Source organism: Aerococcaceae bacterium zg-252 (assembly GCA_016237705.1).
GTDB lineage: Bacteria > Bacillota > Bacilli > Lactobacillales > Aerococcaceae > Globicatella > Globicatella yangjingiae.
On record CP066204.1, the window covers coordinates 1 to 57,671 of the forward strand.

Consider the following 57,671-nt stretch of genomic DNA (forward strand, 5'->3'; position numbering starts at 1 on the left):
CCACAACTTACTAACAAGGTTATGCACATATTATAACTTATTCACAGGTTATAAATTTATCCACAATTTTATGTGTATAAGTAAGAGAAACCTTATTTTATCAAGTTTTTCATTTACTGCGTTATACACAGTACTTGTTCATAACGTGACGTCTTACATAATTTATCCACAAACCATTCTTCCCTGTTCATAACTTAATTGTTTATTTGTGGATAGAAAAGTTATCCACAGCTTCTCATTTTATGCTATACTAGAACATATCAATTTAAAACAGACTGTGTGGTGAGCGAATGATTAACAAAGATGAATTTTGGGCTGGTGTAACCCAATATTTTAAAGAAATACTTTCTGAAACATCATTTAATAATTGGGTAGCACCGGTTAAACCGACTCGAATTACCGATAATACCATTACTCTATCCGTTCCAAATAATCTTTTAAAACAACAATGGGAAAAGAATTTATCCGGCTATATCATTCAATTTAGTATCGAACACTACGGCTTTGAACTAACACCTATTTTTATTGTGGTCGGTGCCGTATCACCCGATAATTTTTTAGTCAATACATTGCAGAATGATATTGAAATACATAATGTAACACCAGCCAATTCGAATTTAAACCCTTCCTACACCTTTGATACATTTGTTGTCGGAGAAGAAAATAAAATGGCCAATGGTGCTGCCTTAGCCGTTTGTGATAATCCAGGAAAAACCTACAATCCTTTCTTAATCTATGGCGGTGTAGGGTTAGGTAAAACACATTTAATGCAAGCTATTGGAAATGAAATTAAACGAAATAACCCAGCTGCCCGTATTAAATATGTAACGACTGAAACATTTATGAATGAATATGTATCCAGTATTACCTATAATACAACGGAAAAATTTAAGCGAATGTACCGAGATGATATTGATGTATTACTCATTGATGATATTCAATTTTTCTCAAATAAAAATCGGATTCAAGAAGAATTTTTCCACACATTTAACGCATTATTTAATGCAGGAAAACAAATTGTATTGACGTGTGACAGACTACCTAATAATATTGATAATCTAGAAGATCGTTTGATTTCACGTTTTAAATGGGGACTTTCAACAGATATTACCCCCCCAGACTTAGAAACGCGAATTGCTATTTTAAGAAGAAAAGCATTAAATGATAATTTAGATATACCGTCTGAGGCATTAACCTATATAGCGAATAATGTTGATTCTAACATTCGTGAATTAGAAGGAGCTTTAACGAGAGTCTTAGCTTACGCAGCCATGAATGGTGAAGAAATATCCGTCAATTTAGCTGCTAAAGCACTTTTTGCCTTATTTGGTAGTAAAGCAGAAAAGAAATTAACGATTGAAGATATTATTACTCATGTCGCAAAATACTTTAAAATTACTGTAGAAGACATCAAAGGCTCTAAACGAGTAAAAAATATCGTCTATCCTCGTCAAATTGCCATGTATTTATCTCGTGAATTGACAGATATTTCCTATCCAAAAATTGGAGAAGATTTTGGAAATAAAAATCATACGACGGTGATGCATGCTTATGAAAAGATTGATGAGACAATAAAAACCGATGCTAAAATCAAACAAGATGTCGAAGAGCTAAAACAGCAATTGACGCATACTTAGGTTGACTTGTGGATAACTTTGATAGTCGTCCACATTTCATTCACATGCTGCTACACAGTGAAAAATGGATAAAATCAGTTGCTAAACCTACTTTTCCACACAATTCACAGCCCTTATTATTATTATTACTTAGTTATATTAATATATATTTATTTATTTAAAGGAGTTATTTATGAAATTTACTATTAAACGCTCTGTCTTTATGACTCAACTATCGCATGTAACACGAGCAGTCCCAAGTAAAACAACGATTGATATTTTAAAAGGTATCAAATTAGAAGTTCAACAAGATAAATTAATTTTAATTGGTAGTAATTCGGATATTTCAATTGAGAGTATTTTATTAGCATCAGATGAATTTAATGAATTAAATATTGAACAAACTGGTAGTGTTATTTTACCAGCACGTTTAATTAATGATATTGTTCGTAAATTACCGATGAATACACTTGAAATTGAAGTAAATTCACAATTTTTGATTACGGTTAAATCTGGGAAAGCAATCTTTACGATTGTTGGTGGTGATGCAAGTTCTTATCCACAATTACCAATGATTGAGTCGAATGTAAGTGCTACTTTTTCAACGACTATTTTTAATCAATTAATTGCTCAAACTATTTTTTCAGCATCAAATCAAGAAACTCGACCTGTTTTAACAGGTATTCATTTAACAAACCATGGTGATTATTTATCTGCTGTAGCAACCGATAGTCATCGTTTAAGTAAAAGAGAAATTCCTTTTTTAGAAGGGCAACAAGCATTACCATTTGAATCAATTGATGTTCCGAAAAAAACAATGTTAGAGTTAATGCGTATTGCTGAAGATGAACAAAACTTAACTATGGTAGTTGCCGAACAACAAGTTATTTTCTCATTAGACGGCATTACAATCTATTCACGTTTACTAGAAGGAATTTTCCCAGATGCCGAACGTTTAATTCCGTCAAAATTTGTATCGGAAATTACATTGAATGCAAATCAATTTTTAAATTCAATTGACCGTACTTCCTTACTTTCAACTGGAACAAATAAAACAGTTCAAATGATTGTTGAAAATGGTGAAGTGAACTTATTTGTAAAAGGAAATGAAATGGGTATGGTAGCTGAAGAGATTGAAATAGAACGAATTGAAGGAGAAGAAATAAAAGTATCATTCAATGCTGAATACATGAAGGACGCTTTAAAAGCATTCGAAAATGCAGATGTGAAAATTCAATTTCAATCAGCTGTTAGACCATTTGTGATTCAATTAGCTACACCAAGTGAATTGGCACATAATAATTTATTACAATTATTAACACCAATTCGAACTCATGGATAATCGTTTTATTAAAATAATCCCGTCAAGATAATTACCTATCTTGACGGGATTATTTATCAATTAATGAGTTAATTGTTCGTTACGCATCGTAATGAGAGCTAAATATTCTTCTAAGGTTAATTGATGTTCATGCATAAAAGTAGCATGTGGATTTCCAACATATCGAAAATGCCATGGCTCAAAATTAATACCTGTAATATCAGTTTTATTGTTTAGATATCTTAAAATAAAGCCAAATCGATGTGCATTTTCTGCTAACCAAATAGCAGACGGATCATATTGATAGTCAACTGATAGTTCTCCACCCCAATTAATTCCTAAAAGATCAACGGCTAAACCACTTGAGTGTTCACTACCATTGCTTGGAGCATAGAATAAATCAGTTAGATAAGTTGCTTCCGCTTCGCTTAGTCCCTCACTTATATAGGAATAATAACGACTTTCGCGATTATAAGCTTGTTCCGAAAATGAGCGATATCCCGAAACAATTTGATAATAAAATCCGTCTTGTTCAGCTGCTGAAAATAATTGTTGTAAGGGTTCTTGCAAGGCTTCATGATAAGGAAGTCCATTACTAGCATAAACAAAAGGTATATAAGGCTCACTTTCAAGTAAATTTTCTCGATTAATTAATATTAAAAATGGATCATCTAATTGAGCTTGTGGAGGTAATAATTTCACTAGTTGTTGAATAGACGTATCTTTTTTATCTAATTTTGGTAATATCCAGTCCTTTGCATTAATGGATGGAAAATTGACACTTAGTATAATGACAATCAAAATAATTTTGTTAATTAATTTTTTCAAGCAGATAACTCCCTTTTATTTTTTATGATGTTAGAATATCATGATTGACCTAATAAAGCATTAATTTCTTCAAAAAGTTGTTCTTCAGTAATCATGCCACGAATTGTTTTGACTGCACGTCCTGTTTCATCAAAAAAGACAGTTGACGGAAAAATTGTTGCTCCGAAAAGGAATTGATTATTTTTATCAATATCATAATAAATTGGTAAATCCAATCCCATTTCAGCTAAAAAGGAATCTGCTACTTCTTTTGTTTCAGTATCACGACTACCAATTGCATTTAACATAATAAATTCAACATCATGTTGATAAGTTTGATAGGCATTAGCGAAAAATGGCATTTCTTCACGACAAGGTGGACACCAACTAGCCCATAAATTGAGCACCATTGGTCTGCCTTTTTTATCATTTAAATGCTGTATATTCCCTTGTTCATCTAAAAAAGTTGTATCGGGGCCAATTATTTTAGCAACAGTCGTTTCAATGGTTTCGGTTGTTTTTTCTCCTATCTCTGTAAGTGTTGTTTCACTAGAAACAATACTCTCAGGTAGTTTTATCTCTGTTTTTGATGCTCGTTGATAAAAGATTGAAGTAATTGTAAATAATAAGATAAATCCTAGTAGATAAGTTAGTAATTTTTTCATTGATGTTTCTCTCCTATTCTGTGAAATGACAGTGATTATTTATACTAATAAGGTTAATAAATAATCATACCAACCGACTAGTATTAAAATACCAATGATTATTAATAAAATAGAGCTGATAATGTGAATGATTGGCATTTGTTTTTTTAACCACTTTAGTGATTGACTCATTTCTTTCATGAAAAAGGTAAGAAGTATAAAGGGTACACTTAAACCTAGTGTATAAGCCAATATTAAAAGAGTTGAATTAAATAGATGTTGACTAAGTAATGCTTGTGATAATACAGCTGATAGAAAAACACCCACACAAGGTGTCCAAGTTAGTGCAAAAATCACACCAAATATAAAGTGATTGTTGGTAGGTTTCCAATTTATTATTCGATTCGACATGAATTTTGACATGATTGTTTGTCCAAATAAAAAATCAAATCCCATTAAAATTAAATAGACACCGATGAATACATTGATGATTGAACGATGCATCAGAAAATATTTTCCGATTGTAGTAACAAAGAGATTTAATGCTATAAAAATTAAAGTGAATCCAGCAATAAATTGAATAAGTTGATAAAGTATTTGCTTTTTGGAAACGAATGCCTGTTGCTGCCCTGTTATAAAGGTGATGTAAAGGGGAATCATCGGTAATAAACAGGGTGAAAGAAATGTTAGTATCCCCTCCGTAAATAGTAATAGATAATACATTTGCTGTGCCACCTCCATATTTATATCATATCAGCCCTGTTTTCCTAATATCAATCAATCTGCTTGAGTATTAAACTCGATGAAAACGAAAATTTTGCTACTTTTTAGCGATTATAGTATTAAATAAGGGGAATATATTATTTATTAATAAAATATCGAAAAACACGTTTTATTTTATTATTATTTGTAGTTTAGAATAAAAAAGGGTATAATTAAGCTATATTATTAATGAATCTAGGTGGCTAAATATGGAGCAAAAAACAATTGAAATTCATGACCAATTTATTACGTTAGGACAATTACTAAAACACGAGTCGATTATCTCATCGGGTGGTATGGCGAAGTGGTATTTGAGCGAACATACTGTTAAATTGAATAATGAATTGGAACAACGTAGAGGAAAAAAATTATACAATGGAGATGTAATTGAATTAGTTGCTGAACAATTAACCATTACAGTTGTACAAAAAGATTAGTCGAATGAAAATTAAACAATTAAATCTACAAAATTATCGTAATTATCAACATTTAGATTTAACTTTTAATGACGGATTAACGATATTTACAGGAGAAAATGCCCAAGGGAAAACAAACCTCGTTGAGGCAATTTTTTTATTATCTTTAGCAAAAAGCCACCGAACTAATCGAGATTATGAACTGATTAAAAGTGATGCCGAGGGAGCGAAAATTAGTGCTTTAGTAGAAACCAATAATTTTGAACTTCCCCTTGAATTATTTTTGAATAAAAAAGGAAAAGTTGCCAAAGTTAATCATATTGAGCAGGCAAAACTCAGTCATTTTGTAGGACAATTAAATGTCATTTTATTTGCCCCAGAAGATATGCAATTAATCAAAGGGTCACCTGCACTTAGAAGACGTTTTTTAGATATTGAAATAGGTCAATCCCAACCAATTTATTTGGTGGAGTTGCTACAGTATAACCGTATCTTAAAGCAGCGTAATCAGTATTTAAAACAATTTGGCAGACAATCCTCTTTTGATTCTATCTACTTCGAGGTTCTAACCGAGCAATTAATTGAAAAAGCAGTGAATGTAATTAATTATCGCTTGAATTATATTTCGCATTTAGAAAAAATAGCACAACCGATTCATTTTAATTTATCAAATCAACGTGATTCGTTGAAATTAGAGTATGTTTCTAGTTCTTCTAAGTTGAATTATGAACAGAAACAGCATTTACATACTCAATTAACTAAACTTTTTCATGAGGCAATCTCTCGTGAAAAAGAAATGGGTGTAACAGCGTATGGGCCACATCGAGATGATTTAATTTTTTATGTGAATGAACAACCGGCACAATTTTTTGGCTCTCAAGGCCAACAGCGTACTATTGTGTTAAGTATTAAATTAGCAGAGATTGAATTTATCAATCAGATAAAGGGAGAATATCCCATTTTATTATTAGATGATGTACTATCAGAGTTAGATGATAATCGCCAACATCTTTTAATGCAGTACATTGAAGGAAAAGTACAAACATTTTTAACGACAGCGTCAATTAAAGGCTTAAAGTTGCAACGATTAAATTATCCGAGTATTTTTTATATTGAAAATGGAACGGTTCAAGTTCTAAAGGATACCCATTGATTCAGTAAGCTGTATATCGTTGGATGAATAAAGATTAGATTATATTTTACGGGGAGATTGTATATGACGAAAGAACAACAATATAATGCAGATCAGATTCAAGTCTTAGAGGGACTTGAAGCAGTTAGAAAACGTCCAGGAATGTATATCGGTTCAACGAGTGGTGAGGGATTACATCATTTAGTATGGGAAATTGTGGACAATTCAATTGATGAAGCATTAGCTGGGTATTGTACGCATATTGAAGTGACCATTGAAAAAAATAATAGTATTACCGTTGTAGATGACGGACGAGGCATTCCGGTAGATATTCAATCTAAAACAGGTCGTCCAGCAATGGAAACAGTCTTTACTGTATTACATGCTGGAGGGAAATTTGGTGGTGGAGGCTATAAAGTTTCCGGAGGTTTGCATGGGGTAGGGGCGTCGGTTGTCAATGCCTTATCGACTCATGTAGTGGTAGAAGTATCGCGTGACGGTAAAGTACATCAACAAGCATTTGAACGTGGTAAAGTACTTCACGATGTTAAAATTGTTGGTGAAGCTGAATCGACTGGAACAAAAGTGAATTTTTTACCAGATCCGACAATTTTTAGAGAAACTACCGATTTTAATTATTCAAAATTGATGAAACGTATTCGTGAGCTCGCCTTTTTAAATAAAGGTTTGCGTATTTCGATAAAAGATGTGCGAGAAGAACGTGAAGCAGAGGATAGTTTTTATTTTGAAGGTGGAATTAAAAGTTACGTTGAATACTTGAATGAAGATAAGCAAACAATTGTAGAAGAACCGATTTATTTAGAAGGCGAAGTTGAGGGAATTCAAGTAGAATTAGCGTTGCAATATACGGACACCTATCATACAAATATTTTATCTTTTGCGAATAATATTCACACGCATGAAGGTGGAACTCATGAGTCAGGATTTAAGTCAGGATTGACGCGTATTATTAATGATTATGCTCGTAAAGCCGGTTTAATTAAAGAAAATGAAGAAAATTTAAGCGGTGAAGATGTGCGTGAAGGATTAACCTTAGTATTATCTGTTAAGCACCCTGACCCACAATTTGAAGGGCAAACGAAAACAAAATTAGGAAATTCTGAAGTAAGAACGATTACCGAACGTGTCTTTGCAACAGGATTTGAAACATTTTTAATGGAAAATCCAAAGATTGCTCGTGTGATTGTCGACAAAGGAATTTTAGCGGCCAAGGCTCGATTAGCTGCTAAACGTGCTCGTGAAATGACCCGTAAGAAGAACGTATTAGAGATAGCGAATTTACCTGGGAAATTGGCTGATTGTTCAAGTAAAGACCCAGAACAATGCGAATTATTTATTGTTGAAGGGGATTCTGCTGGGGGGTCAGCTAAACAAGGACGCTCTCGTATGTTCCAAGCAATTTTACCGATTCGTGGGAAAATCTTGAATGTTGAAAAAGCGTCTATGGATAAAATATTGAGCAATGAAGAAATACGTTCACTATTTACAGCTATGGGAACAGGATTTGGTAGTGAGTTTGATGTATCAAAAGCACGTTATCATAAATTAATTATCATGACTGATGCCGATGTCGATGGTGCACATATTCGTACTTTATTATTGACGCTCGTTTTCCGATATATGCGTCCCTTATTAGATGCAGGTTATGTCTATATCGCTCAGCCGCCTTTATATCAAGTAAAACAAGGTAAGAAAGAAATTTATTTAGATACCGATGAACAGTTACGTCAATGGCAAGCAGATAATCCAGATGCACGTTATTCTATTCAGCGTTATAAAGGTTTAGGAGAAATGAATTACGAGCAATTATGGGAAACAACGATGAATCCTGAAAATCGTCGTATGTTGCGTGTATCGGTAGAAGATGCAATCGAAGCAGATAAAGTAATGGATATGTTAATGGGTGATGAAGTGGCACCTAGACGTGAATTTATTGAAAAAAATGCAGTATATGTTCAGAATTTGGATATTTAATGGGCATGAAAGGATAAAAGTATGAGTGAACAATTTGATCAACGGCGAGAATTTGAAGCTGTAAACTTACCTGACGAGATGCGTACATCTTTTTTGGATTATGCAATGAGTGTGATTGTTTCACGTGCTTTACCAGATGTACGTGATGGATTAAAGCCGGTTCATCGTCGAATTTTATATGGTATGAATGAATTAGGCGTAACACCTGATAAACCATATAAAAAATCAGCACGTATTGTTGGAGATGTTATGGGAAAATATCACCCACATGGTGATAGTGCGATTTATGAAGCAATGGTTCGTATGGCACAACCTTTTAGTTATCGTCAAATGTTAGTGGACGGACATGGAAATTTTGGTTCAGTCGACGGCGATGGTGCTGCTGCGATGCGTTATACGGAAGCACGAATGAGTAAAATCACCTTAGAGATGTTAAAAGATATTAATAAGGACACGATTGATTTTCAAGATAATTATTCGCAAGAAGAAAAAGAACCAGTGGTTTTACCAGCTCGTTTCCCTAATTTATTAGTTAATGGAACGAGTGGAATTGCTGTCGGTATGGCGACGAATATTCCACCACATAATTTAGGTGAAGTGATTGATGCATTAAGTATTTTAATGAAAAATCCCGATGCTACTGTCAGTGAATTAATGGAAGTTTTACCTGGGCCGGATTTTCCAACAGGGGCTATTGTTATGGGAAAATCGGGTATTCGAAAAGCCTATGAAACAGGTAAAGGAAAAATTATTGTTAGAAGTCGAGTTGAAATTGAGCAATTATCTGGAGACCGTGAACGGATTATTGTTACGGAAATTCCGTATGGTGTGAACAAAGCTAAAATGGTTGAAAGAATTGCTGAATTAGCACGTGAGAAACGTATTGAAGGTATCACATATGTCGCAGATGAATCAGGTCGTGAAGGTATGCGTGTAGTGATTGATGTGCGTCGTGATACGAGTGCTAGTGTTGTATTAAATAATTTATATAAATACACATCATTGCAAGTTTCTTTTGGATTTAATATGTTAGCCATTGATAAAGGTGTTCCTAAAATTTTAGGATTAAAAGATATTTTATCTAAATATTTAGATCATCAAGTGGAAGTTATTCGTCGCAGGACAGCTTTTGAAAAGAAAAAGGCAGAAGATAGAGCTCATATTTTAGAAGGATTACGTAAGGCATTAGATGTCATTGATGAAGTGATTTCGATACTTCGAAGCTCACGTGAGCCAGAAACGGCTAAAAATACTTTAATTGAACGTTTTGACTTATCACCTATTCAAGCACAGGCGATTTTAGATATGCGTCTTGTTCGCTTAACAGGACTTGAAAGAGAAAAAATTGATAAAGAATATAATGATTTAATGGAATTAATTCGTCATTTAACGGAAATATTAGGTAGTGAAGTGCGTATTTTGGAAATTATCGAAGATGAATTGCAAGATATTAAAACAAGATTTAATGACGAACGCCGTACTGAATTACGTGTGGGTGAATTAACCAATATTGAAGATGAAGATTTAATCGAAGAAGAGAATGTCCTTATCGCTTTAACGGATAATGGTTATATTAAACGAATGACTGAAGATGAATTCCAAGTACAAAATCGTGGAGGTCGTGGTGTCAAAGGTATGGGCTTAGGTGAAGATGATACCATTAAGTCGATGATTTCATGTTCTACTCATGATACTTTATTATTCTTTACTAATTTAGGTAAAGTGTATAGCACGAAAGGCTATGACATCCCAGAATATGGACGTTCAGCAAAAGGTTTGCCAATTGTTAATTTAATCAATATCGAAAAAGATGAATTTGTAAAAGAGTTAATCTGTATTCGTGCAGAAGATACTAAAGATAATTATTTATTCTTTGTGACTAAGCAAGGGGTCGTTAAACGTTCTCATGCGAGTGATTATGCAAGTATTCGTAATAATGGATTACGTGCGATTAATATGCGAGAAGATGATGAATTAATACAAGTACTCGTAACCGACGGTACTAAAAATATTATTATCGGAACGCATGATGCGTATGCTATGGTATTTAACGAAGAAGATATTCGTGTAATGGGACGAACTGCGACTGGTGTACGTGGTATAAAATTACGTTCAAGTGATTATGTAGTAGGTGCTGCATTATTAGATGATAATAGTGAAGTCTTAGTGGTCACTGAAAATGGATATGGTAAACGAACATCTGCTGAAGAATATCCCGTTAAAAAACGTGGTGGTATGGGTGTGAAAACATCTAAAATCAGTCAGAAGAGTGGAAAATTAGCAGGTATTGTAACGATTAATGATCCAGAGGCAGAAGATTTAATGTTGATGACGGATCAAGGTATTGTTATCCGATTTACTGTTGATAGTATTTCAAAAACATCACGTGCGACATTAGGCGTTAAAATGATTCGAGTTGATGACGAGTCGATTGTAAGTTCTGTAACTAAAATTTTACGTTCAGATAATTTAGATGAAGAAGTAGAAACAATCGATGTTAGTGATGAATAATCGGAATAATTGAGAATATTCAAAAAAATAAGCAAAAATAAAGAATAGTACGCAAATAATTGCATAATATGTGTTGAAACATATTTTTAAAAAGAGTATAATATAGAAATGTGAGTATTTAGCAGCAATGCTATCCACTCCTTGCTCATTAAGAGCCGAAAAGACCAAAAGGAGGTGCAGTTATGAGTCAACCAACTAAGTATGAAATTTTATACATTATTCGTCCTGATATGAACGATGATGCTAAGAAAGAATTAGTAGAACGTTTTGATGGAATTTTAAGAGATAATGGAACTACAGTTGTTGAGTCTAAAGACTGGGCGAAAAAACGTTTTGCATATGAAATTAACGATTACAAAGAAGGTATTTACCACTTAGTAAACGTTGAAGCAACAGATGCAAAAGGTATTGATGAATTTGCTCGTTTAGCTCGTATTAGTCGTGATATTTTACGTCACATGATCGTTAAAATCGAAGACTAATAATGTTTCACGTGAAACACTTTGAAGGAGGATTTCGAAATGAATAATGTACAACTAATAGGTCGTTTAACTAGAGATGTAGAGTTAAGACATACTTCTTCTGGAACAGCTGTTGGTACTTTTACACTTGCTGTAAATCGTACTTTTCAAAATCAACAAGGTGAGCGTGAGGCAGATTTTATCAACTGTGTGATTTGGAGAAAGCAAGCTGAAACATTAGCTCAATATACGAGAAAAGGTTCGCAAATTGCAGTCGATGGTCGAATCCAAACTCGGAATTATGAAAATCAACAAGGTCAAAAGGTCTATGTTACAGAAGTCGTAGTCAATAATTTTTACTTTATTGAAACTCGTGCTCAAAGTGAACAACGATCACAAAATGATTTTGGTGGTAATTCATATTCTCAGCCATCTAATAATAGTTTCCAAAATCACAACAATTATTCATTGAATAATGATTATAATCAAAATAGTTCTCCATTCTCTGAATTTTCAGACGGTGGACCGATAAATTTATCGGAAGATGATTTACCATTCTAATTCTAGAAAAGCTAGAATCGATAAGGAGGAATAAACATGGGTCAACGTCGTGGCGGAAGACGCAGAAGAAAAGTATGTTTCTTCTGTGCTAACCATATTGATCATCCTGATTACAAAGATGTTGAATTATTAAAACGATTCATCTCAGAAAAAGGTAAAATTTTACCTCGTCGTGTAACAGGTACTTGTGCGAAACATCAACGTGCTTTAACATTAGCAATTAAACGTGCAAGAATTATGGGCTTATTACCATTTACAGTACAAGACTAATAATGATAGGGTGTATTCTGTTTCAGAGTACACCTTTTTTGTTTCACGTGAAACAATTTAGTAGAGATAGAATGAAATGAAAAAATATGGTATAATTAATACAATGAATAGAGGTGTTAATATTAAGAAAGAAAAGATTTTGAAAATATTACAACAATTTCATGAGTTGAGTTTTAGTTGGCAAATTTATAGTGTGAGTGTCCTATATTTATTGATTACGATGATTGCATTTGTTCGTAAGTGGGAAATTGGGATTCTATTATTCGTACTCTTTCTACTCATTGTAGTTTTATTAGCCTATAATATTAATCGCTTTATATTTAGCGTTAATGAAGTAGCTGGTAAATTAGTAATGAACTTAGATAATATTAAAGATGATGTCATGAATCACACTCCAATTGGTATATTGATGTATGATGAAGAAAATCGTGTGGTATGGGGAAATCATTCTGCTCTATCCATTATTAATAAAAATGATATTGTAGGAAAAAAACTCGAACAACTTTCAGATGAATTTACAAAAATTTTAAGTTTAAGTGATACTTGGGATATTATAAAATTTTCAGGAAAAACGTATAAAATAGCACATAAGTCAGATGTAAAGACTATTTATTGGATTGATTTTGAAAAAGAAAATGAAATTATTGAATATAAAAAATATAATCAATTAGTCTTTGGCTATTTATTGATTGATGATTATGATGAATTAGTTCAATCCTTGAATGATCAAGAAGTAGCTGATTTTGATGCAACATTAGTCACGAAATTGAATGAATGGGCGCAAGAGTTTGATGTTTATTTGAAACGTATTGAAGATGATAAATATATGATGCTATTAAATAAAGTAGCATTGGAAAAAATAGAGGAATTTGAATTCAAATTTTTTAGTGAATTGCGTGATGATTATCATTCAAAAAATAGTCCTTTGTCATTTAGTTTAGGTATTGCTTATGCGAATGTTGAACAGTTTGTGATCAGCGATTTAGCCAAAGAGGCTCAATTCAATTTAGACTTAGCTTTAGCTCGTGGTGGCGATCAAATTGTTGTAAAGGCAAATGATGAATCAGCAAGATTTTATGGTGGTGAAACACAACTACAAGGGAATCGTACCAATACTCGTTCTAAATTAGTTTATCAAGCACTCATTAATCAAATTAAGCAAGCGAGCAATGTTTTGATTGCAGGACATGTCTATCCAGATATGGATTCAATTGGTTCGGCATTAGGTATCTATAAAATTGTGACAGAACAACGTAAAATGGCTAAAATCATTGTTAATGAGTCGCAATTTAATTCGGATATTCAACAATTGCTTTCCAGTCCACAAATCAGTTATAATTTGAAAAATATCTTTTTAAATCATGATTCTGTGCGTGAATATATGTCATCAAAGACATTGATTATTTTAGTCGATCATCATCGTCCATCTTTATCAGAAGCGAAAGAACTGATTTTAAAAGGATATAATACGGTTATCATTGATCATCATAGACGTAGTGAAGATTTTCCTGCTCAGTCGGTTTTAACTTATATTGAGCCGTATGCGTCTTCTACTGGGGAATTAATTACGGAATTCTTTATGAATATGCGAAATACGATTGAGTCATTAAATCATTTTGAAGCGACAGCATTATTAGCTGGTATTATTGTCGATACGAATAATTTTTCAAATCGTACAGGGTCACGTACTTTTGATGCAGCGAGCTATTTAAAAGGTCGAGGTGCTGATACGGAACAAATTCAACGGATTTTAAAAGAAGATTTAGAACTCGTTAAAAAACGAAATCATTTAATTGAAAAGACTGAAATTGTTTATGATGAATATGCTATTTCATGTGGAACAGATGAAACGATTATTGATAACATAACAGCAGCTCAAGCAGCAGATAATATGTTGAATTTAAAACATGTAGAAGCGTCATTCGTTATTTATCGTAGAAGTGCTGATACCGTAGCTATTAGTGCAAGAAGTATTGGGCAAGTCAATGTTCAAAAAATTATGGAGTCTTTAGGTGGTGGTGGTCACTTGTCGAATGCAGCTACTCAGATTGACCAAGTTACCGTTGAAGAAGTAAAACAATTATTATTAGAAAAAATAGAGAATAGGCGGGATTAATCGATGAAAGTTATTTTATTATCAGATGTAAAAAAACAAGGGAAAAAAGGCCAAGTTATTGAAGTATCAGAAGGATACGGAAGAAACTTTTTAATTAAAAATGGTTTAGCAAAGTTAGCTGATAATGCAGCAATGAGTCAATTGAAAGCTGAGAATGCTTTTAAAGCTAAAAAAGCTGAAGAAGAATTACAAGAAGCAAAAGAATTAAAGAAACAAATCGAAGATGAAAAAACAGTCGTTGTGATTAAAGCAAAAGCTGGAGACGGAAGATTATTCGGTACGATTCCAACAAAACAAATTGCAGAAGAATTGAATAAGCAATATAAAATTGAAATTGATAAGCGTAAAATTCAATTAGAACAAAACTTATCTGCATTAGGTTATCATCATGTTGAAGTTAAATTACATCATGATGTGACAGCGAAGATTAATGTTCATGTAGTTGAAGCTTAGAGTTGAAATAGAGAAACGATAGTGTCAGTGACTGTCGTTTCTTTTTAATTGTTTATACATTGCAAGTTAATGTATATTTTAGTACACTTATTAAGGGTTAAGAAAGAAGGTGTTATTGTGCAATTATTATCAGAAGAACGTGAAATGCCACATGATATTTTAGCTGAGCAATCAGTATTAGGGGCATTATTAATTGATCCAACAAAAATTGGAACGGTACAAGCTATTTTACAAGTAGATGATTTTTATAAGCGAGCACATCAATTAATTTTTGAGGCAATGGAGCGTGTATTTGACCGAGATGGTTCATTCGACTACGGTACATTGATGATTTCTTTGAATGCCACAGATGCACTAGAAAATGCAGGTGGTGAAGAATATTTAGCTGAAATTATTTCGAGAGCACCGTCTGTCTACTATACTGAAACGTATGCAGTCACTGTAAAAAATCAATCCATTTTACGGAAATTAATTGCGGCATCAACAACGATTATGTCGGACGCTTTTCAAGCAGAAGAAAATATTCAAGATGTGTTAGACCGAAGTGAAAAGCTAATTTTATCTATCGGTGAAAATAATCAAAGTAATAAGCCACAAGAGATGAATCGTTTAATTAAAGAAGCGTTTGATAGAATTATTAAACTCTCAGAAGAGAAACGAGAAATTGTAGGATTGCCGTCTGGATATATTGATTTAGATAGGCTTACAAGTGGATTTCAACCTGACCAACTAATTATTTTAGCTGCTCGTCCGTCTGTTGGTAAAACAGCATTTGCTTTAAATATTGCACAAAATGTTGGGACGAAATCAAAAGTGCCAGTTGTTATTTTCTCGCTTGAAATGGGTGCCATTGATATGGTCTATCGAATGATTTGTGCTGAGGGAAATATTCACGCTGGAAATTTAAAAACAGGACAACTCACTGATGATGAATGGAATAGTTTGACAGTTGCAACGGATACTTTAAAAAATGCACCGATTTTTATTGATGATACAGCTGGTATTCGAGTGAATGAAATTCGTGCAAAGTGTAGAAGGCTTAAACAAGAAAATCCAGATTTAGGTTTAATTGTGATTGATTATCTGCAATTAATCGAGGGAAATGGTAGAGAAAACCGACAACAAGAAGTATCAGAAATTTCACGTCAATTGAAGAAATTAGCGAAAGAATTAAGTGTGCCGATTATTGCTCTATCGCAATTATCAAGGGGATTAGAACATCGACAAAATAAACGACCGATGTTAAGCGATATTCGAGAATCTGGTTCGATAGAACAAGACGCAGATATTGTGGCATTTTTATATCGTGAAGATTATCATCAACAAGAAGGCGATGAAGAAACCGAAAAAACAGATGATTTACCGGATAATAGTGTTGAAGTGATTTTAGCTAAAAATCGTAGTGGTGCTCGTGATACAGTACGATTACTCTTTACAAAAGAGTATAATAAATTTTCTAGTTTGACGTATATGCCAGAACCACCGATTAATTCATTTGGATAATAAATTAAAATACTCCATATTTAGAATGTCATCTAAGTATGGAGTATTTGTTATATTGTGAATTGATTATCGCCAAACTGAATCAAGAATCATTGTTTGGGTACGATCAGGGCCGACAGATAATGTAGCTAATTTGACACCAACTAATTCAGTAATGCGACGCACATAATTTTGTGCATTCGCTGGAAGTTCTTCAAATCGCTTGCATTGAGTAATATCTTCTGTCCAGCCTGGTAATTCTTCGTATATAGGTTGACAATCACCTAAGACTTTTAAACTTGCTGGATAGTATTCGATAACTTCACCTGTACTTGTTTGGTACGCTGTACAAATTTTAATAGTTTCTAAACCAGTTAGAACGTCGATACTATTTAATGATAAATGGGTAATACCCGATACACGACGAGAGTGTCGCATAACAACACTATCAAACCAGCCAATACGGCGAGGACGTCCAGTAGTTGTTCCGTATTCACGTCCTACTTCACGAATGGTATTTCCAATTTCATCAAATAATTCAGTAGGGAATGGGCCGTCACCTACACGTGAAGTATAGGCTTTACATACACCGATGACAGTATCGATTTTAGAAGGGCCTACACCACTACCTATAGTAACTCCACCAGCAACAGGATTTGAAGATGTAACAAATGGATAAGTTCCTTGATCAATATCCAACATAACACCTTGTGCACCTTCAAATAATACACGTTTGCCTTGGTCAATCGCATCGTTTAAAATAACAGATGTATCCGTTACATATTGTTTAATCTGTTGACCATATTCATAGTACTCTTCGAAAATATCTTCAAATTTCAATGGTTCACCACCATACAACTTCACGATTAAATTATTTTTTTCAGCTAAGTTAATGCGAAGTCTTTCTTCAAAAATACTTTTATCTAATAAATCTGCAATACGGATACCGACACGTGCAGCTTTATCCATGTACGCTGGGCCAATTCCTTTATTGGTAGTTCCAATTTTGTTATCTCCCTTAGATGCTTCTTGAGCTTTATCTAATTCAATATGATAAGGTAAAATTACGTGAGCACGTGATGATATTCTTAAATTATCAGTTGCAACACCTTCTCGATGAAGATAATTAAGTTCTTCTACAATTGATTTTGGATTGACTACAACGCCATTTCCAATAATACTTATTTTATCCTTAGCGAATATACCGGAAGGGATAAGATGTAATTTATAAGTTTTACCGTCAAATTTGATGGTATGGCCAGCATTATCGCCACCTTGATAGCGTGCTACCACTTCAGCATTTTCACTGAGAAAATCAGTAATCTTTCCTTTTCCTTCATCGCCCCACTGAGTACCTACAACAACAACAGATGTCATTTTTTTACCTCATTTCGTCATTTATTATGATGGTATGGTTCAACATGCACATCGCAATCATACACACTATAATTATACGATAAAATTCGTTCAATGTCTTCCGTAATATTATGTGATTCAATAACTGACAGATTTCCGTCAATTTCAATGGTAACATCTACATATATTTTATTACCACTTAAACGTGCTCGTAAATTTGGAACATTGAATACTCTTGGATGTTTAATAATGCTTGCATGATATTTTTGAAGTTCTTCTTTATCAAAACCGTCTGATAATACAAAGGAAGATTCTTTAAAAATATCAAAAGCAGTACGAATAATTAATAAAGAAACAATAACTGAAATAACGGTATCTAGAAATGGTAGATTAATCTTTGTCCCCATTGCACCAATCAAAGTTCCTATACTGATGATTAAATCATTTCTCATATCGGCAACTGTTGCTTTTAATCCAAGACTCTTTGTTTTAATTGCCATTTTTTTAATGTATTGTCTTGTTAAAGATAACACAATCATTGAAATAAGAGATACATAGATAGCTTTTATATCTGTTTGAATGTAATCTTGCGTAATTAATCGTGAAATACTACTTGTAAACACTTCAAATCCAATTGTAAACATAATAACGGCAGTAATAAAACTAGCTAATGTTTCAAATTTTGAATGATCGAAATGATGATCATCGTCGGCTGGTTTTTTTGATAATTGAAGCCCGACGAATACCGATAAGGAAGTAAATATATCGGATAAATTATTCAATCCGTCAGCATGTAATGAGATTGAATGAAAGTAGTGACCAGCAATTAATTTTAATATGGCTAAAATTAAATACACACAAATACCAATAGCTGCCCCTTGTGCAGCTATTGTTGTGTTTTTTTGATAATTCATAATTGAAATCCTCTTTTCGTGGGAACTAAGTCAGGTAAACATTATCGATATATCGCCCAGTAATTCAGCCCTTCATTTAAAAAGATAGAAGAATCAATCCCTTGAAGACTAAACATTTTTTGAGCATTATCATTTGGGTCGTTGACATAGACTTTTTCACCGTCATAGCCACGAATAATTAAAATGTGACCAACTTCTGTAAAGTGACCCGGACTAACAGAGGCGATAATTACTTTGCCGTCTTGTACGGCTTGCATGGCAGCGTAAAAATCAGATCCAAAATTTTCAAAGTAATAACCATGTTCCATAGCGAAATCATAGAAGATTTGCCAAGAAGTACCTTGATTATGGAGATAGTAATCATTCCCACTCCATTTGATAATTTCTTGTGGTTCAATAATTTTGTTTTTGTAATAACTGTCTACCATTGCAAGTGAAACAATGGCACATCCATTTTCTCCTAATTGATTGGTTGTATTAGTACCATAGGATGTTGTTCGCCATTTTACATCTTTTTGGAGCAGGAGTGGAATATCTAATTGTTTATTGATAGTATCTGTTTCTTTGGCTGGATGCTTAGGTAAGAATAAAAATCCACTTTCTTCAATATCCATGTTGGCATTTTTGATGGCGTCAATAATATCGTCTTGTGCCTGAAAATAGGAATTACCATAATTATCCTTGATTAATGTTGAGATTTTATCTACTAATTTTTTATCGTATAAATTTGAATGATTTAAAACATCAGTAATATTACTTTTGATTTCAGCTACTGTCGTGGTTTCATGAGTGACTGATTCAGTCGTTTGAGTGATAGTAGTAGTTTGAGTAGTACTCTCTACTAAATCACTCTGAATTTTTTGCTCCGATTCTTCTTTCAAAGCATTAATAGAAATTAAGCCAAACAATAATACGCTCAAAGTGAGAATAGTCATAGTTCGATGCATCTTTCGTTGCATAAAAACCTCCGATTATATTAATATTATAGCTTAGTGTAACATAAAACTTAAGTTTGAAACACGGATAGGAAAAAATTTTAAAAAATTGTAACATATACAACATGTAATAAAACATTACACAGTAAGTAAGGTTTTCGTTGACGCATGGAATGTTTACTCATATAATAAGGATAAAATTTTAGGAGGTTATCATGATGGCACATAAAGAATTAAAAAAATCTTTAGCCATATTTCCGATCGGAACGGTGATGAGATTGACCGGTTTAACTGCAAGGCAAATTCGATATTATGAAGACTATCATTTAATTTCACCTGAAAGAACTGAAACAAATCGTCGACTATATTCATTGAATGATATTGACCGTTTGCTAGAAATAATGGATATGATTGATGACGGAATGACATTAAAAGGTATTCAAAAACATTATCATAAGATAACTCACAATGATAGTTCAACGACTCATCAATTATTAACAGACCAAGATGTACGACGTATTTTGCAAGATGAATTAGATATTAGAATGAGATTTTAACATTAATGGAGGACAAAAGAATGACTTGGACTAAAGAAGCAATTTTAAAAGATGCTAAGGAGAAAAATGTACGCTATATTCGTTTAATGTTTACGGATATTACCGGAAGAATTAAAAATGTTGAGGTACCGATTTCTCAATTAGAAAAAGCGTTAGATAATCAGATGATGTTTGACGGGTCTTCAATCGAGGGATTTGTACGGATTGAAGAAAGTGATATGTATTTAATTCCAGATTATTCGACTTGGTTAACATTTAATTGGGAAGAACATCAAGGAAAAGGTCGCATTGCACGTTTGATTTGTGATGTGGAAACACCTGATAGAGTAGCGTTTTCTGGTGACCCACGTGGTAATTTGAAACGTATTTTAAAGAAAATGACGGATATGGGCTTTACGAGTTTTAATTTAGGGCCAGAACCAGAATTTTTCTTATTCAAGTTAGATGAAAATGGAAAACCAACAATGAATTTGAATGATGAAGGTGGCTATTTTGATTTAGCTCCAAATGATTTAGCAGAAAACTGCCGTCGTGATATTGTATTAGAGTTGGAAGATTTAGGATTTGAAATTGAAGCGAGTCACCATGAAGTTGCATCTGGCCAACATGAAATTGATTGGAAATATAGTGATGCGATTCGTGCTTGTGATTATATTCAAACATTTAAATTAATCGTTAAATCAGTTGCTCGCCGTCATAATTTGCATGCTACATTTATGCCAAAACCGGTATTTGGTATCGCAGGTTCGGGTATGCACTGTAATTTATCGTTATTTACCGAAGAGGGAAATGCTTTTTATGATGCTGAGGCAGAAGACGGTTTATCACAAACAGCTAAATACTTCATTGGTGGTTTATTAAAATATGCTCGTGCATATACAGCTATTTGTAATCCATTAGTGAACTCATATAAACGATTGGTTCCTGGATACGAAGCCCCTGTTTATATTGCATGGAGTGGGCAAAATCGTTCACCATTAATTCGTATTCCAGCTGCTAGAGGAAATTCAACACGTGTAGAAGTAAGAAGTGTAGATCCGTCTGCCAACCCATATTTAGCTTTATCTGTTTTATTAGCAGCAGGGCTAAAAGGAATCGAAGATAAAATTGAACCACCATTAGCAGTGGATCGTAATATTTATACGATGACTCGTGAAGAACGATTAGCTGAGGGTGTTGATGATTTACCGGGTTCATTACGTGAAGCATTAAAAGAATTGAAAAAAGAACCTGTTATTTTAGATGCATTAGGTGAGCATATTGCTCAAAACTTTATTGCTGAAAAAACAATTGAATACTTCTCATATCAAAAACAAGTAACGCAATGGGAATTAGATAAATACTTGAATTTATACTAATCTGTTAATTCAGTCATTGACTTTAAGGCGAATGATGAGTAAAATGACTGTGAATACAGCGTACTTTAAAAATGTTCGAGAAGCATTCAAGTAACTGATTAATGTTGAATAATATTTTTCTGATACAAAGATAACTTTCTGGGCTTTTTGAGTACCAGAAAGTTTTTTTTGTAGGGAGGATGTTAAAATGTTAGCGAATAGTCCGATTATTGCCTTAGACTTTCCGAATCAAGAAGCGTGTTTAGCGTTTTTAAGTCAGTTTGATAATCAAGCGTTGAATATTAAAGTGGGCATGGAACTCTACTATCAAGAGGGCAATGCTCTTATCGAACAGTTATTATCAAAAGGGCATAAAATCTTCTTGGATTTAAAATTACATGATATTCCCAATACAGTGGAATCAGCGATGAGAATACTTGCAAGTAAAGGTATCTCAATGGTTACGATTCATGCAAGTGGTGGGAGTGAAATGATTCGTGCAGCTAAGCGTGGATTGGAGTCTGGGACAATTCAAGGACAACCCAAACCTAAATTATTAGCAGTAACACAATTGACGTCCCTATCTCAAGAACAATTGCAAGATGAATTGTTAATTTCAGTTCCTTTAAAGGTAAGTGTACTCCATTATGCTCAAGTAGCAATTGAGTCTGGGGCTGACGGTATTGTTTGTTCGCCCTTAGAAGCTGAGTTATTAAGAAAGCAGATAGATGATTCTATCGTGATAGTAACGCCGGGGATTCGTAATACGTCTTATGTCATGGGAAGTGATGACCAAACACGTGTCACGACGCCTTACCAAGCTGCTTTAAATGGCAGTGATTATATTGTAGTCGGACGTCCGATTACCCAAGCTAGTAATCCAGTTGCCGTATATGATGCGATGAAAGAAGAATTTAATAAAGGACGGGAAGAATTAAAATGGAACAAACAATAGCAGCACATTTATTAGCGATTGGAGCCGTTAACTTGAATCCTAAAGAACCTTATATTTGGACGAGTGGGTTAAGAGCACCTATTTATTGTGATAATCGTTTAATTATGAGCTATCCTGATATTCGGCTTGAAATTGCACAAGCAATGGTTAAATTAATTAAGCAACACTTTCCTGATGTAGAAGTAATTGCTGGAACAGCAACAGCTGGGATTCCACATGCAGCTTTTGTGGCTCATTTGATGAATTTACCGATGATTTATGTTCGTTCGAGTGCTAAGGCTCATGGAACGAAAAGTGCGATTGAAGGTAAACTTGAGCAAAATAGTAAAGTGGTCATGATTGAAGATTTAATTAGTACGGGAAAAAGTGTAATACAAGCGGCAGAATTTGTGAAAGCTGAAGGAGCAGAAGTACTCGGTTGTGTGGCTGTTTTTAATTATTTACTAGCATCAGGGCAACAAGCATTTGCAAAGCATCAACTTCCTTTATATACGCTATCCAATTATCGTGCTTTAATTGATGTCGCAACCGAACAAGCATCTTTAAGTGAGTATAAAGCAACATTGGAAGAATGGTATCAAAATCCTGTTGCTTGGTCAGAACAATTTAAATAAAATAGAACTCCAATCAAGGTGAATCGTTCGTATTGATTGGGGGTATTTGTGATTCATCAAGTGAAAATATATAAATTTCACGAACTTTCCACTAGATTATATGTAATATCATTAGTACTTTTGATATACTAGATATAAAACAAGCTGTAGGAGGTCAAAGGATGGAGCAACAATCTAAAAAAACGAAACGAAATCAGCGAATTGTTTACATTAGTCAATACTTTATTTCTCACCCCAATCAATTAATCAGTTTATCCTATTTTTCAGATTATTTTGCTTGTGCAAAATCTTCAATTAGTGAAGATATTGATTTTATTCGTGAAGTATTTCAACAAAATCAACTTGGAACACTTCAAACGATTTCTGGTGTACAAGGTGGCATGATTTATTTACCAACTTTACCGGAACAAGAAGAAAGAATGTTAATGGAACAAATTCAAGCAGAATTATCTTCTGGTAAACGTATTTTACCAGGAAACTATGTTTATTTAGCTGATATGTTACAAAAACCGCAATTATTAGATGCGATTGCGAAATTAATTGCCTCTAAATATCAATCGTTAAATCTTGATGCAGTGGTGACAATCGAAACCAAAGGAATTGGCTTATGTGTTGAAGTGGCACGTTACTTAAATATTCCACATGTTGTTGTGAGAAGAAGTTCATCTGATATGGATGGTTCTACGATTTCGGTTAACTACGTTTCAGGGTCGCATCAACGTGTTTCAAAAATGGAATTATCAAAAGCAAGTTTACAACCAGGTAGTCGTGTTTTAATTATTGATGATTTTCTTCGCAATGGTGGAACGATGTTAGGTTTAATGTCGTTGATTGAAGAATTTGATTGTAAAACAGTGGCTAAATGCGTATTTGTTGAGAGCACTTATAAAGACCCTCAACCATTGCCGAGCTATGATTCTTTATTGAAAGTGGAAATCGTCTATAATAAAGAGACGTCACATTTTGAATTACAGAGCGAATTAGGTAATTTTTTTGATAAAAAATAGAAATTTTGCCAATCGTAATGCCATTTTCATGGTATAATAAATTGAACAGACTTATTTATAAGGAGTGTTGAGATGGATAATCGAATAGCAGTTATTTTAGCTGCTGGTAAAGGAACTAGGATGAAGTCTAGTTTGTATAAGGTACTACATCCAGTTTGTGGTTTATCGATGGTCGAGCATGTTGTTAGAGCAGTAAAAGAGAGTAATGTTAATCAAATAGTTACTATTGTAGGACATGGTGCTGAACAAGTAAAATCTGTGTTGGGTGAACAATCCGATTACGCATTGCAAGAAGAGCAATTGGGGACGGGTCATGCAGTTTTACAAGCAGAAACAATTATTGGACATCAAAAAGGGCAAACATTAGTGATTTGTGGAGATACCCCATTGTTGTCTGGTGATACGTTAAATCAATTATTTACCTACCACGAATCAACTAATTCTCATGTAACCGTCTTAACGGCTATGGCAGATGATTCGACAGGTTATGGACGAATTGTGCGTTCATCTCAAGGACAGGTAGAACGAATTGTTGAGCAAAAAGATGCAACGGAAGAAGAGAAACAAATCAAAGAAATCAATACAGGAACGTATGTTTTTGATAATGAAATGTTATTCCGTATGTTGTCACGTGTTACGAATGATAATGCTCAAGGAGAATATTATTTACCTGATGTGATTGAATTGATAAAAGCAGAGGGTGGCAATGTTTCAGCTTTTATTATGGAAGATATGGACGAAGCATTAGGTGTTAATGATCGTATAGCGTTAGCTCAAGCAACTCAATTGATGATGCAGCGTATTAATGAAAAACATATGCGTCAAGGTGTTACGATTATTAATCCATTGAATACAGTGATTGAAGCTGATGTTGTGATTGGTGAAGATACTGTTATTGAACCAGGTGTTTATTTAAAAGGTAGTACTGTCATTGGTAGCAATTGCTTGATTGGTGCTAATTCTGAAATTGTGGATAGTAAAATTGAACAGGACGTTCAAATTACGCAATCGGTTATCGAACAATCAACAGTACAATCAGGTGTTACGATTGGCCCATTTGCTCATTTAAGACCAAATAGTCATCTTGGAAAAAATGTTCATATCGGAAATTTTGTGGAAGTGAAAAATAGTACGATTGGCGATGATACGAAAGCTGGGCATTTAACTTATATTGGCGATGCAGATTTAGGCAAAGATATTAATGTTGGGTGCGGTACTATTTTTGTTAATTATGATGGAAAAACGAAACACCGCTCGATGATTGGAGACAATTCATTTATTGGATGTAATGCCAATATTGTTTCACCAGTGCAAGTGGGTGAACGAGCATTTATTGCAGCAGGTACAACTGTGACAAAAGATGTTCCAGTAGAAGCATTGGCAATTTCGCGAGTTGAACAACGTAATATTGCAAATTATTGGGATAAATTGCAAAAAAAATAAAAGTAGTCATCAAAATTTAAAAACAAAATGGAGGTAAATTCCGTGGTAAAGGCACATTATAAAGATCCAAAGCTAAAAATTTTCTCATTGAGTTCCAATCGTCCGTTGGCAGAGAAGATAGCAAAAGAACTCGGTTTAGAATTAGGAGAAATTTCAATTTCACATTTTTCAGACGGTGAAATTAAAGTGAATATTGAAGAAAGTATTCGTGGTGACCATGTTTACGTTGTTCAATCAACATCTTATCCAGTAAGTGATAATTTAATGGAGTTAATGATTATGATTGACGCTTTACGCCGAGCAAGTGCCAAAACAATCAATGTGGTGATGCCGTACTATGGTTATGCAAGACAAGATCGTAAAGCACAATCTCGTGAGCCAATTACAGCAAAATTAGTTGCGAATATGTTAACAATGGCTGGTGCATCTCGTATCGTTGCATTGGATTTACATGCTGCTCAAATTCAAGGTTTCTTTGATATTCCAGTTGATCATTTAATGGGAGCACCATTATTAGCGAATTACTTTATTGAAAATCATTTGGATGGAGATGAGTGCGTGGTTGTATCTCCTGACCATGGTGGTGTGACACGTGCACGTAAATTAGCAGAATTTTTAAAAACACCAATCGCAATTGTTGATAAACGTCGTCCACGTCCAAATGTGGCAGAAATCATGAACATTGTTGGTGAAATTAAAGATAAAAAATGTATTATTATCGACGATATGATTGATACTGCTGGTACGATTACATTGGCTGCTAAAGCATTGAAAGAAAAAGGAGCACGTGAAGTTTATATTTGCTGTACGCATGCGATTCTTTCTGGTGAAGCAGTACAACGTTTGAAAGATGCACCGATTGAAAAAGTGATTATTACCGATTCAATTCCATTATCAGAAGATAAAATGATTGATAAGATTGAAGTGATTTCGGTTGCCCAATTAGTCGGTGAAGCAATTCGTCGAATTCATGAAAATCGTTCAGTAAGTCCATTATTTAGTGAAAAATTCATTATGTTAGATCATTTTGAATAAAAGAATATTATTCATTCCCTATTTCTATTGAATAGGGGATGATTTTTTGTTATTTTCACTCTTTTCATGGTAAAATACTTGTTAAACGAATTAAAAGTTTAAAGGAGAGTTTATAAAAGATGTTTATCCACCCAGATGATAGCTTAACGCTACATACTGATTTATACCAAATTAATATGTTAAAAACGTATTGGGATGACGGGATTGTTAATCGTCATGCTGTATTTGAAGCATATTTTAGAAAAAATCCATTTAACAATGGGTATGCTGTTTTCGCTGGTTTAGAAAGAATTGTTCATTATTTACAAGAGTTACATTTTAGTGAATCTGATATTAATTATTTACGTTCATTAGATATGTATCCTGAAGCCTTTCTAAATTATTTAAGTGAATTTAAATTCGAGTGTAGTGTGCGTAGCTTGGTCGAAGGGGAATTATGTTTTGCGAATGAGCCATTGATTCAAGTGGAAGGTCCATTAGGACAATGCCAATTAGTAGAAACAGCGATTTTAAATATTTTGAATTATCAGACATTAGTAGCTACAAAAGCGTCACGTATTCGTAGTGTTATTGGTGAAAATGATAAATTGTCAGAATTTGGTACAAGACGTGCTCAAGAAATGGAAGCAGCGATTTGGGGAACACGTGCAGCTTATATTGGTGGTTTTGATACAACGAGTAATGTTCGTGCTAGTAAATTATTTGGTATTCCTGTTTCGGGTACTCATGCTCATTCATTGGTTCAAGCGTATCGTGATGAATATACGGCATTTAAAAAATATGCTGAATCACATAAAGATGTGGTCTTTTTAGTCGATACTTATGATACTTTACGCTCTGGGGTTCCAACAGCGATTCGTGTGGCAAAAGAAATGGGCGATAAAATTAATTTTAGAGGAGTGCGTATCGACTCAGGCGACATGGCTTATCAGTCAAAACGTATTCGTGAACAATTAGATGAAGCTGGTTTCCCAAATGCTCGTATTATTGCTTCAAATGATTTAGATGAGAAATTTATTTTAAACTTGAGAATGCAAGGGGCAAAAATTGATGATTGGGGTGTCGGAACTAAATTAATTACGGCTTTCGACCAACCGTCATTAGGGGCAGTTTATAAATTGGTCAGTATTGAAGATGAAGACGGCACAATGGTGCCAACGATGAAAATTTCAAGTAATGCTGAGAAAATGTCAACTCCAGGTGTGAAACAAGTGTGGCGTATTACAAGAAATCGTGACGGAAAATCTGAAGGTGATTATATTGCGTTAATTGAAGAGCGTCCAGACCAGTTAGAAGAATTATATATGTTTCATCCAGTTCATACTTATATTAATAAAACGGTTAAAGATTTTACTGCAAAGCCTTTATTAGTAGACGTGTTTAAAGAAGGAACATTAGTCTATGAGTTACCTACATTAGAAGAAATCAAGCAGTATGCGAAGGAAACAATTAATGCATTGTGGGATGAGTATAAACGTATTTTAAATCCTGAACAATATCCAGTTGATTTATCGCAAAAATTATATGATGAAAAAATGGAAAGTATTAAAGAAATTCGGCAAAAGGTTGAAAAATCGGTCACTGAAAATTAATGAAAAAAATGAGGACTAAAGCATGAGGGCATTACAAAAAGAGATTATTGAAACATTGCGTGTAGTAGAAACGATTAATCCAGAAGAAGAAATTCGTAAAACGATTAATTTTTTAAAAGAATATTTGACAACGAATAAAGGGCTTAAAACTTATGTGCTCGGTATTAGTGGTGGTCAAGATTCTACTTTAGCAGGAAAGCTAGCACAATTAGCCGTACAAGAATTACGAGCTGAAACCAATGATGAGCAATATCAATTTATCGCTGTTCGTTTACCTTATGGTGTTCAAAATGATGAAGTAGATGCGTTAGCTGCTTTAGCGTTTATCGAGCCAGATAAAACTTATACTATCAATATCAAACCGGCAACTGATGCTTTGGTAGCTAATTTAGAAGAAAATGGATTAGCAATCAGTGATTATAATAAAGGGAATATTAAAGCTCGCCAACGAATGGTGGCTCAATATGCGATTGCTGGGCAAACAGCTGGAGCTGTCATTGGAACGGATCATGCGGCTGAATCAGTAACTGGGTTCTTTACAAAATTTGGTGACGGAGCTGCTGATATTTTGCCATTATGGCGTTTAAATAAAACGCAAGGACGTGAATTGTTGAAAGCCTTACAGGCACCAGAAGCATTATATTTGAAAGTGCCGACAGCTGATTTAGAAGAAGAAAAACCGATGATTTCAGATGAAACAGCTTTAGGTGTTTCTTATGAGGCGATTGATGCGTATTTAACGGGTCAGACAGTAACGGAGAAAGATGCTCAAATTATCGAACAGTGGTATTTGAAAACTCAACATAAACGCCATTTACCGATTACGATTTATGATGATTTTTGGAAAAAATAGGAATAGTACAGTAGGCGCAAAGATTGTTAGCCAAACATAGTGAGATTGTTTTGGCTTGAACCACTAAAGGAAGTTAAGTCAAGCCGAACGAAACAAGGGAGTGATAACATTGTTTCAAAAGTTAATAGTACCCTTTATGCAAGTAACACTTCTATCATTTATTTTAACTACGCTGGTTCGTCATATTGCACGTCATTTTCAATTGTTTGATAAGGATCCCCATGATATTCAAAAAGGCAATCAAACAGCCGTAAGTTATGGTGGTGTAGCGATTTATCTATCATTTTGGATAGGCTCTATTTTAACGATGCCCTATTTATTAACGAATCCGAATCAATTATGGTTGTTATTAGCATCAACGATTGTTTTGGTTGTTGGAATCATTGATGATGCGATTGAATTGAGACCTTGGCAAAAGACAATTGGTATTTTAGTAGCTGCTAATGTGTTATATTTTCAAGCTGGCATTGAATTTTCATCTGCTTTATTACCAAATTTAGATCCAAGTATATTTCAAATATTAAGTTATATAGCGACAATGCTTTGGATTTTTGGTGTGACGAATGCCATTAATTTAATTGACGGTGTAGATGGATTAGCCAGTTCAGTAACAGTAGTTAGCTTATTGACTTTGACGATTACTACTTATTTTTTTAGTTTATCGATTCGAATGAGTTTTTTGATGATGTTATTATTATTGATTGCGTCAATTATGGGGTTTTTACCTTTTAATTGGGCACCAGCTTCTATATATTTAGGTGATACAGGAGCTTTATTTATTGGATTTATGTATGCTGCTCTATCAGTATCAAATTTAAAAAGTGCGAGTTTATACTCGTTATTAGTTCCTGTATTAATCTATTTATTGCCAATATTTGACGCTAGTTATGCGATGTTAAGACGTATTTTAACGAGAAAGGCAATTGGACAAGCAGATCAAGAACATCTACATCATCGATTATTACGTTTTGGATTTTCTAAAAAACAAGTGGTCTATGCTATGATTAGTTTTACTTTTATTTTTTCAATACTTGCGATTGCATCTTATATATGGACGGAATTACGATTTTTTTGGTTATTGATTGCATTGCTCGTTGTGATTGGTCTAATGCGACTAATGTACCATTTATCTAAAAAACGATAATGCAAATTTGAGAGAGGGGAATTAGGTTGAAAACAGCTTTTATTGTTGATAGCACTGCAGGGATTAATGAGCAATTAAAAGCTCACCCAGATGTTTATGAAGTGATATTAACGGTTCAGTTTGCTGACGGTGAAATATTTAAAGATACAACAGACGAAGAGAGTGTCATTGCTTTTTATGAAAAGTTACAGCAAGAAAGTACATTACCTAAAACGGCACAACCGTCTCCAGGTGAGTATTACCAACTAATAGAACATTTAGTGGAACAAGGTTACGATAGTGTGATTGCGATTCATTTGTCGAACAAATTGAGTGGAACTTATCAAACGGCTAATATGATTTTACAAGAATATCAAGGGAAATTGACAACTGCTTGCATTGATTCAAAAGGAACTTCAGTTGTAATTGAAAATATGTTAGAACAAGCACTTCATTTTTATGAAGCAGCTGAACTTTCATTTGATGAAATTGTGCGTCAACTTGAATGGTTGGCAAGAGAATCACATATTTATATGATGATTGAAGATTTGAATAATTTAGTAAAAGGTGGACGTTTATCGGCTGCGAATGCTTTTTTAGGTGGTTTACTGCAAATAAAACCTTTATTAGAATTTACTGAAACAGGTGAAGTTGCCTTATTTGAGAAGATTCGTACTGAAAAACGTGTCTATCGCCGTTGGGCTGATTTAATTCAAGCAGCATTAGAAAAATATCCTAAAGGGATTCATGTACGTTTTGGACATAGCAATGCTTTAGAGGCAGCTAAAACTGCTCAAAAGATGATGCAAGAACTATTTCCGCAGGTGATTTCATTCAGTATTGGTTATTTAACACCGGTTGTTGGAGTACATGGTGGTAGTGGCGTTCAAGGAATGGCGATTATACCGATAGCAGATGGGATTGAAAAAGAATGAGTCAAAATTATAGGAGTATTGCCGAAAAATTTATAGATGAAATTGAAATCAAAAAATCTCGTTTTATTACCTATTTAATGCCAATTGAGAGTGAAGAACAAGCCCAACTATATATTGCACAAATAAAAAAAGAACACTATAAAGCGAATCATCATTGTAGTGCGTATATTTTGAATGAAGATGCGTCGATTCAACGTATGAGTGATGACGGCGAGCCGTCGGGAACAGCCGGTGTTCCGATGTTAGAAGTTTTGAAAAAGCAAGAATTGACTAATATTTTAGCAGTGGTTGTACGTTATTTTGGTGGTACAAAATTAGGTGCAGGTGGCTTAGTCAGAGCGTATAGTGGTGCTGTCAGTGAAGCATTAGTAAAAGCAGAGTTGATTCAAAATATTACACAAAGTATAATTGAGCTAACACTGAATTATGCTCAAGTGGATACTTTTCAATATCATCTATCAAAACAAGAGATTGAGGCAACGGTGCTGGATACACAATATACAGATAAAGTCAGTTATCAGTTGGCAATTGATTTATTAAAAGTTGAATCAGTCAATCATTACTTGATTTCTATCTTTAATGGTCAATTTGATTGGCAGGAGATTGGAGAACAACGAGTAAATATTCCGATTAATCGTTAATACGATAAGGAATAGAGGAGGAATTTAATGAAAACAGCAATAATTGTAGACAGTGTAGGATATTTATCTGCTGAACTACTTTCACATCCTGATATTTATACGGTTAATTTAATGGTTAATTTTAATGACGGTACTGTAATGAATGATTCAGGCGTAGAAGAAGAAATCGTAGCTTTTTATGATCGCTTAGAACAGGAAAGTCAATTACCTACCACTTCACAACCAAATGTAGGAAGTTATTATAATTTATTAGATAAAATAGTTGAAAAAGGCTATGATACAGTGTTTTGTATTCATTTATCTGCTGCAATTAGTGGGACATTTCAATCTGCTGTAATGGTGACGAATGAGTATCGTGACAAATTAACGATTCATTGTATTGATTCCAAAGGTGCAGCTGTTGGAATGCAAGGTTTAGTGAATGCAGCTGTAACTTTAATTAATCGTGGCGAAACAGCTGATGTGATTGCTGAAAAATTGACATGGTTAGCTGATAATATTCGTATTTATTTTATGGTTGAAGATTTATCGAACTTAGTAAAAGGTGGACGCTTGAGTGCAACGAGTGCATTTTTAGGTAGCATGCTGCAAATACGTCCAATTTTATATTTTGATGAGCAAGGAAAGATTGTATTATTCGAGAAAATTCGGACTAATAAAAAAGTATATAAACGTTGGTTTGAATTGGTTGCTCAGGCTAAAGAACAATATGTTAAAGGAGTTAATGTGGCTTTTGCACAGGCTGATGCTTTTAGTGAAGTGCAAGAAATTGCACAAGCATTAAAAGATGAAGATTCAGAGATTGAGATAACTATTTGTCCTTTAGGTCCTGTTGTAGGTGCACATACTGGACGTAAAGCAAAAGGACTAGCTATTATACCGCATATTGATAATTTTCCAGCCTAGTAATTGACATTTCTGTCATAATAAGGAAGATGAAAGTACATGATTTGATTGAAATATGATATGCACCATAGGATAGCAGAATATCAAGGAGGAAAAGGTGTGACAACAGGTTTACAACTCGGTTTATATACATTAGGTGATCATATAGCAGATCCAATTACTAAAAAACAATATTCTGCTGCTGAACGTATCCATAATTTAATTGAAATGGCTATACTGGCAGAGCAAGCAGGTTTTGATATTTTTCAAGTGGGAGAATCACATCAGCCAATGTTCGTTAGTCAAGGACATTTGGTGCTACTTGGAGCAATTGCTCAGGCAACATCAAAGATTCGTTTGTCTTCTAGTGCTACGATTATTGGAGTAGCAGACCCTGTCAGAGTTTATGAAGATGCTGCCACGATTGATTTAATTTCGAATGGACGTATGGAATTAATGTGTGGACGTTCAGCACGAACAGGTGTTTATACAACATTGGGTTATGATTTAAATGATTATGAAGCATTATTTGAAGAGAAATTTCAATTATTAAAGCTGATTAATCAACGTGAATTTATTACATGGTCAGGCGAATATCGTGCACCGTTGCATAATGTACAAATTTTACCACGAGCAATTCAGTCGGACGGTCTTCCAATTTGGCGTGCAATAGGTGGTAGTTTAGAATCAGCTGAAAAAGCAGGGCGTAGTGGCGATGCGATTTGTGTTATGGATTATAGCTGGAATTTAGAACGATACCGTTCACTCATTCAACATTATCGTGAAAATGCAGCTAGTGAAGGGCATTCTGTGGAGCAATTACAGGTGGCAGTTGCAGGATATTTATTTGCACATGAATCGACGCAACAAGCGATTGATTATTATTATCCTTATGTTAATGAGGGTTCTATTCAAGCGAATAATCAAGTGATTGATAAAAATGATTTTCAACAAGCGAATCAATTGTCGAGCATGATTAATGTTGGTAGTCCGTCATTTATTGTAGAAAAACTGCTAAAGCAGTATGAAGAATTGGGACACAATCGTTTCATTGGGCAAATTGATTTCGGTGGGGTACCGTTTGAAGATGTTAAACGTACATTAACACTGTTAGGAGAACACGTTGTACCACAAATTAAAAAGTATACGAAATAGTGATAAGAGTAGAGATTGTTCAAGCAATTTCTACTCTTTTTGTGTATTTAGAATATGAGGTGAGAGTGGTTGGATATACGAGTATTAGCAGGTCGACAAATGACGCAAAATGAATTGGAACAGTTAATAGGTCCATTTTCAGAATGGAATCATCATCAGATAGAAATTGTCGATGCCGTTACTAAGACAAAGGGTTCAATCCGATGTCAACGATGTAATAATGAGAAACATTTTGAAACAATCAACCAAGCGATTCAATATTGTACACATTGTATTCAACTAGGGCGCCTAAGTACGCAAGATAAGTTATACCGTTTTCCGAGTGAGTTATTGGATTCAAATGAAAAAGATGCATCTTCGTATTTGCAGTGGCAAGGGACTTTATCCAATGAGCAACAACGAGTGTCATCACTATTAGTCGAACATGTAGCTGACTATAAAAAAGATGATATTGTGGTTGCCGTCACTGGTGCAGGTAAGACTGAGATGATTTTTGAAGTAATCAATCATGTATTGACTAAACAAGGTAGAGTAGCAGTAGTTTCACCACGTATTGATGTATGTTTAGAATTGGCACCACGTTTGCAGCAAGCGTTCAGTGGTGTCGATATGATAACTTTGCATGGCAAGACCCATGAATCGTATCGTTATACGTCATTAGTAGTCTCTACCATTCATCAATTATGGAAATTTTATCATGCTTTCGATTTGATTATTGTTGATGAGGTAGATGCTTTTCCATTGGCGAATGATGACGGCTTACATTTTGCTGTTCAGCAGGCATTGAAGCCGAAAGGAAAGAAAATCTATTTAACAGCCACACCAGACCGATTTTTACAAAATAAAATTAAAGCGAAACAAGCAGAAGTAGCACTTTTGCCAGCACGATTTCATGGTTATCCATTGCCTGAACCGAAATTTTGCTGGATAGGAGATTGGAAGCAACAAATTCAGCAGCGTAAAAAAGGAAAGTTATGGCTATTGCTGTTAGATTTTTTACATGGTGAAGGTATTAAATTAATTTTTATGCCGTCAATAGCAATAGCAGACGTACTTTATCAGTGGGTACAAGAAGAAGTGACTAATATAAAACTTGCTGTGGTACATTCTCAAGATTCAGAACGTATTGAAAAGGTGCAACAATTACGTAATGGGGTATTAGATGCATTGATTACGACAACTATTTTGGAAAGAGGGGTTACATTTAAAAATTGCCAAGTATTGATTGTAGGTGCAGAAGATGTAAAATATTCGGAGGCAGCCTTGATACAAATGAGTGGGAGAGTGGGAAGGAATCCACAATTTCCAACAGGACGATTAATCTATGCTCATTTTGGCGTGAGTAAAAAAATGGTAATGGCTAAACGTAGTATTCATACGATGAATAAAGAGGCGAGAAAAAGGGGATTGTTGCTGAATGAATCAAAAATGTTTAAGATGCCAACTAGTATTTGAGCAAACGATAAAATGGAATGATTTATGGAGCTTGAAACGAATTTTTCCAGAGGTTGTATGCGAGAAATGTCAGAGTCAATTTGAACGGTGTGATGTTAGTCAACAAATTATTTGTCGGTATTGTCAACACCCGATTGAGCAAGGGGATAGTTGTTTGGATTGTCAACATTGGCTAAAGCTATATGATGACAATTATTTACAACAAGAATCGATATATTATTATAATGCAGCCTTTCAAGAGTGGATTATCGACTATAAATATCATGGAGATACAAGACAGGCAGCCGTCATGTTGGCTATTTTAAACGACTATTATCACAAATATAAAGATTATCAGTGGATTATTTTACCAAGTTCGCCGAAAAGCTTACAGCAACGAGGGTTTATTCCGGCAGAATATTTATTGCAGCAAGCCAAAATACCTTATACTTTGTTATTGAATTATAAGGGGGACGGAAAAAAACAAGCCAAGAAAAATAAACAAGAACGTTTGGCTTTGGAACAACCTTTTGAACTGAATTTAAAGGCGAAATTGTCCAAGAACATATTAATTTTTGATGATGTTTATACGACTGGTACGACTTTAATGCGAGCTAAACAATTATTATTTCAACATGGGGTCAATCACTGTATGAGTTTGACATTAGCGAGAGATTTATTAGTTTAGACATAATGAAAAAAGATGAAAAATTTACAAAAATAAAATGTTTCCGTTTTCAAAAACAAAAAAATGTGTTATAATATAGTCAAAGCATAAGAGATGCTTTTTATAAATAGTATCTTTAATTACACTTTAAGTAGTGTGAATATACTATAAATAGAATATAAAGGAAATGAGGGATTTGTATGTTTACATATAATGTACGCGGAGAAAACATAGAGGTAACGAAAGCGATTCGTGATTATGCGGAGAAAAAAGTTGCTAAGTTAGAACGTTTCTTCGATGATGTGCCCGAAGCAACCGCTTATGTTAATTTAAAAGTTTATCCAGATAAAACGGCTAAAGCAGAAGTAACGATTCCATTATCATTCTTAGTATTACGTGCAGAAGAAACTACTTCTGATTTATATGCTAGTATCGATTTAGTCGTTGATAAATTAGAACGTCAAGTTCGAAAATATAAAACAAAAATTCATCATAAATCTAGAGAACGTGGATTTGAAGGTTTTGACGCATCATTTACAGTAGAAGAAACACCTGTTGAAGCGAAAGAATCTGAATTAGAGATTGTTCGTTCTAAACGAGTAAGTTTGAAGCCAATGGATAGTGAAGAAGCTGTATTACAAATGAATATGTTAGGTCATGATTTCTTCATCTATACTGATGCAGAAACTGATGAAATTAATATCGTATATCGTCGACGTGACGGACGCTATGGTTTAATTGAAACAGGGTCTTTATAAAATAAACAGAGTGAGCACAGACAATGTTCTGTGCTTTTTTAATGTATCGATAGAAGCTAGAGTAAACTAGATGCGTGACGAGCATGAATATTATATAATATTAAAGAATAGTGGGAGGAGGAAGTGCTATGAATCAAATAGGACGCTCAATACTAATCTTTTTAATTGGATTAGTGGTGGGAGGAATTTTGCTGAAATGGATACAGATGCTCTACTTTGTGGGCTGTATTCTATTTTTTATTATTTTAATGGGAAATAATCGTGTAGCTTTACAGAATATGGGGAAAAATCAGCCTAATCAAAATTCAGGGCAGCAATTATTATGGGGACTGCTAGGATACATTATAGCAGGCATTATGTTTATTTTTATATAAGGGAAACCTATTGAATAATCAATCAGAAAATATTGTTGAGGAATAGATTTCACGATTAATAGGAATGAATGAGTGAGAAACAATGCACTAGGGTACAAATAATTAGCCAAGTTCCGAATTATTCGTGAAAAAACAATGTTCAATAGTAAAAAATAATGTTACAATATTAGGGTGAGTATACATTTTTAATAAGAAACTTTAAAAATATGAACGTATAAATAAAGGAGTCAATCATTAATGGCAAATATGCTTAAAAATTTATTTGAAAATGATAAAGCTGAATTAAAGCGAACAGGAAAAATTGCAGATAAAGTAATGGAATTAGAGCCTCGTTATAAGTCGATGACAGATGAGGAATTACGTAGTCAAACAAATATTTTCCGTGAGCGTTTAGCAAATGGAGAAACACTTGATGATATTACAGTAGAAGCGTTTGCGGTAACGCGTGAAGCAGCTCGTCGTGTATTAGGACTTTTCCCATATAAAGTACAAATTCAAGGTGGTCTTGTTATTCATAATGGGGACATCGCAGAAATGCGTACTGGTGAGGGAAAAACATTAACAGAAACAATGCCAGTGTATTTAAATGCCTTAACAGGAAAAGGGGTACACGTTGTAACAGTTAATGATTACTTAGCGACACGTGACTCAAAAGAAATGGGTGAAGTTTACCGTTTCTTAGGCTTAACAGTTGGTTTGAACTTAAACAGTATGTCATCTGCAGAAAAACGTGCAGCGTATAATTGTGATATTACTTATTCAACAAACAATGAATTAGGATTTGACTATTTGCGTGATAACATGGTTGTTTATAAACATCAAATGGTACAACGTCCATTATACTTTGCAGTAGTCGATGAGGTCGATTCAATTTTAATCGATGAGGCACGTACACCATTAATTATTTCAGGACAAGCAGGAAAATCAACTGCTCTATATACACGTGCAGATTATTTTGCTAAGGGATTAAAAGAAGAGGAAGATTATACAATTGATTTAACTTCTAAAACAATTTCTTTAACAGATACTGGTGTTGATAAAGCAGAACGAGTATTCCGTTTACCTAACCTTTATGATATTAATAATACGGCATTAGTACACCATATTGACCAAGCCTTACGTGCTAACTATATTATGATTCATGATATTGATTATGTAGTTGATGAAGGAAAAGTTAAAATTGTTGACCCATTTACAGGTCGTATTATGGAAGGACGTCGTTACTCTGACGGTTTACACCAAGCTATTGAAGCTAAAGAAGGTGTTGAAATTGAAAACGAATCTAAAACAATGGCGACTATTACATTCCAAAACTATTTCCGTATGTATGAAAAATTATCTGGTATGACGGGAACGGCTAAGACAGAGGAAGAAGAGTTCCGTGAAATTTACAATATGAATGTTACGACTATTCCGACAAACCGTCCTGTTCAACGTGTGGACGCACCAGATTTATTATATCCTAACTTAAAAACAAAATTCCGTGCTGTTGTTAAAGATATTCAAGAGCGTCATGCGAAAGGTCAACCAATTTTAGTGGGGACTGTTGCAGTTGAAACTAGTGAATATTTATCAAAATTATTGACACAAGCAGGAATTCCTCACGAAGTATTAAATGCGAAAAATCACTTTAAAGAAGCAGAAATCGTTATGCAAGCAGGGCAACGTGGTGCTGTAACGATTGCGACGAACATGGCTGGTCGTGGAACGGATATTAAATTAGGTAGTGGCGTTAAAGAATTAGGTGGTCTATGTGTTATTGGAACGGAACGTCACGAATCACGTCGTATTGATAACCAATTACGTGGACGTTCAGGTCGTCAAGGTGACCCAGGAGCATCACAATTCTACTTATCATTGGAAGATGATTTAATGCGTCGTTTCGGTTCAGACCGTATTCAAGCTTTATGGCAACGATTAAACATGACTGATGATGAAGGGGAAGATGTTTCAATTCAAAGTCGTATGTTATCGAAACAAGTAGAATCTGCACAACGTCGTGTTGAGGGGAACAACTACGATACACGTAAAAACGTCTTAGAGTATGACGAAGTAATGCGTGAACAACGTGAAGTTATTTATGGTCAACGTTTACAAGTGATTCAAACGGAAGAAAGCTTAACTCCATATATTAAAGCGATGATGAAACGTACGATTGAATCTCAAGTAAATTATGCGACAGAGGGTGAGAAGAAAACATGGAATTTAGAGGGATTAATGGAATTCGCACATAATGCCTTGTTCCACCCAGACGATTTATCGCTAACAGATTTACAAGGCAAATCAGCTAAAGAATTAGTGGATTACTTATACAATAAAGTTGTTGCTCTTTATGATGAAAAATTAGCAACATTGGCTTCGCCTGAACAAATTACAGAATTTGAAAAAGTCATTACATTAAAAGTAGTGGATAGCAAATGGACAGATCATATTGATATGATGGATCATTTACGTCAAGGTGTTGGTTTACGTGCTTATGCACAAACAAACCCATTGACTGAGTATCAAACAGAGGGATATGAACGATTCCAAGAGATGATTTCAGCTATTGAGTTGGATATTACACGCTTTGTAATGAAAGCACAAGTACGTCAAAATGTTGAACGTGAGCAAGTGAATAATCCAGCTGCACGTCCAGCTCCGTCTCCAGCACCGGCAGATGCGATTAGATAATAATAAAAAAGGATAGTTGTTTGAGAAGAATTCAATAAACATTATCCTAATAAAATCGGACATAATGTTCTAAAGAACCCGTTCAATTGAAGCAATCAGATTATAAACTTTCTTCAGTTGAATTACGTTAGTTAGAACTTTATGTCTATTTTTTAGAAAGAGGAAATTATGGAATTATACGAAATTAAACAATTTATAACCAATACGCAACAAATAATTCACAGTTTTAGGGGGTCTCTTTGACTTAGAAGCAATTGAGGCAGATATTGCAGATTATGAGCATCAAATGTCATCGCCAACTTTTTGGGATGATAATGAACAGGCTCAAAAAGTGATTGCAAAACTTAATATTGCAAAAGAAACGTACCAAATGATTCATCATATGGAAGAACAGTTAGAAGAGCTAGATATGGCTGTGGAATTATACGATGAGTCGAAAGATGAAACATTACTAAGGGAAGCAATCACGCTAGTCGAAGTGTTAAATGATAAAATTACTCAGTTTCAAATGAAGTTATTATTGTCAGAACCGCATGACGCAAATGATGCGTTATTAGAAATTCACCCAGGTGCTGGCGGAACAGAATCTCAAGATTGGGGTAGTATGCTTTTGCGAATGTATCAGCGTTGGGCAGATAAAAAAGGATTTCAAATTGAAATGGTCGATTATCAAGACGGTGATGAAGCTGGCATAAAAAGTGTGACTTTGGAGATAAAAGGGCATAATGCGTATGGATATTTGAAATCTGAAAAAGGCGTGCATCGTCTTGTGCGTATTTCTCCTTTTGATTCAAATAGCCGACGCCATACATCATTTGCGTCAGTTGAAGTGACGCCACTGATAGATGATACGATTGAAATTGATATTAATCCAGATGATTTACGCATTGATACTTATCGTGCAAGTGGAGCCGGTGGTCAGCATATCAATAAAACAAGTTCTGCTGTTCGAATTACGCATATTCCGACAGGTATTGTGACGCAAAGTCAATCACAACGTTCGCAATTCCAAAACCGAGATTTAGCGATGAATTTATTGAAAGCAAAACTCTACCAATTAGAGCAAGAAAAACAAGCCCAAGCATTAGCTGAAATTAAAGGGGAACAACGTGATATTGCGTGGGGTTCTCAGATTAGATCTTATGTTTTTCATCCGTATTCAATGGTTAAAGATCATCGAACAAATTTTGATGTGGGGAATACGCAAGCTGTTATGGACGGTGACATTGATTCCTTTATTGATGCTTATTTGAAATTGCGTTTACAAGATTAATTGACATTAAAATGCCATTATTTTGAGATTGGTTATTAATCAATAAATGTTAAACTAGAATATAGGGTTGAGTAAATTGATTCATTTATAGTACGAGTAAGGGTGTTATGGCTTGAATCACTGAGCGTGTCACAAAGTGCTTTGGGACTGTAAGAGATAAGCGAAGTGGACGTCAAGCTAACTCTAGTAAGCTGGAATAAAGGAGTATAAAAATGATACAACTAACAAATGTTACGAAACAGTATCCTAATGGCATAAAAGCAGTAGATGATATGAGTATTCGTATTGAGCAAGGTGAATTTGTATATATTGTAGGGCCAAGTGGTTCGGGTAAATCAACCTTGATGAAATTACTTTATCGTGAAGAAATGCAAACCAAAGGGGCTGTTCAAGTAGGGAAATATCGTATTGCCACGATGAAAGAAAAAGAAATCCCGTTTTTACGTCGCTATGTTGGCGTTGTGTTTCAAGATTTTAAATTATTACCAAAATTAACGGTATATGAAAATGTTGCATACGCACTCGAAGTAACAGGAAAACGTGGCAAAGAAATTAAACAACGTGTACATGAATTATTAGAACAAGTAGGATTGCGACATAAAGTGAATCAATTGCCGGAAGAGTTATCAGGTGGTGAACAACAACGTGTTGCGATTGCTCGGGCATTAGCGAATCGACCAGCAATCTTGATAGCAGATGAACCAACAGGAAATTTAGATCCTGAAACAGCTCTTGGCATTCTCAATTTATTAGAAAAAGTCAATACATTAGGCACCACTGTTATTATGGGGACGCATAATGAAAATTTCGTTAATCAATTTCGACATCGTGTACTAGAATTAAATCAAGGTAAATTAGTTCGTGATAGTTATAAGGGGGAATATGATGAGCGTCATTAGAAATTTTTTCCGTCATATAAGGGACGGTATACGCAATTTATTCCGTAATGGCTGGATGACTATAGCATCCATTTTTACAATGTCGCTGACCTTGATGATGATGGGTGGACTAGTCTTATTGTTGATGAATGTGGAGAAAATTACCAAAGATATTGAATCGGGTATTCAAATTCGTGTCATGATTGATTTGGCTGCGAATGCTACTGATGAACAAGTGTTGAAACAAAAAATCGAGCAATTGGATCATGTAGCAAATGTTGTCTATCGAACAAAGGATGAAGAATTACAAGATATTATTGAAAATGTAGGACAAGAATTTAGTTTACATGAAGGGGATGCTAATCCATTACTGAACGTTTTTGTAGTTGATGTAGATGATGTCAAAGAGATTAAAGTAGTAGCAGAGGCTATTAAAAAAATGACTTATGCACATGAGGTCACTTATGGCGAAGTAACGGCTGATAAATTATTGAAGCAAATTGAAATTGTGCGTTACATTTTAGCGGTTATTGCAGCAGTATTTTTAGTAGTGGCTGTTTTACTAGTAAGTAATACCATTCGTCTAACAATTTTTGCACGACAAACAGAAATTGAGATTATGCGTTTAGTGGGAGCGAAGAATAGTTTTATTCGAGCACCATTTGCTTATGAAGGTGCATTTATTGGTATTATCGGTAGCTGTGTTGCATTCGGATTACTATATGCTATCTATGAAGCGATTCGTCTAGCTCCGTCACAGTTGTTTGGTATTATGAATATACGCTTTATACCGACTTGGCCTTTCTTTATTTTCTTAGGAATTGGTATCTTGATTATTGGTATTCTCTTAGGAATACTAGGTGCTCGCCGTTCAATGAAACAATTTTTAAAAATATAATGATAAAAGGGAACGTAGCTTTATTGAATACGTTCCTTTTATCATTATATTGGTTTGAAATTACATCATGTCAGCACGAATAACACGTTCTGATTCTGCGTCAAAGAAGTGAGCTTTGTTCATGTTGAAACCTAATTCAATTACTTCACCTGGGTTGTGGAAGTCACGAGCGTCAACACGAGCGATAAATTCTGTATCCCCAACTTTTGAGTAAAGCATTGTTTCAGCACCTAATAACTCTGAAACGACAACTTCTGAACGAACAATTGAACCAGGGTTAGCATCTAAGAATACTTGTTCTGATTGAATATCTTCAGGACGGATACCGAAAATAATTTGTTTTCCATTGAAACCACGTTCTTCTAATAATTTACGTTGTGGTTCTGTAATTTTTAATTCTAAACCTTGATGATTTGAAATGACACCGTCATTCAATGTTACTTTGAAGAAGTTCATTGCAGGTGAACCAATGAAACCTGCTACGAATACGTTATTTGGTGTATTGTACACTTCTTGAGGTGATCCGATTTGTTGGATAATACCGTCTTTCATAATAACGATACGGCTTGCCATTGTCATCGCTTCAGTTTGGTCATGTGTTACGTAAATAGTCGTTGTATTTAAACGTTGGTGTAATTTAGCGATTTCAGCACGCATTTGTACACGTAATTTAGCATCTAAGTTTGATAAAGGCTCATCCATTAAGAATACTTTAGCATCACGAACGATTGCACGACCTAAGGCAACACGTTGACGTTGACCACCAGATAAAGCAGCTGGTTTACGATCTAAGTATTGAGTTAAGCCTAAGATTTCCGCAGCATTTTCTACACGTGACTTGATTTCATCTTTTGGATATTTACGTAATTTTAAACCGAAAGCCATGTTATCAAATACTGTCATGTGAGGATATAACGCATAGTTTTGGAATACCATTGCGATGTCACGATCTTTTGGTGCTACATCATTCATTAATGTATCGCCAATCCATAATTCACCTTCAGAAATATCTTCCAAACCAGCAATCATACGTAATGTAGTTGATTTACCACAACCTGAAGGGCCTACGAATACGATAAATTCACGATCTTGAATATCTAAGTTGAAGTCTGTTACTGAATAAAAATCAGCACCTTCATATTTTTTATGAATACCTTTAAGTTTCATTTCTACCATAATTAAAATCTCCTTTATTAAGTTTGTAATCCAAGTATAAAATGAAAACGTTTGAAAATCTATTGGCTGAGTGCACAAAATATTCCGTCAAATTGTAGAAAGGGTTTGCATCATGGAGCTTATTGAACAATAAATGAGTATCTTATTATAAAATTTTATAAAATATGACTGTGTATAGCAATATCAGTGTATGTTTGATAGTGATTTGTGATAGAATAGATACGAGAAATAGGCAAGGAGACAAGATTATATAATGGAAAAAATAAGAGGTTTTGAAGTCGTATCTTACTATGCTGAGCAAAATATTCAATTACCAAAGCGTGCTACACATCACGCAGCAGGATATGATATTGAAGCAGCAGAAGATATTGTTTTACCAAGTTTTTGGAAAGATTTGTTACGCTATTTATTACAAGAAATGAAGCAATGGATTTATCAGTCACCAAAAGATAAGGAAGAAAAGGCAAAGGTTCTGCATGAAAAATTATTAAAACCAACTTTAATTCCAACAGGATTGAAAGCTTATATGCAAGATGATGAATATTTGCAAATTATTAATCGTTCAAGTAATCCTTTGAAACGATTTTTAGTATTACCGAATAGTATCGGCATTATTGATAGTGATTATTATAATAATGAATCGAACGAAGGGCATATTTTTGTGCAAATGTTAAATTTTGGGCTAGTGGATCAAAAAATCAAAAAAGGTGAGCGGATCGCCCAAGGTATTTTTACGACATTTTTGAAAGTTGATAGTGATAATGGTGGAGAAAGTACACGAACAGGTGGATTTGGTTCATCTAGCAAATAAGAGTAAAGAAAAGCAGAAAGGATGAAGTCTATGGCGAAAAAAAGGGTCATGTATGAATGTATGGCTTGTGGTTATGAATCGCCAAGGTGGTTAGGAAAGTGCCCTGAATGTGGTGGCTGGAATCAAATGGAAGAACAATTAGTAGCTCCTCCTACCATTGATAAACGAGTGCAAGTTCAAACTTCCAAGCAGCCATTGTCACGTGGTGCTAAACAGTTACATGAGATTCAATATACTAATGAATCTCGTGTGAATACGGACTTTTCGGAGTTTGACCGCGTTTTAGGTGGTGGAGTGGTTAATGGCTCTTTAGTATTAATCGGTGGTGACCCTGGAATTGGAAAGTCAACATTGCTTTTACAGGTGTCTTTACAATTAGCGAATAAAGGTCAAAAATTACTTTACGTTTCCGGAGAAGAAAGTTTATCACAAATTAAAATGCGAGCAGAGCGACTGTCGCTAAATAGTGACTATTTTTACTTATTATCTGAAACAGATTTAACGGCAGTGGCGAGTGAAATTCAACGTATTGAACCAGATATGGTAATTATTGATTCAATCCAGACAATGACATCTCCTGAGCATAATGGTGTGGCGGGTAGCGTCTCGCAGTTACGAGAAACAACGAATGTGTTGATGCGTATTGCAAAAGATAATCAAATTGCAATTTTCATTGTAGGCCATGTGACAAAAGAAGGAAATATTGCAGGGCCAAGAATGCTGGAACACATGGTGGATACGGTATTGTATTTTGAAGGTGAGAAACATAATCGTTTCCGTATTTTAAGAGCAGTAAAAAATCGTTTTGGTTCGACAAATGAATTAGGTGTTTTTGAAATGCTTGATGTCGGCTTGCAAGAAGTGACGAATCCATCTGAATTGTTCTTGGAAGAACGACTACCTGGAGCCACCGGTTCGACGGTCGTAGCAGCTTTAGAGGGGACTCGAACTATTTTGGCAGAGATACAGTCTTTAATGACGCCAACTGTTTTTGGTAATGCTAAGCGTACAGCTAGTGGAATTGAACAACAACGTGTATCTCTTTTGCTGGCAGTTATGGAAAAGCATTGTGGTCTTATGGTTCAAAATCAAGATGCTTTTTTCAAGACAACAGGTGGTGTTCAGTTAGATGAGCCAGCGATTGATTTAGCGATTGCGATGAGTATTGCGTCGAGTTACTGGAATCGACCAACGCAAATTGACGATTGTTTTGTAGGCGAAATTGGTTTAACAGGAGAAATTCGGCGTGTGACACAGGTGAAAGAACGTATTGTCGAAGCTGATAAATTAGGATTTAAACGTATTTTTGTACCAAAAAATAATGTTCAAAGCTTAGTGTTGAATACAACGATTGAAGTTATCCCAGTTTCAACGATTAAACAAGCGTTGGCAATCGTATTTCCAAGATAAGAAAGGAGGATAAAATGTATAAACGAATTATTACAGGATTATCATTACTGATTGGATTAAGTTTTGGTGTGACAGTTGGCCCAAGTATATGGCATGGCATACCGAATGTACCAAGCTGGACTAGTAATATTTACTTAAATGGATTTATTTTTATGATTATTTTTATGATACTAGGCAGTTTGTTATCACCAGTCATTGAGCGTGTTATTCGTTATTTAATTGAATGGATGAATAATTTGACGACGCTCAATTTAATTTTAGGGACGATTGGCACACTGATTGGACTATTAATTGGATTTTTATTATCACTACCATTTAATAGTTTAAATATTCCCTTTGTATCTTCAACTTTGCCATTAATTTTTTCGATTACATTAGCATTAGTTGGGTATCAAACAGTAATGAGCCGGAAAGAAGAATGGCGTAAATTATTTTCACGTTCATTAAATAAAAGTACGATAGAAACTAAGGAATCACAGTTGATAGAACTCGCTACGAGTGATAATATGTATAAGTACAAATTATTGGATACGAGTGTGATTATTGATAGTCGAATTGCAGATATTGTGCAAACAAATTTTATTGAAGGAACATTGGTTATTCCTAATTTTGTGTTGCAGGAATTGCAATTTATAGCAGATTCTTCCGATGCGTTAAAAAGAGCAAAGGGTAGAAGAGGCTTGGATACTTTAAATGCACTGCAAAAAGACGGTTATATACCGATTGAATTTTATGAAGGTGATTTTGACGATATAACAGAAGTTGATAGTAAATTAATCCGTTTAGCGAAATTGATGAATGCTGCTATTTTAACGAATGATTATAACTTAAATAAGGTTTGTGAATTTCAAAATGTAACAGTATTTAATATTAATGAATTGGCAAATGCGGTGAAACCAGTTGTGATTCCGGGCGAAGAAATGCATGTTCAAGTCATTAAATCGGGAACGGAAAGAAAACAAGGTGTCGCTTATTTAGATGACGGCACGATGATTGTTGTAGAAGACGGTCAAAATCATATGAATGAATGGATTGATGTTGTCGTCACCAGTGCACTGCAAACAGCTGCAGGTCGTATGATTTTTGCTAAACCAATTGAGTAAGAGTAGTCGCATTTATATAGAAGTAGATAGAGGAGAAAGAAAATGAGTCAAACAATACGTGTGCGTTATGCACCAAGCCCAACAGGTGAATTACATATAGGAAATGCTCGTACAGCATTATTTAATTATTTATTTGCACGTCATCATGGTGGCAAATTTATTATTCGTATTGAAGATACGGATACAAAACGTAATATTGCACATGGTGAAGAAAGCCAATTATCTAATTTAACATGGTTAGGCATGGACTGGGATGAGTCGCCTGCTAATCCGGGTGAATATGGGCCTTACCGTCAATCAGAACGTCTACATATTTATCAACCATTAATTGACCAATTATTGACTGAAGATAAAGCATATAAATGTTATATGACAGAAGAAGAATTAGAGGCAGAACGTGAAGAACAACGAGCACGTGGGGAAATGCCACATTATGGTGGGCAACATGCTCATTTAACTCCAGAGCAGCAAGCACAATTTGAAGCAGAGGGACGCCAACCTGTTATTCGATTCCGCGTGCCAGCAGATGTAACGTATCGTTTTAATGATATGGTCAAAGGTGATATTACATTTGAATCTAAAAATATTTCAGGTGATTGGGTTATCCAAAAACGTGACGGAATGCCAACGTATAATTTTGCCGTTGCAGTCGACGATCACTTAATGGAAATTACTCATGTTTTACGTGGAGATGACCATATTGCTAATACGCCAAAACAAATGATGATTTATGATGCGTTTGGTTGGGAAGTACCGACATTTGGTCATATGACATTGATTGTTAATAGTGAAACTAATAAAAAATTAAGTAAACGTGACGGTGGTATTTTACAATTTATTGAACAATATCGTAATTTAGGATACTTACCAGAAGCAATGTTTAACTTTATTACATTATTAGGTTGGTCACCAGTCGGAGAAGAAGAAATCTTTTCACGTGAAGAATTAATTCAACTGTTTGATGCGAATCGTTTATCGACTTCACCAGCAGCCTTTGATGCGAAAAAATTAGAGTGGATTAATAATACCTACATGAAACAAGCACCACTTGATAAAGTGGTTGAGTTAGCTTTACCGCATTTAATTGAAGCTGGACGAGTGAGTGATAATCCGTCTGAAACAGAATTAGAATGGGTTAAAAAATTAGTACGTTTATATCACGAACAAGTGTCATTTGGTGCAGAAATTGTATCAGCGTCTGAATTATTCTTTAAAGAAACATTGGTTATCGATGAACAGTCTAAAGAAGTGTTGGCTGAAGAATCAGCTGCTATTGTTATTAAAGCAATGCGTCAGCAATTAGAGCAATTGAATCCAGAAGAATTTGTTGCTGAAAATATTAAACCATTGACGAAAAATGTACAAAAAGAAACAGGTATTAAAGGTAGAAATCTCTTTATGCCGATTCGTATTGCTGTATCTGGGCAAATGCATGGACCAGAATTACCAAATGTGATTGAAGTGCTTGGAAAAGAAAAAGTGCTCAATCATATCGAACAAGTATTAGCAATAATGAATTAGTAATAACTGTAATAATAATGGATATGGAGCTTTTTAGTGGAGTAAAATTCTCAAAAGCTCCATTCTTTATATAGAAGAAAGGGGCAGGAATACGTGACAATCCAACTTTATAATACATTGACTAGAACAAAAGAACCATTTGTTCCGATTGAACCAGGCAAAGTGAAGTTTTATGTCTGTGGACCGACAGTTTATAATTATATCCATATCGGAAATGCTCGAAGTGCAGTTTCTTTTGATACGATTCGACGCTATTTGATGTACCGAGGATATGATGTTACTTATGTGAGTAATTTTACCGATGTTGATGATAAAATTATCAAAGCAGCCAAAGAAGAGGGCTTAACACCTGAAGCTTTGTCACAAAAATACATTGATGCCTTTAAAGCTGATACGGCAGCCATTAATATTTTACCAGCAACAGTTCACCCACGTGTTATGGAGCATATTGATGATATTATTCAATTTATTCAAGTTTTGGTGGATAAAGGTTATGCTTATGAATCGCAAGGTGATGTTTACTTTAAAACCGAATCGTTTGATAAGTATGGACAGTTATCGGATCAATCATTGAAAGACTTAATGGTTGGGGCAAGTGAACGAGTTCAAGAAGCGATTGCTGAAAGAAAAGATTCTCCATTGGATTTTGCTTTATGGAAACAAGCTAAATCGGGTGAAATTCATTGGAAATCACCTTGGGGAGAGGGTAGACCAGGTTGGCATATTGAATGTTCGGTTATGGCGACAAAACATTTAGGGCATACGATTGATATTCATGGTGGTGGACAAGATTTACAATTCCCACATCATGAAAATGAAATTGCACAATCAGAATGTGCGACTGGACATGTTTTTGCTAATTATTGGTTACATAATGGGTTTGTAACGATTGGTGAGAATGAAGAAAAAATGAGTAAATCGCTAGGTAATTTTGTATTGCTACATGATTTACTAAAAGAAGTTGATCCAATGGTGGTTCGCTATTTATTAGCGACAGTTCATTATAGACGTCCAATCCGTTTTGATGCTGCTTCGATTCATGAAGCGACAGTTAATTTAAGCCGTTTGAAAGAAGTGCATCGTCGATTACTTCATCGTCAACAAGACGCTATCAGTGAAACGAGTGAAGCAGGTTTAAATTGGAAAGCGTCAATGGAGAATCAAATTGAATTATTTGTTCAAGAAATGGATAATGATTTTCAAGCTGGAAATGCGATTAGTGTTTTATTTGAACTAACACGAATTATTAATCGGTACTTAGATGAGTCGGTTGTCGAAGTGGAAATTATTAATGCAATGCTCGATAATTATTTACAGTTGCTTGGAGTATTCGGAATTCAGTTAAAAGAAGAAGCCCTATTAGATGATGCGATTCAAGCATTAATCAATGAACGTACAGAAGCACGAAAGGCAAAAGATTTTGCTAAGAGTGATGCGATTCGTGACCAATTGAAAGAACAAGGTATTTTATTAGATGATACGCCACAAGGTACAACATGGAAGCGTGTGAACAGCTAATGCAAGAATTACAATTAATTAATGGTGCTGCACTAGCTTATATGGGAGATGCAGTTTATGAACAACATATCCGTAAACACGTGATTCAAAAGGGTGACACAGCTCCAAATAAATTACATCGAGCAGCAGTACGATATGTATCAGCAACAGCACAAGCAAAAGTAATGAAACATTGGATTAAAGACGTCGATATTTTAACTCCAGAAGAAATTGATATTTACAAACGAGGTAGAAATCATAAAGCAAATACAAAAGCAAAAAATGCGTCCATTAGTGACTATCGTCAAGCTACTGGATTTGAAGCATTAATTGGTTGGTTGAAATTGACAGAACAAGAGGAACGCTGCTATCAGTTAATGGAAAATGCTATACAATATATTGAATCGGAGGTGTCATAGTGGAAAAAAACAAACGTCATCAGCGACAGCATTCGGAAGAAAATTTTGAAAGTAACGAGATTTTTTATGGCCGTCATGTCGTTATGAAAATTTTCAAAGAGCGAAAACAAATAAATAAACTTTTTATTCAAAAAGGGCTTACAGGTACTGGTGTCCAAGATATACTGAAACTAGTGAAGCAACAAGGAGTTGTTGTCAGTGAAGTACCTAAAACTAAATTAGATGAGATGACAAATAATGCGAATCATCAAGGAGTAGTCGTTACCTTACCTGCTTTTGAATATCAAACATTAGAGGATTGCTTTGCGTTAGCAGAATCAAGACAAGAAGCACCATTCTTTTTGATACTTGACGGGATTGAAGACCCACATAATCTTGGGTCGATTATTCGAACTGCAGAAGCAACTGGCGTTCATGGTGTGATTATTCCTAAACGACGTGCAGTCGGATTGACTGGTATCGTTGCTAAAACTTCAGCCGGTTCGATTGAAAATGTTCCTGTAGTACGTGTCACCAATATTTCCCAAGTGATTGAACAGCTGCAATCAAAAGGGGTATGGGTATTTGCAACGGCGATGTCAGGTGAGGATATGCGTACATGGAATAGTCAGGGTTCGATTGCTCTTATTATTGGTAATGAGGGGCAAGGAGTTTCACCTAAGGTGCAAGCAGCAGCAGACGGTATTGTGACGATTCCAATGACAGGAACAACGCAAAGTTTAAATGCGAGTGTGGCTGCCGGTGTTTTAATGTATGAAGTAGCTAGACACCGTCTATAAATTGAGCCAGTATGCTGAGAAAAAAAGATATATTATTTGTTGACGGATATAATATGATTGGTGCTTGGCCACATCTTGAAAAGTTGATGAAACAAGATGAATTAGAATTGGCACGTGATCAGTTATTATTCGAATTAGCTAATTTTAAAAAGGTGAGAGGCTATCATCAAATCATCGTGGTATTTGATGCCTATTTAGTACCGGGTATTACAAAAAGATTTACTGAGTTTGATCTTCAAGTTGTCTTCACAAAAGAAAATGAAACGGCGGATTCATATATTGAACGAGAAGTAGCCAATTATATTAGTCCAATCTATCGTGTAGTGGTCGCAACCAGTGATTATGCAGAGCAATGGTTAATTTTTCAACGTGGTGCTTTAAGGCAATCTGCTAATGAACTTGCGTTAGAAATTCGTTATGCTAAGCAACAAGTTCGCACAGAAGTTGAACATTACTATAATCAAATGTTGCGTCGGCACAGTCCATGGCATGTCAATCAGCTCATAGCTTTAGATGAGTTAAGACAAGAGATAGAAAAGAATCAATAGAGAATTTGTCGTTTATATTGAAAGGGAGAATATAAACATGAATATTAAAGATCTCAGTAATGAAGCATTGGTTGAACAGTTAAAAGATAGTTTTGAAAATGATTATTTTGCTGAATTATATAATCGGTTTATTCCACTTTACTACAAATGTATGCGAACGATTCGTATTGAAGGTTATGAAGTAGATGATTATTTACAAGAAGCACGCATTATTTGGTGGAGTGTCATTGAAAAGTACGATAAAAATAATTCCCCTTATGTGGCAAATTATTTTGCCCGTGTATTTGAAAATTATTTATTCAATATTCGTCGTGATAGACAAACTCAAAAAAGAGGCGGACAAGTGCAAATGATGTCTTTGCAGGAAACGATTGCGTCAGATGATTTTTCAGACAATGTTACCTATTTGGAATATCATGTTAAAGAAACAACCAGTATAGAAGACCAAATCATTTTACAAGAAACTGTTGATGCTTTTATTCAGTCATTAACACCATTAGAACGTATCGCATTGTGTAATCGTCTTTTAGCAGAGGATAATAATATTGCTCATATTGCAGAAACTTTAAATACGGATAAGCGTTCTGTGGAGAATGCTTTAGCACGCTCGCGTATAAAATACAAAAAGTATTTTAAAACGCAATGAAGATTGTGTCTGAAACCGTATGAATGAAAAAACATGTTGATAGATTGGTGCTGTCTGTAATTATATGCTATCGTAACGACCCTTGACTTTTGTATTAATCATTTATATTATATAAGGTGTTAAAGTTGTCAAGTTAAGTGACGTATTGGAAATGGAGGGATTGTTATGGCTCAAAAGAAAACAGCCTTAGCGTGTACTGAATGTGGCCAACGCAATTACCACATGACACCTACTCAAGTAGGAAAAATGATTCGATTAGAGATTAAGAAATTCTGTAAATACTGTAATCGACATACAGTTCACAAAGAAACGAAATAATAAAGTGTAAGCGAGGGTGCTCAAGATGACCCGAGCGAGCTAGAATAAGGGGTATTACTATGGGATATGTTAAAGGTGTTATTCAAGAGTTAAAAAAAGTAACATGGCCAAGCGTACGAGAAATTAATCGCTTTACTTGGACAGTTATTGTAATGGTTATTTTATTTGGACTATATTTTGGTGCAGCCGATTTAAGTTTTGCATCAATCATTAATTGGATACTTTCTCTATAATTCATTAATTTAGACTTTGCAAAAAAGTTAATTATAGTTATAATAGCAATAGAGACAAAAAACCTACATTTCGTAGGTTTTTTATTATGGGTGCAAAGGGGCAACAGAACAAAAATGTAGGAGGTCAAAACAATGGCGAATAAAGAATGGTATGTATTGCACACTTATTCAGGGTATGAAAATAAAGTGCGTGAAAATATTGAATTACGTAAAGAAAGTATGAATATGGAGGAAAATATTTTCCGTATTGTTATTCCAGAAGAAGAAATTATTGAAGTAGTAGACGGTGTAGAAAAGAAAAAAGTAGCGAAAACATTTCCTGGTTATGTCTTAATCGAAATGGTAATGTCGGATCAAGCATGGTTTATTGTAAGAAATACACCAGGTGTAACAGGATTCGTAGGTTCACATGGAGCTGGTAGTAAGCCGTCACCACTATTACCAGAAGAAATGGCAACTATTTTAGGTGATGTTGAAGCTCCTAAAGCACGTATTGAATTAAACTTAGCAGTCGGAGATTTTGTTGAGATTACTGACGGAGCATTTTCAGGTTTATCTGGAACGGTTGACGCAGTTGATGCCGAAGAACAAAAATTAAAAGTTATTTTAGAAATGTTCGGTCGAGAAACAGAGGCTGAATTAGAGTTTCATCAAGTGAAAAAACAAGAGATGTAATAAAGGTTAATTATTGACTTTTTTGTTGGAACAAATTTGTATTTTATTCTAAATTTAGTGGGAAAAGCACGTAAAAAATACGCAGAAATAAAGAATAAACACAAATAATCAGTTGATTTATAAAACAAAGAATGGTATCATATTTTAGTGCGCATGTACGCACAATGAGTGGGAGGATGTTAATCCATGAACCACATCACGAAGTATAATTTATTAAGGAGGAATTTTCGTGGCTAAAAAAGTAGTAAAACAAGTTAAATTACAAATTCCAGCCGGCGCAGCAAGCCCAGCTCCACCAGTAGGTCCAGCTTTAGGTCAAGCGCAAGTTAACATTATGGGGTTCTGTAAAGAGTTCAACGCTCGTACACAAGATCAAGCAGGTTTAATTATTCCTGTAGTAATTGATGTTTATGAAGACCGTTCATTCAGCTTCATTACAAAAAAACCACCAGTACCAGTATTATTGAAAAAAGTTGCTGGCATTGCTAAAGGTTCAGGTGTACCTAATAAAACAAAAGTAGCAACAATTACTAAAGCTCAAGTACAAGAAGTTGCTGAAACAAAAATGGAAGACTTAAATGCAGCTAGCGTAGAAGCAGCAATGCGCATTGTTGAAGGTACTGCTCGTTCTATGGGTATCACAGTCCAAGATTAAGCGCAGTGTAGTTTCTCGCCCCGTTTTCTATCGGGTGTGGGAGGTTAAACCGTTAAAACCACAAGTATAGGAGGAAAATAAAAATGGCAAAGAAAAGTAAAAACTTCCGTGCTGCTTTTGAAAAAGTAGATCGCACGAAAAAATATGAAGCAGCTGAAGCAATCGCATTAGCGAAAGAAATCGACTATGCAAAATTCGATGCAACAGTTGAAGTATCTTACAATTTAAATATTGATGTTAAAAAAGCAGATCAACAAATTCGTGGAGCAATGGTATTACCACACGGTACTGGTAAAGTATCACGTGTTGTTGTAATCGCTCGTGGCGAAAAAGCTAAAGAAGCTGAAGCAGCAGGTGCTGACTTTGTTGGTGAAGTAGATTTAATCAATAAAATCAACGATGGTTGGTTAGATTTCGATGTAATGGTAGCAACACCAGATATGATGGGTCAAGTTGGTCGTTTAGGTCGTGTATTAGGACCTAAAGGTTTAATGCCTAACCCTAAAACTGGTACAGTTACAATGGACGTAACAAAAGCTGTTAATGACATTAAAGCTGGTCAAGTAACATACCGTGCTGATAAAGCTGGTATCGTGAACGTACCAATTGGTAAAGTTTCATTTGATGATACTAAATTAGTAGAAAACTTAAAAGCTTTACACGAACAAATTTTACGTGTAAAACCTGCAACTGCTAAAGGTACATACATTACTAACTTATCATTAAGTACAACATTTGGTCCTGGTATCAAATTAGATACAACTACATTATAATAACAGGAAATAATTCTAAAAAAGGCTTGACGCCAAATGATATTTCCGTTATGATTACATACAGTTCATAACGACCGTAGACAGCAAGTGGCGAATGCCTTAATTTCTTGCCGAGGAAGTTCCTAATTTTGAGGATCTATCTCTATGTCTAAGGTGACATAGAGATTTTTTTTGAAAAAATCTCTATACCAAATTGACGGAGGTGAAACTTATGACAAAAGCAGTAATCTTGAAAAAACAAGAAGAAGTAACAGTTGTGGCAAATGACTTAAAATCTGCAGCATCAGTTGTTGTTGTTGACTATTTAGGTTTAACAGTAGAAGAAGTAACAAACTTACGTAAAGAATTACGTGAAAGCGGAGTTCAAATGAAAGTTGTTAAAAACACTATTCTACGTCGTGCTGCTGCTGAAGCTGGTATCGAAGGTTTAGATAGTACATTTGTAGGACCATCTGCAATTGTTTTCTCTGAAAACGAAGTAGTAGCTCCAGCAAAAATCGTTGCGAAATATGCTGATAAAATTGAACCATTAGCAATTAAAGGTGGTTTAATTGAAGGTAAAGTAGCTTCAGCTGATGAAATGAACGCATTAGCGAAATTACCAGACCGCGATGGTTTATTATCAATGTTACTTTCAGTATTACAAGCGCCAGTACGCAATACTGCATTGGCAATCAAAGCTGTGGCAGAAGCAAAAGAATCTGCAGCTTAATCTTAATTTATCAATTTAACCAAAAAATGGAGGAAAATAATCATGGCATTAAACATTGAAAACATTATTGCTGAAATCAAAGAAGCAACAATTATTGAATTAAATGACTTAGTAAAAGCAATTGAAGAAGAATTTGGCGTAACTGCTGCTGCTCCTGTAGCTGTAGCTGCTGCTGGTCCAGTTGCTGAAGAAAAAACTGACTTCGACGTAGAATTAACTTCTGCTGGAGATACAAAAATCAAAGTAATCAAAGTAGTTCGTGAAGCTACTGGTTTAGGATTGAAAGAAGCTAAAGAATTAGTTGATGGCGCTCCTAAAGTATTAAAAGAAGGCGTATCAAAAGAAGAAGCAGAAGCTTTAAAAGCTCAATTAGAAGAAGTTGGAGCATCTGTAACATTAAAATAATTTTTATGTTAATGACACCCTTGAAAACGTTGGTAAATCAACGTTTTCAAAGGGTGTTTTTTTGTTTGAATACGCATATTATCAAATTTATGTGAAAAAATTCCATAACTATTGACATATATAAATGAATATTTTAAAATTAAACACAAAGGTTAGTTTATAAAACTAACTAACTTAATTAGAATAATGTGAGGAATTAATAATGACGAATTTTGATGATAAAAGCTACTTGGAAAAGGTCGATAAATGGTGGCGAGCAGCTAATTATATTTCTGTTGCCCAAATGTATTTGAAAGATAATCCTTTATTACGCAGAGAGTTGTCGAATGAAGATGTTAAATTAACACCTATTGGGCATTGGGGAACTATTTCAGGGCAAAACTTTATTTACGCTCACCTTAATCGTGTGATTAACAAATATGATTTAGATATGTTCTATATTGAAGGACCTGGACATGGTGGTCAAGTAATGGTTTCGAACTCTTATATTGACGGCTCTTATTCTGAATTATACCCAGAAATTACACAAGATGAAGCTGGTTTAAAACAATTATGTAAAATATTTTCTTTTCCAGGAGGTATAGCATCTCATGCTGCACCCGAAACACCAGGGTCGATTCATGAAGGTGGTGAATTAGGGTATTCGCTATCACATGCAACGGGTGCCATTTTAGATAATCCCAATGTTATTGCAGCAACGGTTGTAGGTGACGGTGAGGCAGAAACTGGTCCTTTAGCAGCAGGGTGGTTCTCTAATACTTTTATTAATCCAGTCAATGACGGAGCAGTGTTACCAATTTTATATTTAAATGGGGGTAAAATTCATAATCCAACCATTTTAGAACGTAAAACTAATGAAGAATTAACGGATTTATTTAATGGTTTGGGTTGGACACCTATCTTTGTAGGTGGAACGAATCCTGAAATTGTTCACTTTGAAATGGCAGAAAAAATGGATAAAGCGATTGAGTTGATTCAAGAAATCCAATCAGAAGCTCGAAAATATCCAGCTGATAAAGCAACACAAGCAAAATGGCCCGTGTTAATTGTTCGCATTCCAAAAGGTTGGACAGGACCAGTAGAATGGAATGGTGAACCGATTGAAGGTGGTTTTAGAGCACATCAAGTGCCAATACCTGTAACTGGTAAAG

General features: G+C 34.6%; 58 protein-coding genes and 1 other annotated feature (1 of these 59 running past the window's edge). Of the genes, 51 read left to right on the forward strand and 7 right to left on the reverse strand.

The window, feature by feature from the left end:
* Window positions 1-290: 290 nt before the first annotated feature.
* Both dnaA and dnaN read left to right on the forward strand, forming a co-directional pair.
* Window positions 291-1,637, forward strand: a complete 1,347-nt coding sequence (dnaA, locus tag JDW14_00005; GenBank protein QQD65551.1) for a chromosomal replication initiator protein DnaA — start codon at window positions 291-293, stop codon at window positions 1,635-1,637.
* A gap of 172 nt (window positions 1,638-1,809) precedes the next feature.
* Window positions 1,810-2,958 (forward strand): DNA polymerase III subunit beta, encoded by a 1,149-nt coding sequence (gene dnaN, locus JDW14_00010; protein QQD65552.1) that lies wholly within the window; start codon window positions 1,810-1,812, stop codon window positions 2,956-2,958.
* Window positions 2,959-3,018: 60 nt separating this feature from the next.
* Here the strand turns inward: dnaN and JDW14_00015 are convergent, their stop codons facing one another.
* The 3 genes from JDW14_00015 to JDW14_00025 are packed head-to-tail and all read right to left on the reverse strand — an operon-like array spanning window position 3,019 to window position 5,111.
* Window positions 3,019-3,765, reverse strand: a complete 747-nt coding sequence (locus tag JDW14_00015; GenBank protein ID QQD65553.1) for a M15 family metallopeptidase — start codon at window positions 3,763-3,765, stop codon at window positions 3,019-3,021.
* 38 nt (window positions 3,766-3,803) lie between these two features.
* Window positions 3,804-4,409, reverse strand: coding sequence for a TlpA family protein disulfide reductase (locus tag JDW14_00020; protein QQD65554.1), 606 nt, complete (start codon window positions 4,407-4,409; stop codon window positions 3,804-3,806).
* Between the two features lie 39 nt (window positions 4,410-4,448).
* Complete coding sequence (locus JDW14_00025) at window positions 4,449-5,111, reverse strand: cytochrome c biogenesis protein CcdA (protein ID QQD65555.1); 663 nt, start codon at window positions 5,109-5,111, stop codon at window positions 4,449-4,451.
* 248 nt (window positions 5,112-5,359) lie between these two features.
* Here JDW14_00025 and yaaA point away from each other — a divergent pair, with 248 nt between their 5' ends.
* From yaaA to dnaB, 10 genes are all read left to right on the forward strand, one after another.
* Window positions 5,360-5,587 (forward strand): S4 domain-containing protein YaaA, encoded by a 228-nt coding sequence (gene yaaA, locus JDW14_00030; GenBank protein ID QQD65556.1) that lies wholly within the window; start codon window positions 5,360-5,362, stop codon window positions 5,585-5,587.
* Between the two features lie 4 nt (window positions 5,588-5,591).
* On the forward strand, window positions 5,592-6,719 hold the full coding sequence (gene recF, locus JDW14_00035; GenBank protein QQD65557.1) for a DNA replication/repair protein RecF: 1,128 nt from the start codon (window positions 5,592-5,594) through the stop codon (window positions 6,717-6,719).
* 63 nt (window positions 6,720-6,782) lie between these two features.
* Window positions 6,783-8,693 carry a DNA topoisomerase (ATP-hydrolyzing) subunit B gene (gyrB, locus tag JDW14_00040; protein ID QQD65558.1) on the forward strand — a complete coding sequence of 637 codons (1,911 nt, stop codon included), beginning with the start codon at window positions 6,783-6,785 and terminating at the stop codon, window positions 8,691-8,693.
* 21 nt (window positions 8,694-8,714) lie between these two features.
* The gene (gene gyrA, locus JDW14_00045) at window positions 8,715-11,204 is read left to right on the forward strand and encodes a DNA gyrase subunit A (GenBank protein QQD65559.1); all 2,490 of its coding nucleotides are present in this window, start codon (window positions 8,715-8,717) and stop codon (window positions 11,202-11,204) included.
* 182 nt (window positions 11,205-11,386) lie between these two features.
* Window positions 11,387-11,686 (forward strand): 30S ribosomal protein S6, encoded by a 300-nt coding sequence (locus JDW14_00050; protein QQD65560.1) that lies wholly within the window; start codon window positions 11,387-11,389, stop codon window positions 11,684-11,686.
* A gap of 39 nt (window positions 11,687-11,725) precedes the next feature.
* Window positions 11,726-12,226 (forward strand): single-stranded DNA-binding protein, encoded by a 501-nt coding sequence (gene ssb, locus JDW14_00055; GenBank protein ID QQD65561.1) that lies wholly within the window; start codon window positions 11,726-11,728, stop codon window positions 12,224-12,226.
* Window positions 12,227-12,262: 36 nt separating this feature from the next.
* Window positions 12,263-12,496, forward strand: a complete 234-nt coding sequence (locus JDW14_00060) for a 30S ribosomal protein S18 (GenBank protein QQD65562.1) — start codon at window positions 12,263-12,265, stop codon at window positions 12,494-12,496.
* A gap of 76 nt (window positions 12,497-12,572) precedes the next feature.
* Window positions 12,573-14,612, forward strand: coding sequence for a DHH family phosphoesterase (locus JDW14_00065; GenBank protein ID QQD65563.1), 2,040 nt, complete (start codon window positions 12,573-12,575; stop codon window positions 14,610-14,612).
* A gap of 3 nt (window positions 14,613-14,615) precedes the next feature.
* Entirely contained in the window at window positions 14,616-15,065 is a 450-nt protein-coding gene (gene rplI / locus JDW14_00070; protein ID QQD65564.1) for a 50S ribosomal protein L9, read from the forward strand.
* 144 nt (window positions 15,066-15,209) lie between these two features.
* Complete coding sequence (gene dnaB, locus JDW14_00075; protein QQD66455.1) at window positions 15,210-16,568, forward strand: replicative DNA helicase; 1,359 nt, start codon at window positions 15,210-15,212, stop codon at window positions 16,566-16,568.
* Between the two features lie 66 nt (window positions 16,569-16,634).
* Here dnaB and JDW14_00080 read toward each other — a convergent pair whose 3' ends face one another.
* The 3 genes from JDW14_00080 to JDW14_00090 are packed head-to-tail and all read right to left on the reverse strand — an operon-like array spanning window position 16,635 to window position 19,776.
* A complete protein-coding gene (locus tag JDW14_00080; GenBank protein ID QQD65565.1) occupies window positions 16,635-17,924 on the reverse strand; it encodes an adenylosuccinate synthase in 1,290 nt (429 codons plus the stop codon).
* Between the two features lie 17 nt (window positions 17,925-17,941).
* Window positions 17,942-18,826 (reverse strand): cation transporter, encoded by an 885-nt coding sequence (locus tag JDW14_00085; GenBank protein QQD66456.1) that lies wholly within the window; start codon window positions 18,824-18,826, stop codon window positions 17,942-17,944.
* A 32-nt stretch (window positions 18,827-18,858) separates the two neighbouring features.
* Window positions 18,859-19,776: a C39 family peptidase gene (locus tag JDW14_00090; GenBank protein QQD65566.1), complete on the reverse strand. Its 918-nt coding sequence runs from the start codon at window positions 19,774-19,776 to the stop codon at window positions 18,859-18,861.
* Between the two features lie 194 nt (window positions 19,777-19,970).
* On the opposite strand from JDW14_00090, the gene JDW14_00095 reads away from it, so the two are divergent.
* From JDW14_00095 to JDW14_00200, 22 genes are all read left to right on the forward strand, one after another.
* Complete coding sequence (locus JDW14_00095; protein QQD65567.1) at window positions 19,971-20,309, forward strand: MerR family transcriptional regulator; 339 nt, start codon at window positions 19,971-19,973, stop codon at window positions 20,307-20,309.
* Window positions 20,310-20,314: 5 nt separating this feature from the next.
* Window positions 20,315-21,667 (forward strand): type I glutamate--ammonia ligase, encoded by a 1,353-nt coding sequence (gene glnA / locus JDW14_00100; GenBank protein QQD65568.1) that lies wholly within the window; start codon window positions 20,315-20,317, stop codon window positions 21,665-21,667.
* A 187-nt stretch (window positions 21,668-21,854) separates the two neighbouring features.
* A complete protein-coding gene (gene pyrF / locus JDW14_00105) occupies window positions 21,855-22,601 on the forward strand; it encodes an orotidine-5'-phosphate decarboxylase (protein ID QQD65569.1) in 747 nt (248 codons plus the stop codon).
* Window positions 22,586-23,215, forward strand: coding sequence for an orotate phosphoribosyltransferase (locus tag JDW14_00110; protein QQD65570.1), 630 nt, complete (start codon window positions 22,586-22,588; stop codon window positions 23,213-23,215). The genes pyrF and JDW14_00110 overlap by 16 nt, the downstream gene beginning before the upstream one ends.
* 161 nt (window positions 23,216-23,376) lie before the next feature.
* On the forward strand, window positions 23,377-24,222 hold the full coding sequence (purR, locus tag JDW14_00115) for a pur operon repressor (protein ID QQD65571.1): 846 nt from the start codon (window positions 23,377-23,379) through the stop codon (window positions 24,220-24,222).
* 72 nt (window positions 24,223-24,294) lie between these two features.
* On the forward strand, window positions 24,295-25,665 hold the full coding sequence (glmU, locus tag JDW14_00120; GenBank protein ID QQD65572.1) for a bifunctional UDP-N-acetylglucosamine diphosphorylase/glucosamine-1-phosphate N-acetyltransferase GlmU: 1,371 nt from the start codon (window positions 24,295-24,297) through the stop codon (window positions 25,663-25,665).
* A 27-nt stretch (window positions 25,666-25,692) separates the two neighbouring features.
* Entirely contained in the window at window positions 25,693-26,700 is a 1,008-nt protein-coding gene (locus tag JDW14_00125) for a ribose-phosphate diphosphokinase (GenBank protein QQD65573.1), read from the forward strand.
* A 119-nt stretch (window positions 26,701-26,819) separates the two neighbouring features.
* Window positions 26,820-28,292 carry a nicotinate phosphoribosyltransferase gene (locus JDW14_00130; protein QQD65574.1) on the forward strand — a complete coding sequence of 491 codons (1,473 nt, stop codon included), beginning with the start codon at window positions 26,820-26,822 and terminating at the stop codon, window positions 28,290-28,292.
* Between the two features lie 22 nt (window positions 28,293-28,314).
* Complete coding sequence (nadE, locus tag JDW14_00135) at window positions 28,315-29,145, forward strand: ammonia-dependent NAD(+) synthetase (protein ID QQD65575.1); 831 nt, start codon at window positions 28,315-28,317, stop codon at window positions 29,143-29,145.
* Between the two features lie 109 nt (window positions 29,146-29,254).
* Complete coding sequence (locus tag JDW14_00140; protein ID QQD65576.1) at window positions 29,255-30,289, forward strand: undecaprenyl/decaprenyl-phosphate alpha-N-acetylglucosaminyl 1-phosphate transferase; 1,035 nt, start codon at window positions 29,255-29,257, stop codon at window positions 30,287-30,289.
* Between the two features lie 26 nt (window positions 30,290-30,315).
* On the forward strand, window positions 30,316-31,203 hold the full coding sequence (locus tag JDW14_00145) for a DegV family protein (GenBank protein ID QQD65577.1): 888 nt from the start codon (window positions 30,316-30,318) through the stop codon (window positions 31,201-31,203).
* A complete protein-coding gene (locus tag JDW14_00150; GenBank protein ID QQD65578.1) occupies window positions 31,200-31,844 on the forward strand; it encodes a YigZ family protein in 645 nt (214 codons plus the stop codon). The genes JDW14_00145 and JDW14_00150 overlap by 4 nt, the downstream gene beginning before the upstream one ends.
* A gap of 27 nt (window positions 31,845-31,871) precedes the next feature.
* Window positions 31,872-32,750, forward strand: a complete 879-nt coding sequence (locus JDW14_00155; protein QQD65579.1) for a DegV family protein — start codon at window positions 31,872-31,874, stop codon at window positions 32,748-32,750.
* A 60-nt stretch (window positions 32,751-32,810) separates the two neighbouring features.
* Window positions 32,811-33,884, forward strand: coding sequence for an LLM class flavin-dependent oxidoreductase (locus JDW14_00160; protein ID QQD65580.1), 1,074 nt, complete (start codon window positions 32,811-32,813; stop codon window positions 33,882-33,884).
* A 69-nt stretch (window positions 33,885-33,953) separates the two neighbouring features.
* The gene (locus tag JDW14_00165; GenBank protein ID QQD65581.1) at window positions 33,954-35,339 is read left to right on the forward strand and encodes a DEAD/DEAH box helicase family protein; all 1,386 of its coding nucleotides are present in this window, start codon (window positions 33,954-33,956) and stop codon (window positions 35,337-35,339) included.
* Complete coding sequence (locus JDW14_00170) at window positions 35,302-36,006, forward strand: ComF family protein (GenBank protein ID QQD65582.1); 705 nt, start codon at window positions 35,302-35,304, stop codon at window positions 36,004-36,006. The genes JDW14_00165 and JDW14_00170 overlap by 38 nt, the downstream gene beginning before the upstream one ends.
* 179 nt (window positions 36,007-36,185) lie before the next feature.
* Window positions 36,186-36,743, forward strand: coding sequence for a ribosome-associated translation inhibitor RaiA (gene raiA / locus JDW14_00175; protein ID QQD65583.1), 558 nt, complete (start codon window positions 36,186-36,188; stop codon window positions 36,741-36,743).
* Window positions 36,744-36,871: 128 nt separating this feature from the next.
* Window positions 36,872-37,117 carry a hypothetical protein gene (locus tag JDW14_00180; protein ID QQD65584.1) on the forward strand — a complete coding sequence of 82 codons (246 nt, stop codon included), beginning with the start codon at window positions 36,872-36,874 and terminating at the stop codon, window positions 37,115-37,117.
* Between the two features lie 237 nt (window positions 37,118-37,354).
* Entirely contained in the window at window positions 37,355-39,790 is a 2,436-nt protein-coding gene (gene secA / locus JDW14_00185) for a preprotein translocase subunit SecA (protein ID QQD65585.1), read from the forward strand.
* Window positions 39,791-39,958: 168 nt separating this feature from the next.
* Window positions 39,959-41,063, forward strand: a protein-coding gene (prfB, locus tag JDW14_00190; GenBank protein QQD65586.1) for a peptide chain release factor 2 whose coding sequence is annotated in 2 segments (ribosomal slippage) — window positions 39,959-40,030 and window positions 40,032-41,063 — 1,104 coding nt in all. Because the reading frame shifts where the segments join, the coding sequence is not laid out codon by codon here.
* 212 nt (window positions 41,064-41,275) lie between these two features.
* Entirely contained in the window at window positions 41,276-41,962 is a 687-nt protein-coding gene (gene ftsE / locus JDW14_00195; protein ID QQD65587.1) for a cell division ATP-binding protein FtsE, read from the forward strand.
* Complete coding sequence (locus tag JDW14_00200; GenBank protein ID QQD65588.1) at window positions 41,949-42,839, forward strand: ABC transporter permease; 891 nt, start codon at window positions 41,949-41,951, stop codon at window positions 42,837-42,839. Before ftsE ends, JDW14_00200 begins: the two co-directional genes overlap by 14 nt.
* Before the next feature lie 60 nt (window positions 42,840-42,899).
* Here JDW14_00200 and ugpC read toward each other — a convergent pair whose 3' ends face one another.
* Window positions 42,900-44,015, reverse strand: coding sequence for a sn-glycerol-3-phosphate ABC transporter ATP-binding protein UgpC (gene ugpC, locus JDW14_00205; protein ID QQD65589.1), 1,116 nt, complete (start codon window positions 44,013-44,015; stop codon window positions 42,900-42,902).
* Between the two features lie 253 nt (window positions 44,016-44,268).
* On the opposite strand from ugpC, the gene JDW14_00210 reads away from it, so the two are divergent.
* From JDW14_00210 to JDW14_00290, 17 genes are all read left to right on the forward strand, one after another.
* A complete protein-coding gene (locus JDW14_00210; GenBank protein ID QQD65590.1) occupies window positions 44,269-44,826 on the forward strand; it encodes a dUTP diphosphatase in 558 nt (185 codons plus the stop codon).
* A 30-nt stretch (window positions 44,827-44,856) separates the two neighbouring features.
* Window positions 44,857-46,236, forward strand: a complete 1,380-nt coding sequence (gene radA, locus JDW14_00215) for a DNA repair protein RadA (protein ID QQD65591.1) — start codon at window positions 44,857-44,859, stop codon at window positions 46,234-46,236.
* Between the two features lie 14 nt (window positions 46,237-46,250).
* The gene (locus JDW14_00220) at window positions 46,251-47,339 is read left to right on the forward strand and encodes a PIN/TRAM domain-containing protein (protein QQD65592.1); all 1,089 of its coding nucleotides are present in this window, start codon (window positions 46,251-46,253) and stop codon (window positions 47,337-47,339) included.
* Between the two features lie 42 nt (window positions 47,340-47,381).
* Complete coding sequence (locus JDW14_00225) at window positions 47,382-48,860, forward strand: glutamate--tRNA ligase (GenBank protein ID QQD65593.1); 1,479 nt, start codon at window positions 47,382-47,384, stop codon at window positions 48,858-48,860.
* Window positions 48,861-48,953: 93 nt separating this feature from the next.
* A complete protein-coding gene (locus JDW14_00230; GenBank protein ID QQD65594.1) occupies window positions 48,954-50,378 on the forward strand; it encodes a cysteine--tRNA ligase in 1,425 nt (474 codons plus the stop codon).
* Window positions 50,378-50,776 (forward strand): ribonuclease III, encoded by a 399-nt coding sequence (locus JDW14_00235; GenBank protein QQD65595.1) that lies wholly within the window; start codon window positions 50,378-50,380, stop codon window positions 50,774-50,776. The genes JDW14_00230 and JDW14_00235 overlap by 1 nt, the downstream gene beginning before the upstream one ends.
* A gap of 83 nt (window positions 50,777-50,859) precedes the next feature.
* Complete coding sequence (gene rlmB, locus JDW14_00240; GenBank protein ID QQD66457.1) at window positions 50,860-51,555, forward strand: 23S rRNA (guanosine(2251)-2'-O)-methyltransferase RlmB; 696 nt, start codon at window positions 50,860-50,862, stop codon at window positions 51,553-51,555.
* An 11-nt stretch (window positions 51,556-51,566) separates the two neighbouring features.
* Window positions 51,567-52,103: an NYN domain-containing protein gene (locus JDW14_00245; GenBank protein QQD65596.1), complete on the forward strand. Its 537-nt coding sequence runs from the start codon at window positions 51,567-51,569 to the stop codon at window positions 52,101-52,103.
* Between the two features lie 37 nt (window positions 52,104-52,140).
* Window positions 52,141-52,749, forward strand: coding sequence for a sigma-70 family RNA polymerase sigma factor (locus tag JDW14_00250; GenBank protein QQD65597.1), 609 nt, complete (start codon window positions 52,141-52,143; stop codon window positions 52,747-52,749).
* A gap of 165 nt (window positions 52,750-52,914) precedes the next feature.
* Window positions 52,915-53,067, forward strand: a complete 153-nt coding sequence (gene rpmG, locus JDW14_00255) for a 50S ribosomal protein L33 (GenBank protein ID QQD65598.1) — start codon at window positions 52,915-52,917, stop codon at window positions 53,065-53,067.
* A 59-nt stretch (window positions 53,068-53,126) separates the two neighbouring features.
* Window positions 53,127-53,300: a preprotein translocase subunit SecE gene (secE, locus tag JDW14_00260; protein QQD65599.1), complete on the forward strand. Its 174-nt coding sequence runs from the start codon at window positions 53,127-53,129 to the stop codon at window positions 53,298-53,300.
* Window positions 53,301-53,432: 132 nt separating this feature from the next.
* The gene (nusG, locus tag JDW14_00265) at window positions 53,433-53,975 is read left to right on the forward strand and encodes a transcription termination/antitermination protein NusG (protein QQD65600.1); all 543 of its coding nucleotides are present in this window, start codon (window positions 53,433-53,435) and stop codon (window positions 53,973-53,975) included.
* 229 nt (window positions 53,976-54,204) lie between these two features.
* A complete protein-coding gene (rplK, locus tag JDW14_00270; protein ID QQD65601.1) occupies window positions 54,205-54,630 on the forward strand; it encodes a 50S ribosomal protein L11 in 426 nt (141 codons plus the stop codon).
* 83 nt (window positions 54,631-54,713) lie between these two features.
* Window positions 54,714-55,403: a 50S ribosomal protein L1 gene (rplA, locus tag JDW14_00275; GenBank protein QQD65602.1), complete on the forward strand. Its 690-nt coding sequence runs from the start codon at window positions 54,714-54,716 to the stop codon at window positions 55,401-55,403.
* Between the two features lie 56 nt (window positions 55,404-55,459).
* Window positions 55,460-55,583, forward strand: a sequence feature (ribosomal protein L10 leader region).
* A 31-nt stretch (window positions 55,584-55,614) separates the two neighbouring features.
* A complete protein-coding gene (locus tag JDW14_00280; GenBank protein ID QQD65603.1) occupies window positions 55,615-56,115 on the forward strand; it encodes a 50S ribosomal protein L10 in 501 nt (166 codons plus the stop codon).
* 42 nt (window positions 56,116-56,157) lie between these two features.
* Window positions 56,158-56,520: a 50S ribosomal protein L7/L12 gene (rplL, locus tag JDW14_00285; protein QQD65604.1), complete on the forward strand. Its 363-nt coding sequence runs from the start codon at window positions 56,158-56,160 to the stop codon at window positions 56,518-56,520.
* A gap of 202 nt (window positions 56,521-56,722) precedes the next feature.
* A protein-coding gene (locus JDW14_00290; protein QQD65605.1) for a phosphoketolase family protein crosses the window boundary here: on the forward strand, window positions 56,723-57,671 show its 5' portion. The gene runs 1,418 nt beyond the window's last position; the window shows 949 of its 2,367 coding nt (coding positions 1-949); it begins with the start codon at window positions 56,723-56,725; the stop codon falls past the right edge of the window.

Bases quoted from the DNA above. Each gene is read 5' to 3' on its own strand.
- dnaA (QQD65551.1), top strand. From the start codon at position 291: ATGATTAACAAAGATGAATTTTGGGCTGGTGTAACCCAATATTTTAAA.
- dnaN (QQD65552.1), top strand. From the start codon at position 1,810: ATGAAATTTACTATTAAACGCTCTGTCTTTATGACTCAACTATCGCAT.
- JDW14_00020 (QQD65554.1), bottom strand. From the start codon at position 4,409: ATGAAAAAATTACTAACTTATCTACTAGGATTTATCTTATTATTTACA.
- JDW14_00025 (QQD65555.1), bottom strand. From the start codon at position 5,111: ATGTATTATCTATTACTATTTACGGAGGGGATACTAACATTTCTTTCA.
- yaaA (QQD65556.1), top strand. From the start codon at position 5,360: ATGGAGCAAAAAACAATTGAAATTCATGACCAATTTATTACGTTAGGA.
- recF (QQD65557.1), top strand. From the start codon at position 5,592: ATGAAAATTAAACAATTAAATCTACAAAATTATCGTAATTATCAACAT.
- gyrB (QQD65558.1), top strand. From the start codon at position 6,783: ATGACGAAAGAACAACAATATAATGCAGATCAGATTCAAGTCTTAGAG.
- gyrA (QQD65559.1), top strand. From the start codon at position 8,715: ATGAGTGAACAATTTGATCAACGGCGAGAATTTGAAGCTGTAAACTTA.
- JDW14_00050 (QQD65560.1), top strand. From the start codon at position 11,387: ATGAGTCAACCAACTAAGTATGAAATTTTATACATTATTCGTCCTGAT.
- ssb (QQD65561.1), top strand. From the start codon at position 11,726: ATGAATAATGTACAACTAATAGGTCGTTTAACTAGAGATGTAGAGTTA.
- JDW14_00060 (QQD65562.1), top strand. From the start codon at position 12,263: ATGGGTCAACGTCGTGGCGGAAGACGCAGAAGAAAAGTATGTTTCTTC.
- JDW14_00065 (QQD65563.1), top strand. From the start codon at position 12,573: ATGAAAAAATATGGTATAATTAATACAATGAATAGAGGTGTTAATATT.
- rplI (QQD65564.1), top strand. From the start codon at position 14,616: ATGAAAGTTATTTTATTATCAGATGTAAAAAAACAAGGGAAAAAAGGC.
- dnaB (QQD66455.1), top strand. From the start codon at position 15,210: ATGCCACATGATATTTTAGCTGAGCAATCAGTATTAGGGGCATTATTA.
- JDW14_00080 (QQD65565.1), bottom strand. From the start codon at position 17,924: ATGACATCTGTTGTTGTTGTAGGTACTCAGTGGGGCGATGAAGGAAAA.
- JDW14_00090 (QQD65566.1), bottom strand. From the start codon at position 19,776: ATGCAACGAAAGATGCATCGAACTATGACTATTCTCACTTTGAGCGTA.
- JDW14_00095 (QQD65567.1), top strand. From the start codon at position 19,971: ATGGCACATAAAGAATTAAAAAAATCTTTAGCCATATTTCCGATCGGA.
- glnA (QQD65568.1), top strand. From the start codon at position 20,315: ATGGAGGACAAAAGAATGACTTGGACTAAAGAAGCAATTTTAAAAGAT.
- pyrF (QQD65569.1), top strand. From the start codon at position 21,855: ATGTTAGCGAATAGTCCGATTATTGCCTTAGACTTTCCGAATCAAGAA.
- JDW14_00110 (QQD65570.1), top strand. From the start codon at position 22,586: ATGGAACAAACAATAGCAGCACATTTATTAGCGATTGGAGCCGTTAAC.
- purR (QQD65571.1), top strand. From the start codon at position 23,377: ATGGAGCAACAATCTAAAAAAACGAAACGAAATCAGCGAATTGTTTAC.
- glmU (QQD65572.1), top strand. From the start codon at position 24,295: ATGGATAATCGAATAGCAGTTATTTTAGCTGCTGGTAAAGGAACTAGG.
- JDW14_00125 (QQD65573.1), top strand. From the start codon at position 25,693: ATGGAGGTAAATTCCGTGGTAAAGGCACATTATAAAGATCCAAAGCTA.
- JDW14_00130 (QQD65574.1), top strand. From the start codon at position 26,820: ATGTTTATCCACCCAGATGATAGCTTAACGCTACATACTGATTTATAC.
- nadE (QQD65575.1), top strand. From the start codon at position 28,315: ATGAGGGCATTACAAAAAGAGATTATTGAAACATTGCGTGTAGTAGAA.
- JDW14_00150 (QQD65578.1), top strand. From the start codon at position 31,200: ATGAGTCAAAATTATAGGAGTATTGCCGAAAAATTTATAGATGAAATT.
- JDW14_00155 (QQD65579.1), top strand. From the start codon at position 31,872: ATGAAAACAGCAATAATTGTAGACAGTGTAGGATATTTATCTGCTGAA.
- JDW14_00160 (QQD65580.1), top strand. From the start codon at position 32,811: ATGCACCATAGGATAGCAGAATATCAAGGAGGAAAAGGTGTGACAACA.
- JDW14_00170 (QQD65582.1), top strand. From the start codon at position 35,302: ATGAATCAAAAATGTTTAAGATGCCAACTAGTATTTGAGCAAACGATA.
- raiA (QQD65583.1), top strand. From the start codon at position 36,186: ATGTTTACATATAATGTACGCGGAGAAAACATAGAGGTAACGAAAGCG.
- JDW14_00180 (QQD65584.1), top strand. From the start codon at position 36,872: ATGAATCAAATAGGACGCTCAATACTAATCTTTTTAATTGGATTAGTG.
- secA (QQD65585.1), top strand. From the start codon at position 37,355: ATGGCAAATATGCTTAAAAATTTATTTGAAAATGATAAAGCTGAATTA.
- ftsE (QQD65587.1), top strand. From the start codon at position 41,276: ATGATACAACTAACAAATGTTACGAAACAGTATCCTAATGGCATAAAA.
- JDW14_00200 (QQD65588.1), top strand. From the start codon at position 41,949: ATGAGCGTCATTAGAAATTTTTTCCGTCATATAAGGGACGGTATACGC.
- ugpC (QQD65589.1), bottom strand. From the start codon at position 44,015: ATGGTAGAAATGAAACTTAAAGGTATTCATAAAAAATATGAAGGTGCT.
- JDW14_00210 (QQD65590.1), top strand. From the start codon at position 44,269: ATGGAAAAAATAAGAGGTTTTGAAGTCGTATCTTACTATGCTGAGCAA.
- radA (QQD65591.1), top strand. From the start codon at position 44,857: ATGGCGAAAAAAAGGGTCATGTATGAATGTATGGCTTGTGGTTATGAA.
- JDW14_00220 (QQD65592.1), top strand. From the start codon at position 46,251: ATGTATAAACGAATTATTACAGGATTATCATTACTGATTGGATTAAGT.
- JDW14_00225 (QQD65593.1), top strand. From the start codon at position 47,382: ATGAGTCAAACAATACGTGTGCGTTATGCACCAAGCCCAACAGGTGAA.
- JDW14_00235 (QQD65595.1), top strand. From the start codon at position 50,378: ATGCAAGAATTACAATTAATTAATGGTGCTGCACTAGCTTATATGGGA.
- rlmB (QQD66457.1), top strand. From the start codon at position 50,860: ATGAAAATTTTCAAAGAGCGAAAACAAATAAATAAACTTTTTATTCAA.
- JDW14_00245 (QQD65596.1), top strand. From the start codon at position 51,567: ATGCTGAGAAAAAAAGATATATTATTTGTTGACGGATATAATATGATT.
- JDW14_00250 (QQD65597.1), top strand. From the start codon at position 52,141: ATGAATATTAAAGATCTCAGTAATGAAGCATTGGTTGAACAGTTAAAA.
- rpmG (QQD65598.1), top strand. From the start codon at position 52,915: ATGGCTCAAAAGAAAACAGCCTTAGCGTGTACTGAATGTGGCCAACGC.
- secE (QQD65599.1), top strand. From the start codon at position 53,127: ATGGGATATGTTAAAGGTGTTATTCAAGAGTTAAAAAAAGTAACATGG.
- nusG (QQD65600.1), top strand. From the start codon at position 53,433: ATGGCGAATAAAGAATGGTATGTATTGCACACTTATTCAGGGTATGAA.
- rplA (QQD65602.1), top strand. From the start codon at position 54,714: ATGGCAAAGAAAAGTAAAAACTTCCGTGCTGCTTTTGAAAAAGTAGAT.
- JDW14_00280 (QQD65603.1), top strand. From the start codon at position 55,615: ATGACAAAAGCAGTAATCTTGAAAAAACAAGAAGAAGTAACAGTTGTG.
- rplL (QQD65604.1), top strand. From the start codon at position 56,158: ATGGCATTAAACATTGAAAACATTATTGCTGAAATCAAAGAAGCAACA.